This is a genomic window from Nonomuraea sp. NPDC049750, assembly GCF_040659625.1.
GTDB lineage: Bacteria > Actinomycetota > Actinomycetes > Streptosporangiales > Streptosporangiaceae > Nonomuraea.
Genome location: NZ_JBFANB010000056.1, coordinates 1 through 51,235, shown reverse-complemented (window position 1 = coordinate 51,235; position 51,235 = coordinate 1). Strand labels below are relative to the sequence as shown.

The window sequence follows — 51,235 nt, the reverse complement described above, 5'->3', positions numbered from 1 at the left end:
ATGGTACTGCACTCGGGAGGGTGTGGGAGAGTAGGTCACCGCCGGACAATCTTTGGTTGCAGAAAGGGCTCCACGCATGACGCGTGGGGCCCTTTTTCGCGTTGTGGGGCCTTACGCGTGGCGCGTGGGGCCCTTTTCTGCGTTGCGGGGTCTGGCGCCGTTGCCGGGCATTTCTACATTCCCAGGCCTCGCGCCGTTCTCGGGGGCCTGGAAGGCTCGGCGCGCACGAGGCGGCCTGGAGGCGGCCTGCTGGAGCGACGGCGAAGGTGCTGGCGGTCCGCGTGAGGCAGTCTGCTGGAGCGACCGCGGCGGTCTGCGCAAGGCGGTCTGCTGGAGGGATGGCGACGGCGGGAGAGGGATGGCGGGAGGGGGATGGCCGACGGCAACGCGGCTTCTCCGCTCAGGCGTTGCTGCCTTCTCGGCGGCCCGCGCGAGGCAGCCTGCGGGAGGGATGGCAAGGTCGGAGGGGACTGTGAGGGTGATGGAGAGACGGCGACGGCGGCAGGGGGATGACGGTGATGGAGTACCACGGGTGGGTGACCATCCGTCAGACGGCCCGCGCTGACGACGAAGGATCCGACGGTCTCCTGAAGCGGCAGGTGGAGGAGATCCGTGCGTATCTGGCGCAGCTCCCCGACTACGGTTTGATCGACCTGCGCTGGTTGAACGGCATTCCCTCCTTGCACGTGGCCGGCCAACCCAACCGCGACGGCGGCTGGAGCGGCATGATCATCGAGCTGTTCCAGCGGGTCGGCCAGATCGCGCCCGGCTCCTACGGGCTGCTCCATCTCTGGGACGACGAAGGCGCTCACCCGAACGAGTTCCGCGTCTACCGGCTCGTACGCGGCTGGCTGAGCGAGCACGCCGACACCCTGCTCTCTCCCACGATCCCGACCCTCGAAGACCCCGAACCGCACCCCTAACCCAAGTCGGACTTCTGACCTGAGCCGCACTTCCCACCCGAGCTGCACTTGGCCCGAGCCGGATTCCCGACCCGAGCCGCACTCCTGGTCTGGCTCCTGACCTGGACTATCCGTCCGTCAATGGAAACTCGAGATGATACGACTTGGGCGGCCAGCGAGATCGTGGTGTTCGCGCGAGCAAGCCCGTGGTGTCCGTGCGGGCGTAGGAACGTTGGCGTCCGTGCGTCCGTGCGTCCGTCCGAGCTGACTGAGCTCGTTGGTGAGCATCTCCCGCGGGCACAGGCGCGCTGGCAGCTTGTGCTCGCCCTGGCCAGGTCGGGCCGCCAGTTAGCTGCCCCACTGAGCGGGGCCGCCCCATAGAACGAGACCACCCCACAGAACGACACAGCCCCACTGAGCGAGACAGCCCCACTGAGCGAGTCGGCCCCACTGAGCGAGTCGGCCCCGCAGGGCGAGGCCACCCCACAGGGTTGCCGAAGGGGACATCTGTGGCGTCGGCTCGATCGTCAAACTGGGCACCACTGGCCACTAGCGTCACATCGGCACCATTCGTGATAATTCACGAATGGTCGGGGGGAGAGGCTTCGGGGGGTTCTCCCGCGTGGCCTTAACTGGGCTTCTCCTGCTGCTCTTGGCCGTCTGGCCGGCGCCGCCCCCGCGAGAGCCGGTTCAGCGTCGGGCCGCCTTCCACCAGCAGGCCCCTGTCCTGGTCCAGCAGCAGGCACTGGTCGAGGTCCCCGCGCCGGTGAAGCATCGCAAGAAGCCCAAGCCGGATCCGCCGATCGTGGCCAAGAAGATCACCAAGCGGCTCGATCGCTACCTGGCCGGGCGTCCGGGGCCTGTCACAGCGATGGTCGAAGATCTCACCACCGGGCGCCTCTACCGTTATCACCGCGACGAACGACTGATCACCGCGAGCACCGCCAAAGTGCAGATCCTCATGGCGCTCCTCCTCAAGACCCCCTGGCACAAGCTCTCGAAGGCCACCAGGCACGACGCCGACCTCATGATCCGCTACAGCGACAACCACGCCGCCGATCGCCTCTGGCTGCGGATCGGTGGGGCCGCCGGGTTCACGAAGGCGGGCAAGAAGTACGGGCTGCGCCACACTCAGGGGGTTCCGGGTGACTGCGTCGACCTGTACTGCTGGGGCATCACCAGCACCTCGGCCGAAGACCAGGTGCGGCTGATGAAGGCCCTCGTGTCGGCCAAGAGCCCGCTCCGGGCCAAGGATCGTGCGCAGGTGCTCAGGCTGATGGGCAAGGTGATCGACGGCCAGAACTGGGGCGTGAGCGCCGCCAAGTGCAAGGGCGACCATGTCGCGCTGAAGAACGGCTGGCTGAAGCGCGTGTCCACCAAGCGCTGGGCCATCGTCAGCGTCGGCCTCATTCACGGCCACGGCCATGACTACGCGCTGGCCGTGCTGACCGAGAACAACGCCGACACCGGCCAGGGCATCGTGACCGTTCAGGGCGTGGCCGAGCGGATCATGAAGTCTTTCCGGTCGTGTCACGCCTGACCGCACGAGGTCACGCGGGGCCGGTCGCGCCACGTCTGACCGCACGGGGTCACGCGGGGCCCGGAGGGGGCGTCCCACGGGCTGAACGGGGTTAAGCGGGGTTAAGCGGGGCGGAGCGTAGTCGCACAGAACTGAACAGCTTCGCGGGGTCAAGCAGGGTCATACAGGCCAAGCAGGGCCGTGCAGGGCCATGCAGGGCCGTGCAGGGCCATGCAGGGCCGCACAGGGCCATGCAGGTCGTACGGGGTCGAGCAGGGTCACACCGAGTCGGACGGGGCGGGGGCGATCAGGCGGTAGCCCACGCCGCGGACCGTCTGGATCAGTGCGTCCTCGTCGTCGCCCAGCCGGGCCCGCAGCCGCTTGACGTGCACCGCGATCGTGTTCGTCGAGGTGCTGGACACCGTGTGCCACACATGCCGCATGATCTGCTCGCGCGTGACCGTGCGGTTCGCGTTGCGCATCAGATACTGCAGCAGCTCGAACTCGCGCAGCGGCAGATGCACGACCCGCCCGTCCACCCGTACCTGGTAGGCCTGCGCGTCGAGTTCGACGCCGCCCACGACCAGCACCTCGCGGCCCTCCGGGGAGGCGGCGTGGATGAACGGCAATAATTCCGGCACCCGGTACGGCCTGGCCACGCAGGCGACGGCACCGGCGGCGAGCGCCTGTACGGCCTGCTCGGCGTGCCCCTCGCCGACGCCGAGCAGAACGGGCACGGCCCGTGAGAGCCGTACCGCCCGTACGAAGTCGACGGCGCCGATGACCGGCAGCGTGGCCGACACGAGTACCACGTCAGGCTGCAGCGCCCCGGCCTGGATCAGGCCCTGGGCGCCGTCGGGGACGCCGGTGACCGAGACGCCCTCGCGTTCGAGGGCGGTGGCCACGTCCTCCACGACCCCGTTGTCCGGGTCCGCGATGAGCAGGATGGGCTTCGTCCTCGTGTCCCCGTTCACACTGGATGCCGCCTGCTGGTGGATCATCAGCCGAAGCGCCCGGTGATGTAGTCCTCGGTCGCCTTCTCTGTGGGATTGGTGAACATGCGGGAGGTCTCGTCCATCTCGACGACCTTGCCGGGCTTGCCCTGCTCGGCGAGGTTGAAGAAGGCGGTCCGGTCGCTGACCCGGGCGGCCTGCTGCATGTTGTGGGTGACGATCACGATCGTGTAGTCGTCCTTGAGCTTGGCCATCAGGTCCTCGATGGCCAGCGTGGAGATCGGGTCGAGCGCGGAGCAGGGCTCGTCCATCAGCAGCACCTGCGGCTGGACGGCGATGGCCCTGGCTATGCAGAGTCGCTGCTGCTGGCCGCCCGACAGGCCCGCGCCGGGCTTGTTGAGGCGGTCCTTGACCTCGTTCCAGAGGTTGGCGCCCTTCAGTGACGTCTCGACGACGCCGTCCATCTCCGACTTGGACACGCGGCCGTTGAGCCGGAGCCCGGCGGCCACGTTCTCGTAGATCGACATCGTGGGGAACGGGTTGGGGCGCTGGAAGACCATGCCGATCATCCGGCGCACCGAGACCGGCTCGACGCTGGAGGCGTACAGGTCCTCGCCGTCGAGCAGCACCTTGCCCTCCACGCGCGCGCCGGGGATGACCTCGTGCATACGGTTGAGCGTGCGCAGGAACGTCGACTTGCCGCACCCGGACGGGCCGATGAACGCGGTGATCGAGCGCGGCTCGATGGTCATCGAGACGTCCTCGATGGCCTTGTGGCCCCCGTAGTAGGCGTGGAGGCCGGAGACCTGGATCTGCTTGGACATAGTGGCTTTACCCCTTATCGGCCTCTGGCAGGTGCGCGCCACCGGGCGATCAGGCGCGCGACCAGGTTGAGCAGCATGACGATCAGGATGAGCGTGAGGGCTCCGGTCCAGGCCCGATCCACGGCGGTGTCGTTGGGACGTCCCGCCTGGTCGAAGACGAACAGGGGGAGCCCCATCTGCGGCCCGCTGAACGGGTCGTTGTTGATGGAGTCGGTGAAGAACACGGTGAGCAGCAGGGGCGCGGTCTCTCCGGCGACTCTGGCCACGGCCAGCATGACGCCGGTGATGATGCCGGTCAGCGCGGTCGGCAGGACGACCTTCATGATCGTGCGCCACTTGGCCACACCCAGCGCGTACGAGGCTTCGCGCAGGTCGTTCGGGACCAGGCGGAGCATCTCCTCGGCCGATCTGACCACGGTCGGCATCATCAGGATCGACAGGGCCAGCGCCCCGGCGAACCCGGAGAACGGCTGGCCCAGGAACAGGACCCAGAACGCCAGGATGAACAGGCCGGCGACGACAGAAGGGACGCCGGTCATGACGTCCACGAAGAAGCTGATGTACCGGCTCAACCGGCCGCCGTTGCCGTACTCGACCAGATAGATCGCGGTCAGCAGCCCGATGGGGACGGAGATGAGCGAGGCGAGCAGGACCTGTTCCAGCGTGCCGATGATCGCGTGGTAGGCACCGCCACCCGCGTCGCGGGCGCCGATGTTGCGCATCGAGTGCGTGAGGAAGTCCAGGTCGAAGCGCCCGAGACCGTTCTTGATCACCAGCCAGAGCACGGACACGAGCGGGACCACGGCCAGGGCGAACGCCAGGTAGACCAGCCCCTGGACGACGCGGTCCTTGATGCGGCGGCTGGTCGAGATGTGCTGGATCGCGGTCATGCGGCGGCCCTCGCGTACTCCTTGCGGCGGTTTATGATCATGCGGGCCGCTATGTTGACGAGCAGTGTGATGACGAACAACACCAGGCCGGAGGCGATCAGCGCGCCCCTGCCGATCGGGGTGGCCTCACCGAAGCCGTTGGCGATGTTCGCCGCGATGCTGTTGGCGTGCGGGGTGAGGATCTCGAAGCTGATGTCGAAGGTGGCGGGGAAGATCAACGCGACCGCGATGGTCTCGCCCATCGCCCGGCCGAGGCCGAGCATCGAGGCGCTGATGACGCCGGGACGGCCGAACGGCAGCACGGCCATCCTGATCATCTCCCAGCGGGTGGCGCCGAGCGCGAGCGCCGCCTCCTCGTTCATCTTGGGAGCCTGGAGGAAGACCTCGCGGGAGATGGCCGCGATGATCGGCAGGATCATGATCGCCAGGACGATGGCTCCCGCGATCATGGTCTTGCCGCCGATCGCGCCCTCGCCGGCGAAGAGCGGGAACCAGCCCAGGTTCTCGTTCAGCCACTGCGAGGGCGTCTTCAGCAGCGGCACCAGGAAGACCACGCCCCACAGGCCGTACACCACACTGGGGACGGCGGCGAGCAGGTCGATCAGGTAGCCGAGCGGCCCGGCCAGGCGGCGGGGCGCGTAGTGGGAGATGAACAGCGCCACGCCGACCGCGATGGGCGTCGCGATGACGAGCGCGAGGGCCGAGCTGAGCACGGTGCCGAACGCCAGGGCGGCGATGCCGAAGACCTGGCTGCCGTTCGGGTCCCAGACCAGCTCGGAGAAGAAGTGACCCTTGTTCGCCTGCAGGGCGGGGATCGCCTCGCTGATGAGGAAGACGGCGATCGCCGCCATGATCCCCAGCAGGATGACGCCCGCGCCGGTGGCGGCGTAACGGAAGGGCCCTTCACCATGGCTGCGCCGCGAGGCGGGCCGGCTCGTGGCCGGTCCGCCATCACGGGTACGAACGTTGGTCGTCATCGGCTGCTAGGAGATCGCCTCGACGGCGGTGCGGACCTTGGTCAGCAAATCGCCCGCGAGCGGGGCGTAACCGAGGTCCTTCAGCGCGGCCTGGCCCTCGTCGCTGGCGGTGTAGGTGAGGAAGGACTTGACCAGCTTCGCCTGGTCGGCGGGCAGGCCCTTCTCGCAGGTGATCTCGTACGTCACCAGGACGATCGGGTAGGCGCCCGCGGTCTTGGTGGCGTAGTCGATGCCGAGCTTCAGGTCGTTGCCCGTGCCCTTGATCTCCGCGGTCTCGATCGTCTTGGCGGCGCTGTCGGAGTTCAGCTCGACGAACTCGCCCGCGCCGTTGGCGACCTTGGCCTTCTGGAGCTGGGAGTTCTCGGCGAACGACAGCTCGACGTAGCTGATCGAGCCCTCGGCGCCCTTCACCGAGGAGGCGATGCCGTCGGAGCCCTTGGCGCCCTGGCCCTTGGCCTCGGCGGGCCACGCCTTGGCCGGCTCGTACGGCCACTCGGCCGTGGCCTTGAGGAACTTGGTGAAGTTGTCACTGGTGCCGGACTCGTCAGCCCGGTGGAAGGCCTGGATCGGCGTCGAAGGCAGCTTGGCCTGCGGGTTGTCGGCCTTGACGGCCGCGTCGTCCCACTTGGTGATCTTGCTGCTGAAGATGCCGCCGAGAGTCTTGGGGGACAACTGCAGCCCGTCGACGCCCGGGAGGTTGTAGACGACCGCGATCGGGCCGGTCACCATCGGGATGTTGATGGCCTTGCCGGTCTTGCACCGGGCGTCGGCCTGGGCGGGCTCGCCCTTGTCGTCCTTGAGGGCCGAGTCGGAACCCGCGAAGGCGACCGTACCCTGGATGAAGGCCTGGACACCCGCGCCAGAACCGCTGGGCTGGTAGTTCAGGCTGGCCCCGGGGTTCTTGCTCTGGAAGTCCTTCTTCCACTGGTCGATCGCGTTGGCCTGGGCCGAGGATCCGGCGGCGTTGATCGTGCCGCTCAGACCGTTGTCGTTACCCGCGGCGGTGGTGGCACCGGCGGACGCGGTGGCGTCGGCGCCGCTGTTGTTGTCTGTGCCGCACGCAGCGAGCGAGAGCGCGCCGACGACGGCGACGGCGGCGAGCCGGCCTGCATACTTCACGGTTGGGTTTCCTCCCACTCGGTCCTTAGTCGCTACGAAGTTATGCAGCCAAAGTGACTCAATCCCCCTACCGAGGGTGAACGGACGGTGAACGGCCCTGGTCGCCCTCATGATGGGAGGTATGACCTATCGCGTATGCCTGGTGTGCATGGGAAACATCTGCCGTTCACCTATGGCGGAGACCGTGCTCAGGCGGACCTTGGCCGACCACGGACTCGATGAACAGGTGGCCGTCGACAGCGCCGGCACCGGCGGCTGGCACGCGGGCGATCCCATGGACGCGCGGGCTCTGCGGACGCTGGCCGATCACGGCTATGACGGCTCGGCGCACCGGGCCAGGCAGTTCACTTCGGGGTGGTTCGACCGCTACGACCTGGTGCTGGCCATGGACCGGGACAACCTGTCGTTCCTGCGGCGGATGGCCCCTGAGGGCGTGGAGGTACGGCTGTTCCGCTCGTTCGACCCCGACGCGCCGGACGGCGCCGAGGTGCCCGATCCCTACTACGGCGAGGCCGACGGTTTCGAAGAGGTGTTGCGGCTGGTCGAGGCCGCTTCTGACGGCGTCGCGAAGCACATAGCCGATGAGATCGACTGAGGATCTCGGGGCCTCCCACGGGTGGCGGCTGCAGCGGGGCGTGCTCGACGACGGGCGCGTGGTGTTCGCCAAGACCGGAGCCGTTTCTCCGGTGTTCACTTCCGAGGCAGAAGGGCTGCGGTGGCTCGGTGAGGTCATCGCCGTGCCGGAGGTGGTCGAGGTCTCCCGGGATCGGCTCGTACTCTCGTGGGTGGACACCTCAGCGCCGACGGCGGCGGCCGCCGAGCGGTTCGGGCGCGATCTCGCGCGGCTGCACCGCGCCGGCGCGCCCGCCTTCGGCGCGCCCTGGCCGGGCTTCATCGCCGACCTGCCGATGGACAACTCGCCCGCCGACGACTGGCCGGCCTTCTACGCCACCCGCCGGGTGCTGCCCTTCGTACGCCAGGCGCGGCTGCCCACGCGGGACGCGGCGCTCATCGAGCGGGCGGTGTCGCGGTTCGGCGAGGTGGCGGGGCCGCCGGAGCCGCCGGCGCGCATCCACGGCGACCTGTGGAGCGGGAACGTGCTCTGGTCGGACGGACGCGCGGTGCTCATCGACCCGGCGGCGCACGGCGGGCACCGGGAGACGGACCTGGCGATGCTGGCGTTGTTCGGGGCGCCCTATCTGGATCGGATCCTGGGGGCCTACCAGGAGGAGACGCCGCTCGCGGACGGGTGGCGGGAGCGGGTGCCGCTGCATCAGTTGCATCCGCTGCTCGTCCACGTGGTGCTCTTTGGTGGGACTTATCGCGACAGCTTGCTGGCTGCCGTGGCGCGGGTGCTGGCGCTATGAGGCGTTCAGGCGTCTGAGGACCTCGTCGTGCAGGAGGCCGTTGGTGCAGACCAGGCTGCCGCCCTCCAGCCCGGGGACGCCCGCGAGGTCCGTCCACCTGCCCCCGGCCTCCTCGACGATCACGGTGAGGGCCGCCATGTCCCACGGCGACAGCTCCGGCTCGGCGGACAGCTCCACCGAGCCCTCCGCGACCATCATGTGCGACCAGAAATCTCCATAGGCCCTGGTGCGCCAGCAGGCCCGGCCGAGGTCGAGGAAGTTGTCGAGGCGGCCCATCTTCTCCCAGCCGCCGAAGCTGGAGTAGGAGAAGGACGCGTTCTCCAGATCGGAGACCGACGAGACGCGCATCCGGGTCGCCTTGGTCAGGCTCTTGCCGGTCCAGGCGCCGCCCTCGGTGGCCGCCCACCAGCGCTTGCCCAGGGCGGGGGCGGACACCAGGCCCACCTTGACCTGGCCGTACTCCATCAGTGAGATCAGCGTCGCCCACACGGGCACGCCGCGTACGTAGTTCTTTGTGCCGTCGATCGGGTCGATGATCCAGGATCTGGCACCCCAGCCCGTCTTGCCGAACTCCTCGCCCACGACCGCGTCACGTGGCCGGGCCCGCCGGAGGGTGCCGCGAATGGCCTCCTCGACAGCGCGATCGGCATCGCTGACCGGCGTGAGGTCCGGCTTGGTGTCGACCTTGAGATCGACCGCCTTGAACCTTCGCATGGTCAGGTCATCGGCGTGGTCCGCCATGACATGCGCCAGACGTAGATCATCGTTATAACCCGTCACGATGAGCCACGCTACCGTGACTTACCTCCCGAACATCAGTCGAGCGGCCCTGGATTTCTGGTAAGTCCCGTTCCCCGACGGATGGCTGATTCTTCTGATAAGTCCCGCTGCGGGGCCTCAGGTGCCGTCGTCCGGGGTGCCCTCGCGGCTGGACAGGAGGCGGCGGAGGGACTCCAGGCGGGCCGGCTCGGCGTGCCCGGCCGCCACCCAGGGTCCCAGCGCGCAGTCGGCGTCCAGGTGGGTGCAGCCCTTGGGGCAGTCGACCGTGCCTTCGATGAGGTCGGGGAAGGAGGCGAGGACGGTCTCGACCGACACGTGGGCCAGGCCGAAGCTGCGTACGCCGGGCGTGTCGATGATCCAGCCGCCCTCCGGGAGTTCGAGGGCCACGGCCGAGGTCGAGGTGTGGCGGCCTCGGCCGGTGACGGCGTTGACCTGGGAGACCGCCCGGTTGGCGGCCGGGACGAGGGCGTTGACCAGGGTCGACTTGCCCACGCCCGAGTGGCCGACCATGACGCTGAGGCGGCCGGTGAGGTGGTCGCGGAGATGGTCAAGCGAGCCGCCCTTGTGGACGACGACGTGCGACACCCCGAGCGGCTCGTACATCGCCACCAGCTCGTCGGGCGGCGCCAGGTCCGACTTGGTGAGGCAGAGGAGTGTTTCGATCTCGGCGTCGAAGGCGGCCACCAGGATCCGGTCGATCATGCGCGGCCGGGGCGGCGGGTCGGCGAGCGCGGTCACGATGACCAGCTGGTCGGCGTTGGCCACCACGGGGCGTTCGATGCCGTCGGTGTCCTCGACGTCGTCGGCCGAACGGCGCAGCATCGACGTGCGCGGCTCCACGCGTACGACCCTGGCCAGGGCGTCGGGGCGGCCCGAGACGTCGCCCACGAGGGCCACCCGGTCGCCGACGACGATGCCCTTGCGGCCGAGCTCGCGCGCCTTCATGGCGGTGACCAGGCGACGCTCGGGCTGCTTGCGCTTCTGGGCCGATCCCTTGGCGCGTTCGGGCTCGACCAGTGTGGTATAGCGGCCCCGGTCGACGGCGACCACGAACCCCTCCACGGCGTCCTCATGCGCAGGCCGGATCCGGGTCCGCGGCCGTGAGCCCTTGCTCGGCCTGACCCGTACGTCGTCCTCGTCGTACTCCCGCTTTCTCAGCGGTCTACCCCCATGTCACCATCCGCCGCCTGTCGACCCTGGCGGTCCTGTCCACATGTTGCCCCACCGGGCGGGATGCCCAGGAGACCGTGCCCGCGTGTCCATCCCACCATGCCGACCGGCATGGCCGCCCGCAGGAGCATCCGCGTCGGGAGGGTGGTCATCGCTCGCTCAGCATGGTCGTCCACATCTGGACGAACTCCGGGAGAGTCTTGGCCGTCGTCGCGATGTTCTCCACCGCGATGTCCGGGACCGCCAGCCCGATGACCGCGCCGGCCGTGGCCATGCGGTGGTCGTCGTAGCTGTGGAAGACACCGCCGTGCAGCGGGCGGGGGCGGATGAGCAGGCCGTCGTCGGTCTCCTCCGCGTCGCCGCCCAGCCGGGTGATCTCGGTGACCAGGGCGGCCAGGCGATCGGTCTCGTGGCCACGCAGGTGCGCCACGCCCCGGATCCGGGACGGCGAGCTCGCCAGTGTGGCCAGCGCGGCGATCGTCGGCGTCAGCTCGCCCACCTCGCGCAGGTCGGCGTCGATGCCCTCGATCCGCCCCGTGCCGGTCACGGTCAATGAGCCGGCCTCGCCTGCCGCCTCGTGTGCCGCCGGGGACAGCCGGACCGTGGCGCCCATCGAGGTGAGCAGGTAGCGCAGGGCGTCGCCCGGCTGCGTGGTCGTGTGGGGCCAGCCGGGGATGGTGACCGTGCCGCCCGTGACCAGAGCCGCGCCCAGGAAGGGCGCCGCGTTGGACAGGTCGGGCTCGACGGCCAGGTCCCTGGCCGCGATCGGTCCCGGCTCGACCCGCCAGATGTCGCGCTCGCTGTCGTCGACCGTCACCCCGGCCGCCCTGAGCATCTGGATCGTCATCTCGATGTGCGGCTGCGACGGCACGGGCGGGCCGACGTGGCGGATCGTGACGCCCTTCTCGAAGCGCGCCGCCGTGAGCAGCAGCCCCGAGACGAACTGCGACGAGCCCGACGCGTCGAGCGTGACCTCGCCGCCCGCCAGCGGGCCGTGGATGGTGAAGGGCAGGGCGTCGTTGTCGACGCGGGCGCCGAGCGCGCGCAGGGCGTCGAGGATGGGGCCCATGGGGCGCTTGCGGGCGTGCGGGTCGCCGTCGAAGGCGACCGGGCCGTCGGCCAGGGCGGCCATCGGCGGCACGAAGCGCATGACGGTGCCCGCCAGGCCCGCGTCGATGCTCGCGCCGCCACGGATCGGGCCGGGCGTCACCTGCCAGTCGACGGCGGCCGTGGTCTCGTGCACCGGTGTCAGGGTGGCGCCCAAGGCACGCAGCGCCGCGACCATGAGGTCGGCGTCGCGGCTGCGCAGTGCCTGGCGCACCATGCCGGGGCCGTCGGCCAGCGCGGCGAGGAGCAGCGCGCGGTTGGTCACGGACTTGGAGCCGGGCAATGGGATCGACGCGACCACGGGAGCGGTCGCGGTGGGCGCGGGCCAGTGCGGTGCGGGCATGGTCAAAGAATACTGGCGCCGGTGAAGTTCACGGCTGCCGGCGACTCGGGCGGGCGCGCATGCGGTCACAGGTACATGGCAGTGTGGGGACATGTGCGGGAGATACGCGTCGGCGCGCAAGAAGCACGAGCTGCTGGAGGAGTTCCAGGTCGAGCTCGACGGTGACCCTGACCAGGAGCTCGGGCCCGACTACAACGTCGCGCCCACCAAGAACGTCTACGCCGTCCTCAGCCGAGTCCCCAAGGACGCCGAGCGGGCCGTGCGGCAGCTGCGGATCGTCAAGTGGGGGCTGGTGCCGGCCTGGGCGAAGGACCCGTCGGTGGGCTCACGGATGATCAACGCGCGGATCGAGACGGTGGCCGAGAAGCCGTCCTACCGCCAGGCGTTCGCCAAGCGCAGGTGCCTGCTGCCGGCCGACGGCTACTTCGAGTGGATGCCGGTCGAGGGCGACAAGAAGAAGAAACAGCCGTACTTCATCCACCCGGAGGACGGCGGGGTGCTGGCGATGGCGGGCCTGTACGAGTTCTGGAAGGACAAGTCGCGCGACGACGACGATCCACTCAAGTGGCTGGTGACCTGCACGGTCATCACCACCGACGCCGAGGACGAGCTGGGCCGCATCCACGACAGGATGCCGATGATGATCGAGCAGGAGCGCTGGGCGGAGTGGCTCGACCCCAAGCTCACCGACCCCGAGCAGGCTTCGGGTCTGCTGGTGCCGGCCGACACCGGGCGGCTTACGGCGGTGGCCGTTTCCACCGATGTCAACAATGTTCGGAACAACGGCCCGGACCTCATCAAACCCCTGCCCCCGGAGGAGGAAACCGCTCTCCGCTAAAGGTGTAAGAGCCACGCTTAGTGGGCATTCGGTGGGGAAAGCGATGCATCCGTTCACCCGGAGTCACCGCCACACATGCCCCCCAACGCGCCGGGTAGGACTTCCGGGGAGTCCCGCTGCGGCTTGCCCCCCTTTACCCGGAGGTGCGGATCCGTGGACGACGCGACCGCTCGTAAGCAGCTGGAGAAGATGCTCGCTGACCTGGACCGATCGATCGGGGTGCTGCAGGGCGACCCCGTCGCGATCCGCGAGCACTCCGCGGCCGACGCGGGGTCCGACCTGACCGACGCCGACCGCGCCCAGGCCATGCTCACCGTGGCCACCGCGCAGCGCAGGTCCGTGATCGAGGCGCTCAAGCGCGTGGACGAAGGCACGTACGGCAGGTGCGTCGACTGCGGCAAGCCGGTCCCGGAGGGCCGGTTGGAGGCCCGTCCGGAGGCCGCGCGGTGCGTGGAGTGCCAGGGCAGGCAGGAACGCCGCCGCTAGCGGTGCTTTCGTTGGCGGTACCGCCAACGAAAGCGGCTAGGTCTTGCGGGCGCTGGCCACGAGGTGGATGCCGACCGTGTCGTCGTCGTCCGGGTGCGCGTCGAGTTCGGTGCGGACCAGCCAGGCCAGCGATCTGGCGTCGGAGCCCAGCACGTGGTCGACGGTGGAGGGCGACAGCACGGTACGCGGGCGTACCCACTCCACCTCCAGACCGGCGCCGGTCAGCAGCTCGCGCAGCTGCGCGCTGCTGAAGCAGCGGGTGATGCTGCCGTCGGGCCACGGCACCAGCATGACCTCGCCCGTCTGCCGCAGGTGCTGCCACTGCTCCTGCTCGGCGAGGATCGCCATGCCCAGCACCAGGGAGTCGACGCAGATCAGCGCCCGGCCGCCGGGCCGCAGCACCCGGAACACGTCGCTCATCGCCGACTCGGCCATGAGCTCGATCGACATGGCGCGTTCTTCGGCGAGGACCGCGTCCACGCTCTCGTCGGGGAGGAAGGCCAGGTCGTCGGCGCGTACGTGACGGACGCGCCCGGCGTCGCGCAGCCGCGCCTGCGGGTCGGGCATCAAGGGGGAGCTCGGCGACTGGGAGTTGAGCGACGCGGGGGTCAACGCCAGCGAGGTGGAGCGGCGGAAGTCGAGCAGCTCGATCACCCGGTGCCCGGCTCCGGCGGCCTGCCCGGACCAGCGTCCGCGGCCTCCTGACAGATCGAGTACGACGGAGGGTTGGGCGGGGAGCCACCGGGTCAGCTGCTCGGCGACAACGGCGCGGTAGAAGGTCCAGTACGGCCCGAGCGTCCCTGAGCCGTTCAGTTCCTCGGCCGGAATGGGCAGCACACGCGACTCCTGGGTTCCGGGAAAATGGCTACCAGCCGGTACGTATGGTTTTCCCCGCACCGGGTCGTTCGTCACCTTCTATCTTGCGGGAACAGACGAGGGCGCGGGCGTGTTGCGACGTGCATGCTCACATTGCTCGAACCCCTCCCCAGTGACGGACCGGTCCGTGACGAGCGGGTATTCTCCCCTGAGTACGGTGTACCGCAACAGCCGGCCACCGGTGATCTTAGGGGGGTGGGTCCGGTGCCCGCGACAGGCGCGGAGACTCTGGAACAGCGAAGTGAGCGGTTCGAGCGCGAAGCCATGCCTTACCTCGAGCAGCTCTACTCCGCGGCGCTCCGGATGACCCGGAACCCAGCGGACGCGGAGGACCTGCTTCAGGAGACCTTCGCCAAGGCGTTCGCCTCGTTCCACCAGTTCCAGGAAGGTACGAACCTCAAGGCGTGGCTCTACCGGATCCTGACCAACACTTTCATCAACAGCTATCGCAAGAAGCAGCGCGAGCCCAAGCAGTCGGGCACCGAGGAGATCGAGGACTGGCAGCTCGCCCGCGCTGAGTCGCACACTTCGAGTGGCCTGAAGTCGGCCGAGGTCGAGGCGCTCGAGCATCTCCCCGACGGTGATATCAAGCAGGCCCTGGCGGTCCTGCCCGAGGAGTTCCGGATCGCGGTCTATTTGGCCGACGTCGAGGGCTTCCCGTACAAAGAGATCGCCGACATCATGGGGACCCCGATCGGCACCGTGATGTCCAGGCTGCACCGCGGTCGCAGGCAGCTCCGCGGACTTCTCGAGGACTACGCCCGTGAGCGCGGCCTGGTCCCGGCGGAGGGATCGAAATGAGCTGTGGCAACCCGCATGACACCGACTGTCGGGAAGTGCTCGACAAGGTCTATTCCTATCTCGACGGCGAGCTGACCGAGGGCGACGTGGTCGACATCCGCGTGCACCTCGAAGAGTGCAGCCCGTGCCTGAAGGAATATGACCTCGACAAGGCGATCAAGGCGCTCGTGGCCAAACACTGCGGCTGTGACCCGGTGCCCGGCGACCTGCGTTCCAAAGTGCTGGCCCGCATCGCGCAGGTGAGATCGGAGCTGTCCGACTAGGATTCCCCCATGCGCGTGCTTGTCACCGGGGGTGCCGGGTTCATCGGTTCGAATCTCGTCGATCGCCTGCTGGCGGATGGGCACGACGTGGCGGTCGTCGACGACTTCTCGTCCGGCTGCCGGGACAACCTGGCCGACGCGGCCACGCATGACCGCTTCCGCCTGCACGAGGTCGATGTCCGCGATCCGGCCTTGATCGAGCTGGCCGCCGAGCTGCGGCCCGAGGTCATCTGCCATCTCGCCGCGCAGATCAGCGTGCGTAAGAGCGTCACCGATCCGGTCCACGACGCCAGTGTGAACGTCCAGGGCACCGCGTCGGTCCTGACCGCCGCGCACGAGGCCAGCACCCGCAAGGTGGTCTTCGCCTCCTCCGTCGCGGTCTACGGCCGGCCCGCCACGATCCCGGTGCCCGGTGACGCCGCCACCGACCCGCGCTCGCCGTACGCCGCCTCCAAGCTGAGCGGCGAGACCTACCTCGCCACCTTCAAGGCGCTCTACGGCATCGAATACACCACGCTCGTGCTGTCCAATGTCTACGGCCCGCGCCAGTCGCCAGAAGGCGAGGCCGGAGTGGTGGCCATCTTCACCGACGGCCTGCTCGGCGGCACGCCCACGGTGCTCTACGGCGACGGCACGCAGACCCGCGACTACATCTATGTCGAGGACGTGGTCGACGGCTTCGTCCGGGCCTGTGGAGCCGAGGGCAACGGGCGCAGGTTCAACCTCGGCACCGGCATCCAGACCACCGACCGCAGACTGCACGCGCTGATCGCCGACGCGGCCGACGCGCAGGACAAGCCGGGGTTCGCGCCGCCGCGGGTGGGCGACCTGCCGGCCATGGCGGTCGACCCGGTGCCCGCCTATGAGGGGCTCGGCTGGCAGCCGCGCACCGACCTGGCGACCGGGTTGAAGAACACGGTCGCCTGGGCCGCCCGTCGCCCAAGGTAGTGGATTGATTACGCTTTGCTTGCGATTCTCGACTCTGGCCCTGCACAGACCGGGCCTTCTGTAGCGTGACCCACAGGAGTCGGCGTATCGAGTCGACGTGGAGGCGAGCACATGCTGAAGGCTATGATCGCCCGGCTGATCGCGGCCGCGGTGCTGATCACCCCTGTGATGACACTGCTGATGAGCGCGGGCGGGGCCCTGCCTCACGGGGTGTCCTGGACCTGAGCACCCTTGGGGGCCGCAATGCGTGATCTGCCGTGGCCTGCGAAGGTCTATCTCATCGCCGTCATCGGCGCGGCGACCATCCTCCTCGGGCACAGCGTGATCACCTCCGGGCGCCTGGTGGCACCCGGAGATCTGGGCATCCTGCTGGTGCTCGCGCTGCTGTTCCTGGTCTGCGAGTCGATGCCGACGTTGCTGAACGTGGAGCAGTTCGCGGTGTCCGTGAGCTTCTCCGCGGCGCTGGCGGCTGTCGTCCTGATCGGTCCGGAAGGGGCCGCTCTGGTGGGGTTCACGGCGGTCTTCAGCGTGCGTCCGGGGCTGCCGTTGATCAAGCGGCTGTTCAACGGGGCGCAGTTCGCGATCTGCGGCTACGCGGCCGGCTGGATCTACCAGGGGCTGGGCGGGGTCTCCGGCGTGCCGGGGGTCAACGCCTTCGACGGCCTCATCGGCCCCTACGCCGCGGCCACGGGCGTGTTCGTGCCGCTCAACATCGTGCTCACGCTGACCATGATCCGGCTGGCCACCCGGGTGCGGGCCATGGAGGTGCCGCTGCGGGGCATGGTCCAGTTCCTGCTGTCCTATCTGGGTTACGGCACGTTCGGGCTGCTGGTGGCCGGGCTCTGGGCGACCGTGCAGTCGATTTCGGCGGTGCTGGTGCTGCTGCCGCTGTTCGTCGCCCGCTGGGCGTTCGGTCAATATCACGCGCAGCAGCGCTCGTACGACGCCACGATCGCCGCCCTGTGCCAGGCGGTCGAGACGAAGGACTACTACACCAGGGGCCACTGCACCCGCGTCTCCCTGGCCTCCTCGATGATCGCTCAGGAGATCGGCATGGGCCTGGAGCGGCTGCGCGCCATCCGCTACGCGGGCATGCTGCACGACGTGGGCAAGCTCGGCGTGCCGACCAAGGTGCTGCAGAAGGAGGGGCCGCTGACCGAGGAGGAGTTCGCCGCGATCCAGCTCCACCCGATGCGCGGGCTGGAGATCGTCCGGGGGATCGACTTCCTCGACGAGGCGTACGCCGGGATCATGCACCACCACGAACGCCACGACGGCAAGGGCTACCCGATGGGACTGGCGGCCGACGAGATACCGGAGTTCGCCCGGATCATCGCGGTGGCCGACGCGTTCGACTCGATGACGTCCGATCGCTCCTACCGCCACGCCCGCTCGGTCGAGGTGGCCGTCGAAGAGCTGCGCAAGAACGCGGGCCGCCAGTTCGACCCGGTCATGGTGGCGGCCTTCGCCAGAGCACTCGAACGCGAGCCATGGCAGCCGCCCCGCCGCGTCGAGTCGCCGCCGCCCGAGGCGACCGAGACCCCGATCAAGGACCATGACGACCCGACCAGGCCGATCGAAGTGGTGAGCGGGCCTTGACGCGTGCCTTCCAAAGCCTGGACTCCGGGCAACTGCTGCTCATCTGCGGGGCGGGACTGGTCGCGGTGGCCGGCGTCGCGCACACCTCCGCCGTGGGGCTCGACCGGCCCGAGATCGCGATCGGCTTCGGCGCGCTGATCGCGGTCGGCGAGTTGGCCAGGCTCACCATGCCGGGCAACCGGGAGGTCGCGCCCATCGGCGCCGCCGCCGCGCTCGGCTACACGCTGCTGCTCGACCTCAGCGACAACCCGCTGCGCCACACGGCGCTCCAGGTGGTGGCCGTGATCGCGGTCGGCATGATCGCGGGCGCGCTGCCGCACCTGGCGGTCGGCCGCCCGCCGCGCCTCGACGCCATGGCGCGCCGCCTGCTGACCGGCGCGCTGCTCGCCTTCGCCTTCCGGCCGCTGGCCGACCCGCTCTTCCAGCTCACCCGGCAGGACCCGCCGACATGGTGGCCCGCGCTCGGCGTCATGGTCACGCTCATCACGCTCACCCTGCTGATCGACGTGCTGATCGCGGCCCTGCTCAGGGCCGAGCAGGTGCGCACCGCCTTCAAGGTGGCCGTGCGCGACGAGCTCAACATGGCCTTCCCGCTGGGCGCCGCCGTGGCCGCGTCCGGTGTGCTGCTCGCGCTGGCCACCCACAGCATGGACCTGGTGGCGCTGCTGGTCTTCGCCGCTCCGCTGCTGGTCACTCAGGTGGCCTTCCGCAAGTACGCCGGGATCCGCGCCACCTACCTGCAGACCGTACGCGCCCTGTCGCGGGTCACGGAGGTCGGCGGCTACGTCGAGCCCGGTCACTCGCGCCGGGTGAGCCGCCTGGCCGTGGCGGTCGGCCGCGAGCTGGGCATGGCGGAGCCGGAGCTGCTGGAGCTCGAGTACGCCGCCCTCATGCACGACATCGGCCAGCTGTCCCTGAGCGACCCCATCCCGGGCGGCGCGACCGTGCTCGCCGATCCCGCGCAGGCCCGCCGCATCGCGGAGCTGGGGGCCGAGGTGATCAAGCAGACGGGCGTGCTCGACCGGGTGGCCGAGCTGGTACGCCGCCAGTGCGACCAGATCGCCGAGGACCCGCCGCTGTCCAGCCGGATCATCAAGGCGGCCAACGCCTACGACGACCTGGTCGGGGGGTCGGCTGATCGGGACCGGGCAGGGGCGGCGTTGGAGCGGCTGCGGCTGGCGGTGGGGACCGCGTATGATCCGGCGGCGATCGAGGCGATGACCAGGGTGGTGGACCGGCTGGCGGTCCACAAGCTGTAACGCCCTCTGTGGGTGGTGGCCGCGCGCCCGGCCTCCGCCGCGGTCGCCGGATGGCTCGTCACGCGACCGTCTGGATCTCTGTGACGGTCCGTGGCGGCTGAGGTCCTTGCGGGAGAAGGCCCTTCGGGGGATCGGAAGAGGACGGCCCGTTGTGGCTGGGGTTGCAGAGGAGGAATGCCTCTGCGGGGCAGCGGGAGCAGACGGTCTGTGGTGGGTGGGCCTCAAGAAGGGATGCCCTCCGGGGGCGGAAGAAGAGGCCCGTCAGCCTGGAACTCGGTCGCGCCACTGGCTCGCCCGTCCGCGCCACCGGCCAAGGATGCGCACGTAACGGCGCCCGGCCCTGTGCGGGGTCAGCGGGCGTTTTCCTGGAGGTCCTCAGCCATGTGCGGTGGGTGGCGGTGGGGGCGGCTTGCCGTAAAACATGGAGTTTGTGGGTTTTCTACAGAAGACGTCGGCCGGATCGGTGGTTTAGCGGGAAAGGGACCTTCCGCCCAACGGCCGTAGATTGGGCGGGTGCTTACTGAGACGCTTGGGGCTGTTCTGGTCGCCAATCGAGGGGAGATCGCCCGGCGGGTCATCCGCACGGTCAAGCGGCTGGGGCTGCGGGCCATCGCCGTCCACTCCGAGGCCGACGCGGATCTGCCGTTCGTGCGCGAGGCGGACGAGGCCGTGCTGATCGGGCCGGCCAACCCTCAGCTGAGCTATCTCGATGCCGGGAAGGTGCTGGAGGCGGCTCGGGCCACCGGGGCGCGGGCGGTTCATCCGGGTTACGGGTTTCTCGCGGAGAACGCGGCGTTCGCCAGGGCGGTGATCGATGCCGGGATGGTGTGGATCGGCCCGGCCCCCAAGTCCATCGACCAGATGGGCGACAAGATCAATGCCCGCAACCTGATGGAGGACGCGGGTGTGCCCGTGGCGGCCGGCACCCGGGAGCCCGTCACCGATCTGGAGCAGGCGCTGCGGGCGGCGGGCCGGATCGGTTACCCGGTCATGGTCAAGACCGCGGGCGGGGGTGGCGGCATCGGGATGAGCGTCGCCCACGACGACGAAGAACTGGCCAAGGCTTTCGAGCAGGCCGCCCGAGCGGCGGCGAGGTTCGCCGCCGGTGACGTCCTCGACGGGCCCGCCATTCTGCTGGAGCGCTACATCGCGCGGGCTCGCCACGTCGAGGTGCAGATCCTCGGCCTGCCCGACGGCACGGTCGTGGCCCTGGGCGAGCGTGACTGTTCTGTGCAGCGTCGTCATCAGAAGGTCGTGGAGGAGTCGCCGTCGCCCGGCATCACGCCCGAGCTGCGCGAGCGCATGCTCGCCGCCGCCGTGCGGGCCGGCGAGGCCGTCGGCTATCTGGGCGCGGGCACCGTGGAGTGCCTGGTCGACGCCGACGCGCAGGACTTCGTCTTCCTGGAGATGAACACCAGGCTCCAGGTGGAGCACCCCGTCACCGAGCTGGTCACCGGGCTGGACCTGGTCGAGCTGCAGCTGCGGGTGGCCGCGGGCGAGAGTCCCGAGGTGAAGGCGGAGACCGGTGGCCACGCCATCGAGTTCCGTGTGTACGCCGAGGATCCCGGGAGGTTCTTCCCGGGACCGGGCAAGATCTCCGCCTGGCGAGAGCCGGCCGGCGAGGGCGTCCGGGTGGACTCCGGCTACGAGGAGGGCAATACGGTCACGCCGTTCTACGATCCCCTCATGGCCAAGCTCTGTGTCTTCGGTGCGACCCGGGCCGAGGCGCTGCGGGCCGGTCGCGAGGCCGTCGCGGGGTTCGTCGTCGAAGGGCCCAAGAACAACTTGCCGTTCTGTGCGGAACTGCTGGACAACGCCGAGTTCGTCAGCGGCGACTATGACACCGGCTTGATCGGGCGAATGCGCGCCTAGCGCACATGACATTGTTTACTCATTGGAAGAGGGGAGTCGCGGTGGCTGAGGTACGCGCGGAGATGGTGGCGAATGTCTGGAAAGTCGTCGTCCAGGAGGGCGACACCGTCTCCGAGGGCGACACACTGGTCATCCTCGAGTCGATGAAGATGGAGATCCCCGTCCTGGCCGAGGACGAGGGCGTCGTCGCGCAGCTCAAGGTCAGCGAGGGCGACGTGATTCAGGAGGGCGACCTGATCGCCGTCATCGAATAGCCGCCGGCACGATAGCCGCCGGTCCGAAGACCTTAGCGGGCGGCGCGGTCGAGAAACTTAGTGCGATCGATCACTATTGGCGGGTGGCGCGGTCGAGGAACTTGGCGCGATCGACCACCACTCGCTCGATCGTGCCCCGGCCGACGATGTTCTGTTTGTCGCGGGCCTCGAAGCCGAAGACCAGCCGCCTGCCGTCGACCTCGGTGAGCTCGGTGGTGATCTGTACGTGCGTGCCCAGTGGGCTCGGCGCCAGGTGCACCAGCTCGACACGGGTGCCGACGGTCGTCTCACCGGGAGCGAGATGCGCGTGCACCGCCTTGACCGTCGCCATCTCGGCCAGCGCGAGCAGCCGCGGAGTGGCGAGCACCGGGACGTCGCCGCTGCCGATCTTCTCAGCGGTGTCGGACCTCTCGACCATGATGAGCAGCTGGGAGCGGAGACCCGGAGCGAGCGTCATACCGCCAGCGTACTGCGATCATCACCGCGGCCCGCTGTCAAGGGCCCTGATCTCCCGGAAACGCGGACAAGTGCGGCCAGAAGGCCGCAGGATAGGGTTTGTAGGGCTTACGGCATTTAAGTGGCATGTGGGACTCGTGAGTCGTACACTCTCGAAGTTCCGTGACCTCTGTGTTACCTCACCGCGACACAACTTCGCTTTGTTGGAGATCCTTGGGGTGGGAGAGGTTATAGAGGTAAAGGGGTAACGGGGGAGTCATGGTAGCCCAAGGAACGACGCTGGCGGGGCGCTATCGCCTGGACACCCGCATCGGCGCCGGCGGCATGGGCGAGGTGTGGCGGGGCGAGGACATCGTGCTGGCGCGCACTGTCGCGGTCAAGGTGCTGCTGCCCGGCCGCATGGACGATCCCGGGTTCGTCGCGCGTTTCCAGGCCGAGGCCCGGGCGATGGCGACGATCAATCATCCGGGTGTCGTCGACGTCTACGACTACGGTGTGAGCGGGGACACCGTCTATCTGGTGATGAAGTTCGTCGACGGGGAGCCACTCGACAAGTTGCTGATGCGGCTGGGCCGGATCCCGCCCCAGCCCGCGATGGAGCTGATCGCGCAGGCTGCCTCGGCGCTGCAGGCGGTGCACCAACAGGGGATCGTGCATCGTGATGTGAAGCCGGGCAACCTGCTGGTCCAGCGCGACGGCACGCTCGTGCTGACCGACTTCGGCATCGCCCGCTCCGACGTGGCCAGCCGGCTCACGGACGCGGGCATGGTGCTCGGCACCGCCGCCTACTGCGCGCCCGAGCAGGCCGAGGGCGCGCCGGTCACGCCCGCGGTGGACATCTACGCGCTGGGCGTGGTGGCCTACGAGTGCCTGGTGGGGCAGCGACCGTTCGACGGCGAGAGCGCGGTCACGATCGCGCTCAAGCACATCCGCGAGGCGCCTCCGCCGCTGCCCGCCGAGATCCCCGCACCCGCGCGCGCCCTCGTGGAACGCGCCCTGTCGAAAGATCCGCTCGCCCGTTACCCGACGGCCAGGGCGATGAGTGAGACGGCCCGCAAGATCGCGGCCGGCGAGACACCCCCTCCAGAGCCCGCGCCGCCGGTGACGGGTGCCACCATGGCCGCGCCGATGGAGGCGTACCAGACCGGGTCCCGCCAGTCGGGTCCCCACCAGACCGGATCCCACCAGGCGGGCTCTTACCAGACGGGGTCCTATCAGGGAGCTCCCCATCAGACGGGGTCCTACCAGGCCGGTGGGCCGCCCCAGACGGGGTCGTACCAGGCTGGGCAGCACCAGACCGGGTCACATCAGGCTGGGACGTCTGAGGCGCAGACGGTGGCCGGGCCGCGTCAGGGTGCCCGCCGTGCCAGCGCCAAGGCGCCTCGTAGAGGTGCTCTCGTCGCCGGGATCGCGGCCGCGGTCGTACTCGGGGCGGGCGCCGGTGCTGTCGCGCTGACGAACATGTCGAGCCAGCTCGAACCCGAGCCGACCGTCACCACGTCGAAGGGGAACTCCGAGCCCACTCCAGATCCGACCCCCACGTCGACGAAGCCCACCAAACGCCCGATCAAGCCCAAGCCGACCACGCAGGAGCCGGTCCCCACCAGGACGGCCGCCGAGCCGACGGAGACGGAGAAGGAGCCACCGACCCCGGAGCCGACGGACAAGAAGACGCCGACCAAGACCCCCAGCAGCTCGCCGAAGCCGAGCACGACGGTCACGAAGAAGCAGGTCCCCTCCGTGGTCGAGCTGCCGTACGCGCAGGCCACCCAGCGGATCCGAGCGGCGGGCTTCCAGAACATCAGGATCGACGACCAGACCACCACCGAGCAGGGCATCACCTGCGGCCGGATCGGCGAGACCTTCCCCAACGGCGGCACGTGGCTAGAGGTGAACAAGCCGGTCAAGATCGTCGTTATCGACGGCGGCCCCTGCCCGTCACCCACCCCGACCCCGACGCCGACGCTCGGGGCCAGGTAGTTCAGACCCCCGCCGTGGTGCGGGGGTAGGCGATGGGCAGGTCAGATCGCCCGGCGGGTGGGCGATCTGGGAGTTGGTCAGGTCAGATCCTCCGGCGGGTGGGCGATCTGGGGGCCGGTCAGGTCAAATGCCTGCTGTGGTGCGAGGGCAGGGGATCTGGGGGCCGGTCAGGTCAGATGCCCGTCGTGGTGCGGGGGTAGGCGATCTGGGGGTCGGTGGCGATATTCACCATGTACGGCACGCCGGAGTCGAACGCGCGACGCAGCGCGGGGCCGATCTCCGACGGCCGGGTGACCAGCTCGCCGCCGCCGCCCAGCGCCGTCACCACCTGGTCGTAACGGCACTGCGGCTGCAGCTCGGCGGCCACGTCGTAGCCGTAGAGCATCTGCATCGGGTGCTTCTCCAGGCCCCAGATGCCGTTGTTGCCGCAGATCATGACCACCGGCAGGTTGTGCCGTACGAGGGAGTCGACGTCCATGAGCGAGAACCCGGCCGCGCCGTCGCCCAGCAGCAGCACCACCTGTGAGGACGGCCGGGCCAGCCGGGCGGCGATGGAGTAGCCGAGGCCGGTGCCGAGGCAGCCGTAGGGGCCCGGGTCGAGCCAGTTGCCGGGCTGTTTGGGCTCGACGTACTTGCCCGCGTAGGAGACGAAGTCGCCGCCGTCGCCGATCACCACGGCGTCGTCGTCGAGCACCTTGCCCAGCTCGCCGTAGATGCGCATGGGGTGGATCGGGTCGGAGTCGGCCGTGAGCAGGGCGGCGTCGTCGGCGATCGCCGCGGCGGCGGCCTCCGACAGCTGCGACACCCAGCCGGAGTAGGCCGTGGGCTTCAGGCCGGCGTCGCCGCAGGCGGTGCCGAGGCTCCAGAGCACCACGGACAGGTCGCCGGCGGCCGACGCGGCGGGCTGGGTGTGCGTGGCCAGCTGCGACGGTGTGTCGGCGATGTGCACGACCTTGGCCGGCGGCGCGCCCTGCTTGCCGCCGAACCAGCCGTAGCCGAGCCGGAAGTCGAGCGGGGTGCCGACCACGATGACCAGGTCGGCCTTGGCGAAGGCGAGGCCGCGGGCGCGGGTGACGAGCAGCTCATGGCCGGCGGGCAGGATGCCGCGGCCCTGGCCGTTGGGGATGACCGGCAGCCGCCAGTTCTCGGCGAAGTCGCGCGCGGCCTCCTCGGCCCGGTCCATCCACACGTCGGACCCGTAGACCAGCACCGGGCGCTCGGCCTCGGCGAGCAGCCTGGCGATGGTGGCCAGGGACTCGGGGTCGGGCTCGAGGGGCGACGGGCTCTGCGTCTCGACCGGGTGCGCCGGCGACGGCGCGAACAGGTCGTCCATGTAGAAGTCGAGGAAGACCGGCCCGCGGTGCGGCGCGACGGCCGTGCGGAACGCCGCCTCGACGTCCTGGCCGATGGAGTCGGCTCCGGTCGCGGTGAACGACAGCTTGGTGATCGGCCCGAGCAGCGGCGGGTGGTCCATCTCCTGCAGGGCCCCGCTGCCCCAGCGTGAGCGCGGGGCCCGCCCACCCATGACGACCACGGGGGAGCCGTTGAAGTGCGCGGTCGCGACGCCGCTGATCCCGTTGGTGATGCCGGGCCCCGCCGTGAGGACGGCCAGCCCGGGTTTCCTGGTCAACCGGGCCGTGGCCTCCGCGGCGAACACGGCGCTCTGCTCGTGGCGTACGTCGAGGATCCGCATGCCCTCGTGCACGGCGCCGTCGTAGAGCGGGAAGACGTGCCCTCCCGACAGCGTGAACATGGTCTCGACACCATAGGCCTTGGACACGGCGACGGCGGCGTCACCGGCGTGCTTCGCAGACTCCATGCCGGGAACCTACCAACGAGCCATCAGAGTAAACAGATGTCAACGGTCGCGTCGTCACGCGGCCATGGCGGCCAGTTCCCGGTCCTCACCTGCAGCAGACATTCGCCATGCCGGCCGGCGCCTGCACGGTGATCTTCCTTGGCGAGGCGGGCTCCTTCATGATGTCGAGGTCGACGTTCTTGGCACGCGCGTCCACGTCGTAGGACAGGCCGGGGACCGCCACGGTGACATCGCCTCTGGTTCTGACGACCGCGCGGACCTTCGTCGGAGCGTTTTCGAAGGACAGGTCGACCTGGCCCGAGCCGATCTCCACGTCGGCATCGCTCCCCGTGAGCCTGCGACCCGTGACATCGCCGGAACCGCTCCTGGCCCAGACGGTGCCCGATGTCTCGGTCACCCGCAGCGGACCCGACTCGGAGATCATCCGGACATTGCCGAAGAGACCGTTGACCGCCAGCATGCCGTTGGCCGACTCCGCCGCTACATCGGTCTCCACCGGCACGAACAGCGCGTAGTCGACCTGGCAGACCGGCGCGTGCCGCTCGTCCGTGCCTGGGCAAGAGGCATCGAGCCGCAGCGTCCGGCCGTCCCAGTCCTCCGTGACGACCGGTTTCGTCTTCGACCAGCTCAGTGACCGTTCGAGGAACAGCTCACCCGCCTCGCCGGGATGGATGCTGACGTTCACGCTTCCGCGCCCCGCGATCACCTTCAGCTGTGACAGCTTGAACGAGATGCTTCTGCTGGTCGTCTCCGTCGGTGGACTGGCGTGAGCGAACCCATCCCAGAACGCCGTACCGCTGATCAGCAAGGCGCACACGGTCGCCACGGCGCCCGCGCTCAGCCACAGGGCCCTCATGGCAGACTCCTGATCTTGAGGAACTGCAGGACGGCGAGGACCCGGCGGTGGTCGCCCTCGGCCGGGGACAGGTCGAGCTTGGTGAAGATGTTGCCGATGTGCTTGCCGACCGCTCCCTCGCTGAGCACCAGCTCCTGGCCGATGCCCGCGTTGGAGCGGCCTTCGGCCATCAGCTTGAGCACCTCGCCCTCCCGGGGCGTCAGCCGGTCGAGCGGGTCGCTGTGCCCGCGCAGCAGCAGCTGGGCGACGACCTCGGGGTCCAGCGCGGTGCCGCCCGCCGCCACCCGGTGCAGCGCGTCGATGAAGTCGGTCACGTCGGCCACCCTGTCCTTGAGCAGGTAGCCGACGCCTCCGGTGGCCGAGGCGAGCAGCCGGGCCGCGTAGCGCTCCTCCACGTATTGAGACAGGACCAGCACCGGCATGTCGGGATGCTCGCGGCGCAGCACGAGGGCCGCGCGCAGGCCCTCGTCCGTGTGTGTGGGAGGCATCCGTACGTCCGTGACCACCAGGTCGGGCAGGTGCTCCTCAGCGGCGCGCAGCAGGCCCTCCGCCTCGTCCACGGCCGCCACCACCCGCATGCCGGCCGCGTCGAGCAGCCGGACGAGCCCTTCACGCAGAAGTACGGAGTCTTCCGCAAGTACTACTCGCACGACAGGTCCACCTCAATGGAGTCTTCCGCCAGAACTACTCGCACGGCAGGTCCACCTCGATCGTGGTCGGCCCGCCGAGCGGGCTGGACAGGCGGAGCGTCCCGTCGACCGAGTCGATCCGCTGGAGGAGGCCGCGCAGCCCAGTGCCGCCGTCGAGCCGGGCGCCACCGCAGCCGTCGTCGAAGACGCGCAGGCACAGCCGGTCGCGTTCGCGGACCACGCTCACCTGGGCCTTGGTGGCCGCCGCGTGCTTGGCGATGTTGGTGAGGGCCTCGGACACGATGAAGAACGCCACCGCCTCGATGGTAGGAGAAGCGCGCAGATCGATGTCGACGCGCAGCCGCACCGGGATGGGAGCGCGCGCGGCGATGCCGGAGAGCGCCGCGTCGAGGCCCTGGTCGTTGAGCACGGCGGGGTGCAGGCCGCGGACGAAGTCGCGCAGCTCTTTGAGCGCCTGCTTGGACTCCTCGTGCGCCTGCGCGATCGCCTCGCGGGCGGGCTCGGGCAGGTCGGTCAGCGTGGCGCGGGCCAGCCCGAGGTTCATGGCCAGCGAGACCAGCCGCTGCTGGGCGCCGTCATGCAGGTCCCGCTCGATGCGCCGCCGCTCGGCGTCGGCCGCGTCGATCACCCTGGCGCGGCTCTCGGTCAGCGTCTCGATCCGCTGCCCCAGCTCGTGGCGGCTGGGGCCGAGCAGCGTACGCGCCACCGACAGGTCCAGACGCGCCATTCCCCGCGCCAGTGTCGGAGCCACCAGCAGCAGGACGAACCCGACCGCCATGTACACCGAGACCACGCCCGGCTCCCTCAGGTTGAACTCGAACACGAGCGGACGCTTCTGCAGCATCGGCTGCAGGAACGCCGTCAGCCCCACCCCGGCCGCCCCCCACGCGGCCGCCACCAGGACGGTCCCGGCCAGCCCCACCAGCGGCGAGAGCAGGTGGTAGCCGATCTGCCGCCAGGTGACGCGGCTGCGCCAGGTGGTCGGTGAGCGCACCGGCGGGATACGCGCCCCGAGGAACGCCTCGAACCGGGAGCGCTGCACCCGGGTGAAGAGCGGCAGACCGCGGCGCATGAGGGGCGGCACCGCGGCGCACACGAGGGTCAGCCCGGCGAGGATCACGCCGACCGGCAGCCCGATCACGACATGCGCCGTGTCCAGCCAGGCGCGTGCCGACCACGGGCGGGGGACTTTCATGGCACCAACGGTATTGACCTCCGGGGCCCGCGCGACATGGGCTTGGTGTGTGCCTGCGGGGTAGGGCTAGCCCCACCCCGCGGGCGAAGAGGGGCCGGCCTCACAGCGGCGGGACGGACCAGCCCTTCTCTCTGTACAGCGGGGCGTGCTCGGCGTTGACGAACAGCCGGTCCTCGGGGTTGGGGATGCGGAAGTAGCTCTGCGGGTGCAGCAACTCCCTGGCGTTGTCCGACAGGTCGAGCACGTAGCGGTCGGGCGCCCGCCGCTGGGCCAGGAAGCGCAGCTCGAACGGCAGCAGGGCGAGCGGGTTCGCGTGGTCCCAGAGGCCCAGCCCCGCCTCACGGGCCCGCCGTACGGCCTGCCTGGCCCGGCCCAGCGCCCCCGCTTCGGCGACCGTCCTGGCGCTGCCCGGCGCCGGCACCGCATCGGCCAACCGGCCCTCCTGGCGGACGAAGGGATCGACGTTGGGCCAGATGAAGTAGGGGATCACGTGCCCGGCCGCGAGCAGTCGCTCGTTGTACGGATCGGGGCGGGGCTTGTCGCGCTGGTCGCGGTTGACGTAGCAGAGGAGCCTGCCGTACCGGTCGAGGATCTCGTACGCGAAGGCCAGCCTGATCTTGAACGTCTCGTCGGTGAGGCCCTGCTCGGTGATGTCGAGCTGCATCATGGTCTTGAGCGCCTGGGTGGCCGGGGCGGCATGGGCGGCGTGGTTGGGCGCGGCCGCCGGGCCCAGCCTGCCCAGCAGGTTGTTGTGCAGGGCCGTGCGGAGCGTGAGCTCCTGGTAGCCCTTCTCGAACGGGTCGGTGAGGAAGGTCGTCCAGGCGGGCTTGTCGATGGCGACGAAGCCCTTGGGGAAGTCGGGGAAGTTCGGGTTGCGGGGTAACTCGAAGCTGACTTCGGGAGCGTCGACACCGAGCAGACGTACGCCGAAGTTGCCGTCGGCCGCGATGTTGATCGTGTCGCCGTCATGCACGATCTTGTCCACCGGCTGGGCCGCGCCTCTGGAGCGGCCGAGAAGAGCGTGCCCGACCGTGACGCCGGGAACGGGTTGTTCGATCGCCTTTGCCATGCCTGCATCATCACCCCGCGATGGCTGCAAGTCCCGAAATAGTTGAACGAATCGGTATTGCGGGCCGTCTCACGTGGTGACGGATGAGCTGGAGGTCCAGATGTTACAGATCGGGGTAGCCGTGGCAGTCGCCGCGGCGATGTCGATGGGGGCGGGCGCCCTGCCCGACGGGATGCTCTTCCTGGAGACCCACCCACCGGCCAAGAAGTGGGAGTCCTACAAGACGACGGAGTCGAAGAGCCTCCCGCTCCGGCTGAACCCGTGCGAGCGCCGCACGGCCTCGGCCGCCGACCGCCTGGCGACCCGGACCGTCCACTACCGCTCGGAAGACACGATCAAGTACGAGCAGCTCGTCGTCTACAAGAGCGTCTCCGCCGCCCGTACGGCGATGCGGGGGCTGCGCGCGGATCTGGCCCGGTGCAAGAACTTCGGCAAGGGCCCCGACCGCCATCACTACTACACCAAGCCCCTCAAGGTGGGCGACGACGCTCTCCGGGCCGGCAGCAGCTTCTTCGAGAGCGGTGAGCAGACGGTCGTCGTACGGAACGGCGCGACCGTCTACGTCGTGGGCGGATCGGCCTGGCCGGGGAAGAGCCTGCCGCTCAAGCGCTTCAAGGGCCTCATCTCCCAGGCGGAGCGGATGAGGGTGAAGGTCTGCGACCTGCCGAAGGCGGCCTGCTGAAGAGGCTCCCTCACGGGCGGCGCAGGCGCGTGACGAACTTGTACCGATCGCCGCGATAGAGCGACTGCGCCCACTCGACCGGGTTTCCGTCGGCGTCGAAGGCGTGCCGTGTCAGGAGCAGCATCGGCAGCCCGACGTCCACGCCGAGCGCCTTCGCGTCATAGGGCGTGGCGAGCACGGTCTCGATGATCTCCTCTGCGTCGGTGAGCCGGACGTTGTAGGCGTTGTGCAGCGTCTCGTACAGGGACGCGTGCACCTCGAGCTCCCGCCGCAGCCTGGGGAAGCGGCGGGCCGACAGGTGAGTGGTGTCTATCGAGACGGGCTCCCCGTTGGCCAGGCGCAGGCGGTGGATGCGCAGGACGCGCCCGCCCGGGTTGATGGCCAGCCGCCGCGCGAGCGGCTCGTCGGCGGTGATGTAGCCGATCTCCAGGATCTTGGTGTCGGGCTCCAGGCCGGCCGTGCGCAGGTCGCCGATGTAGGACGTCAGCTGCAGCACCTGCGCCACCTTCGGCTGGGCCACGAAGGTGCCCTTGCCCTGGATGCGCAGCAGCCGCCCCTCGACGACCAGCTCGGTCAGCGCCTGACGGACGGTGGTGCGCGAGGTCTCGAAACGTACGGCCAGCGCCCGCTCGGGAGGCAGCGCCGCGCCGGGAGGCAGGCTCTTGGTGAGCTCGAGCAGGCTCCGTTTCACGTCGTAGTACTTCGGTACGCGAGGGCCGTCGTCCGTCACGCTCTCACCTTCACTTCTGCCACGGCGGTGAGGGCGTGTCTGATCACCGCGAGATCATCGGAACTCAGATTGGCCCGAGCGGTCAACCACCGGCACGACACAGGCAGAGGCGCGCTCGTCGTCAGACCGGGCTCGCCCGCCGTGATACATGCCGGATCGGGCAGCTCAGGTTGATTGTGAAGGATATACACAGTGGCAGGTATGGCGGCAACCGAGGCAGTAGCCGAGGTCGGGACAAAGATGAGCACCGTGTCGATCACCTCCGTTGCGCGCCGAACGGTCCCGCTCCGATGGTCGACCGAACGGAACAGTGTGACGGTTTTCACAGTGTGAGATTCCCGAAAATCAGCGGTTGACCGCACGGCGACACGCCCGTGTTCATCGGTGTTCGCGGCCCGGTGAGCACGCCGGCGGGAGGGGCGGGCCGGGTCGCCGGTTTGGTTGTTGCGGCGGAAAGCACGCATGATGCACTCGTGCCGACTCTCAGCGACCTCGTCGTCCGCCACACCGCTCTCGACGCGGCGGACCTCGACTGGCTGCACTCGCTGGTCTCCGACTGGCAACTGCTGGCCGACCTGTCGTTCGCCGACCTCATCCTGTGGGCGCCGCTCCAGGGCGAGGGCGGCGGCTGGATCGCGATCGCGCAGATGCGCCCGACCACCGGGCCCACCGTCTACCACGACGACATCGTCGGCACCGTCGCGGCCAAGGGCGAGCGCTACCTGATCGACACGGCGTGGAACGAGCGGCGCATCTGCCGCGAAGGCGACCCCGACTGGTCGACGGGCGTGCCCGTCCGCGAGGAGACCATCCCCGTACGTCGGGCGGTCCCCGTCGGCGAGGCCCGCTTCCTCGCGGTGATCCAGCGCTCCACGAACCTGTCCTCGGCGCGCACCCCGTCGCGCCTGGAGCTCACCTACCTGCAGAGCGCCTCGGACCTGGCGCAGATGGTGGCCGAGGGACGCTTCCCGTTCTCCGGCGAGGAGCCGATCCTGGTCCGCTCCCCGCGCGTCGGCGACGGCCTGCTGCGGCTGGACCGGGCGGGGCGCGTGACGTACGCGTCGCCGAACGCGCTGTCGGCCTACCGGCGGCTCGGTCTGCACGCGGATCTGGTCGGGGCCGAGCTGGGCCGGGTGACCGCCACGCTCTGCTACTCCGACGAGCCGATCAACGAGGACCTGATGATCGTGGCCAGCGGGCGCGCGGCCAAGGAGACAGAGGTCGAGTCCGGCGGGACGATCGTGCAGCTCCGGGCGATCCCGCTGATCGTCGGCGGCGGCCGCATCGGCGCGCTGGTGCTCATCCGTGACGTGACGGAGCTGCGCCGCCGCGAACGTGAGCTGATGACCAAGGACGCGACCATCCGCGAGATCCACCACCGGGTCAAGAACAACCTGCAGACGGTGGCGGCCCTGCTCCGGCTCCAGGCGCGGCGCCTGCGCGTGCCCGAGGGGCGGGAGGCCCTGGAGGAGGCGGTGCGGCGGGTCGGCTCGATCGCGATCGTGCACGAGACGCTCTCTCACGCGCCGGAGGAGTTCGTCGACTTCGACGACATCGCCGACCGCGTGATCGCGATGGCGGGCGAGGTGTCGGCGGCGGAGGCGGCGGTCACCCCGCGACGGATAGGCAGCTTCGGCACCCTTCCGTCGCTCATCGCCACACCTCTGGCGATGGCTCTCACCGAACTTCTCCAGAACGCCTTGCAACACGGCCGCCCCAAACACCTGCAAGTGGTCGTGGAACCGACTCCCGACAGGCTGCACGTGACCGTCTGGGACGACGGTCAGGGTCTGCCCGACGACTTCGAGCTGGACAATTCCACGAGCCTGGGCCTGCAGATCGTCCGCACGCTCGTGGTCGGCGAGCTCTCGGGCAAGCTCTCGATCGCCCCTCGCCTGGAGGGCGGCACAGAGGTGACGCTCTCCATCCCACTGCCGGCCGCCTGACGGCGTGCCTTGTCACGGGCGCGCGTGTCGGCGGCCCGCCACGTGCGGGTTCAGCGGGCGTCTCCCTGGAGGCCCTCCACCACGGATGGCGGGTGGGGCCGGGCGATGCCTGCCGTACGAGCTGTAGGTCGGGCGGTTCGGCTAGGCGGAGGCGCGAGCGCGGGCACGGGCGCTGCGGCGCTTCAACGCCCTGCGCTCGTCCTCGCTCAGGCCGCCCCAGACGCCGGCGTCCTGGCCGGACTCAAGGGCCCACTTCAAGCACAGGTCGACCGCCGAACACGAGCGGCACACCTGCTTGGCCTCTTCGATCTGCATGAGTGCCGGGCCGGTGTTGCCGATCGGGAAGAACAGCTCGGGGTCGACGTCACGGCAGGCAGCTCGGTGGCGCCAGTCCATGCGTTTCACTCCTTAGTAGATGGAACCTCTGGTCGGCTCCGTGCGGCTACTACTTTGTGAAGAGTTTCACTAACTCGCGCGAGCAACGACCCGGATCCTGCGTTGGACCGGGGTTGCCCGCTGAGCGTCGGAGCGGACCCGGTAAGGCTTGTTAAAGGTCCTACGTTCCGACGTCAAAGTTGAGCCTGTCAGCCACTGAGAGTGCACGCAAGAGGGTTGGTAGGAAGTTTTGGCGTGGATGGATGTCGGATGCGTCACACAATGACCGAATGTAACCAGCTAGACCAGAACTTGTAATGCGTTCGGGATAGAGCGGAATGTCACTGATTCCCGTTCCCCCAGGTAGTCGCCGTCCAGCTCGAAGGCCACAGGGCGGTCTGCCGCGAGCGTGAACTCGGACTCGTCGTGGAGCTGGACGAGGTGCCGGCCCGATGGAAGGGTGTCACGCTCCGTGAGGATCTGCCGGATGGCGGGAAGTATCGAGGTCACGCCTATCTCTTGGAGTCCCAGCAGGTCGAGCCCGGTCTCGAAGCCGGCCCAGGGCGTGGGCAGGACCGGCCGGGTGCCGATGTAGGTCCAGGGCGAGGTGTTGGAGATGATCGCCATGTACACGCCCTTGGCGGCCGGAATGCCGGGGCCGCTCAGCGTCATCGCCGGGTGGCGCTTGTCAGTGGCGAAGTAATGGCGCAGCGCGGTGTTGACGTAACGCGTGGGTGTCGCCTTCCGGCCCGTGCCGCGCAGCCCCTCGACGGCCCGGATGACCTCGGCGTTGTACCCCATCCCACCGCCGAAGGTGAAATATCGGCTCTGATCCTCCCAAAGGGCTTGCCCCAACCCCACGGTCCTGCGGCGGCCGTCACGCAGCGCCTCGAGCACAGCGCCCGTGGCCTCGACCGGGTCGTTCGGCAGGCCCAGGTCGCGGGCGAACACGTTCGCGCTGCCCCCGGGGATGACGATCAGCGCGGGCCGCCCGGCGCTGGGGTCGTCCTGGTACGCGGGGTCGTCGCCGTTGACGGCGTTGAGCAGGCCGTTCACGGCCTCGTTGATCGTCCCGTCGCCGCCCAGCACGGCCACCACGTCGTAGCCCTTGGCGTGCGCGGTGGTGGCCAGCGCGGCCGCGTGGCCCCGGTACCGGGTCTGTTCCACGGTCAACTCGACGGCGGCGCCGAGCGCGCGGATCAGTACGTCACGCCGGCGGGCATTCGTGGTCGTGGCCTTGGGGTTGACCAGGAGCATCGCTCGCATGTCGTTCAGACTAGCCGGTGCCCGATATCTGGCTTATCGGCCATTAGTCGGAATCTGGAGGCGGCGAGGGGCACCGATAGGGTTTGGGGCGTGAACCGACCTTGGACACTTCTCGCCGCCGCGCTCATCGTCGCCCTGGAGGGCCTCGTGGCGCTCGGTCTCGGTCTGTACGTCGCGGTGGAGACGCTGGCCGGCGCGGCGGAGGACATCACCAGCGCGCTGGCCGAGTCGGCGTTCGGGGTGCTGATCGGCGCGGGATTGGTCTGGGTGGCCTGGGGCGGCCTGTACAAGATGGAGCGATGGGGGAGATCGCCCAGCGTGCTGGCCCAGATCTTCGTGCTCCCCGTCGCGATCACGCTCATCCAGTCGGACAAGCCGCTCTATGGGATCCCGCTGATCGTGGTGGCCGTCGCCGGCCTCGGCACGTTGCTCGCGCCCCCCACCACCCACGCCCTATATGGCGAGGACTCGCAGAAGGGTTAGTCGTCGTCCAGCGTCAGTCGTCCGCGGTCAGGCCCTCGCGCAGCTGGGCCAGCGTGCGGGCCAGCAGCCGTGAGACGTGCATCTGCGAGATGCCCAGCTCGGTGGCGATCTGCGACTGGGTCATGTTGCCGAAGAAGCGCAGCAGCAGGATGCGCTTCTCACGGGGCGGTAGTCGTTCGAGCAGCGGCTTGAGCGACTCGCGGTATTCGACGCCTTCGAGCGACTCGTCCACGATGCCCAGCGAGTCGGACACGGCGGGCGCGTCGTCGTCACCGGAGTCGGGCGCGTCGAGGGACACGGTGGAGTAGGCATTGGCCGACTCCAGGCCCTCGAGGACCTCCTCCTCGGTCATCTTGAGGAAGGCGGCCAGCTCCGCGACGGTCGGCGCGCGGCCCTCGCGCTGCGACAGCTCGCTGATCGCCTTGGTCAGCGACAGCTTGAGCTCCTGCAGGCGGCGCGGCACGCGCACCGCCCAGCCCTTGTCACGGAAGTGGCGCTTGATCTCGCCGACGATCGTGGGCGTGGCGTAGGTGGAGAACTCCACGCCGCGGTTGAGGTCGAAGCGGTCGATGGACTTGATCAGTCCGATGGTGGCGACCTGAGTGAGGTCGTCGAGCCACTCGCCCCGGTTGCGGAAGCGGCGGGCCAGATATTCGACCAGAGGAAGGTGAAGCTCGACCAGCTCGTCCCTGATGCGCTGCCGACGCGGCTCGTCAGGCCCCAGCTCGGACAGCTCGGCGAAGAGGATGCGGGCCCGCACCCTGTCGGGCACGGCGTGGTCGCTGGTGGCCATGGCTCCAGTCCTTTCCGTCACGCCGGCCCCGCCGTGCCTCGGCGCTTACGCAGGACGATCGCCATGCGATCGGGAGAGTCGATCACCGCTTCCACATCGTCTGCCAGGGCGGTCAAGACCATCCAGGCGAAGTCGTCCCGCTTTGGCGCGGAGCTGCCGACCGTCGCGACCTCGACCCTGACCTGCATTTCCTGCCCGGTCAGCTCGAACTCGGCGGTCAGATCGGTCCCGGGCACGGCCTCGCTCAGCAGCATCGCGCACGCCTCGTCGACCGCGATCCGCAGATCCTCGATCTCGTCCAGCGTGAAGTCGAGCCGTGCGGCCAGTCCGGCAGTGGCCGTACGCAGTACGGACAGGTAGGCACTCGCGGCCGGGAGCCTGATGCTCACCACGTCGCGGATGCCGGCCACGCCCTCAGCCCGCGTCTCGGTTTCCTCGGTCACGTTCCTCCTCGCGTATACGGCGCTGACTGCAACTTACCGCCCCCGGGAGGTGGTTGGCGGAATCAGACTCGCCATCGACCGAAAAGGCTCTGCACGGAAGGTCGCCGCACAGAGCCTTTATGCCGATTTAGGCGGCCTTCGTCTCCCAGAAGATCTTGGAGATTTCGTCGATCTTGCCGAGAAGGTCCTCGGCCTTGGCGACCTCGACCGTGCCCTTGCCGCCTGCCGCGCCGGCGAGCTTCGTGGCCTCCCAGAAGAGCTGGTGAAGCTGGGGGTACTGCTCGAGGTGCGGGGGCTTGAAGTAGTCGGTCCAGAGCACCCACAGGTGGTGCTTGACGAGCTCGGCCCGCTCCTCCTTGATGGAGAGCGCCCGGGCCCGGAAGATCGGGTCCTCGTTGGCCGCGTACTTCTCCATGATCGCCTTGACCGACTCCGCCTCGATCCGGGCCTGCGCGGGGTCGTACACCCCACAGGGCAGGTCGCAGTGGGCAGAAGCGACATGCTTGGGTCGTAGCAGTCGTGCGAGCATCAGAAAGTCCTTCCTTGATGCTGAATCAGCTTGGTCCAACTACCGACCTTACTCGGGTCCAAACGCCTGCGGCGGAGGGGGTCACAGCCCATGAGAGTGCGTGTCGAGGGGGATTCGATGCGGCCCGCGCTGGTGCCCGGCGACTGGCTCCTCGTACGGCGTGGCGCCGCGGTGCGTCCCGGCGACCTGGTCGTGGCGCGGCTCCCGGGCGAGCCCGAGCGGCTCATCGTCAAGCGGGCCCAATGGCACGGCGACGACGGCTGGTGGCTGGAGAGCGACAACCAGCGGGCCGGCGGGCGCCGCGACAGCTGGGACTTCGGCCCGGTGAGCGACATCGTGGGCCGGGTGGTGCTGCGCTACTGGCCGCTCCTGCGGCGGGCACGGTAGGCGGCGACGTTGGCCCTGCTGGCGCACCGGGCGGAGCAGTAGCGGCGCGAGCGGTTGGAGGAGGTGTCGAGGAAGGCCCGCAGGCATCGTGGCTCCTGGCAGCGGCCGAGCCGGTCGGCACCCAGTTCGGCGACGAGCGCGGCCAGGCCCATCACGGCGCCGGCGGCGGCTGTGCCGTGCGCGTCCACAGCGAGGTGGAGGTGCCAGCGCTGCCCGTCGTGGTCCGACAGTTGGGGGCGCACCGGATGGCGCACGAGCAGCGCGTTCAGGCGCGCCACGACGGCCTGCTCGCCACCGGTCCCGTCGAACACGGCCGCCAGTTCGTCACGCAGCTCTAGGAGCTCCGGCGGGGGGTGCGGATCGTTCACCAGCCGGACCGCCCACTCGGCGTAAGAGGTGAGGTCCATGCCGGAGTATTACACGGAGCCGCGGGGCGCCCAGCCTCGGACGCCCCGCATATGGGCTCTCAGGGGCCGCGGGGCTCGCTTTGGAGGCCCCGCTGAAGGTCAGCCCTCCGGGTGCAGGACGCGCCTGAGGAAGGAGCGGGTCCGCTCCTGCTTCGGGTCGCCGATCACCTCGGTGGGTGTCCCCTCCTCGACGATCACCCCGCCGTCCATGAACACCACGCGGTCGGCCACCTCGCGGGCGAACCCCATCTCGTGGGTGACCACCAGCATGGTCATGCCCTCCTCCGCCAGCTTCCGCATGACGGCGAGCACGTCGCCGACCAGCTCCGGGTCCAGCGCCGAGGTGGGCTCGTCGAAGAGCATCAGGTCCGGGTTCATGGCCAGCGCCCTGGCGATGGCCACCCGCTGCTGCTGTCCGCCGGAGAGCTTGCCGGGATATTCGTCGCACTTGTCGCCGACACCGACCTTGGCCAGGTTCTCCCTGGCGACGATCTCGGCCTCCTTCTTGCTCCGGTTCAGCACCCGCTGCTGGGCGATCATCACGTTCTGCAGCGCGGTCAGGTGCGGGAACAGGTTGAACTGCTGGAACACCATGCCGACGTGCCGCCGGGCCGCGTCGATGTCGGCGTCGGGATGGGTCAGCTCCAAGCCGTTGACGAACACCCGGCCCTTGGTCGGCGTCTCCAGCACGTTCACGCAGCGCAGCAGCGTCGACTTGCCCGAGCCTGAAGGGCCGATGACGCAGACCACCTGACCGGATTCGACGGTGAAGTCGATGCCCTTGAGCACCTCGTTGTCGCCGAAGTACTTGTGCAGTTCCCTGATCTCTACGGCGTGCGTCACCGTTTCCTCCCCTGGCGCGCTTCGAGGCGGCGTACCACGAACCCGAGCGGAATCGTGATCAGCAGGTACGTGGCGCCGGCCACGATCAGTGGCGTGCTGTTGGCCTGGTCGATCGTGGTGTCGGAGCCGAACTTGGTCAGCTCGGTGGTGGCCGCCGTCACGCCCAGCGTGAAGACCAGTGAGGAGTCCTTGAACAGCAGGATCAGCTCGTTGGTCAGCGGCGGGATCACGATCCTGATGGCCTGCGGCAGGATGATGGACAGCATCGCCCGGCCCGGCTTCATGCCGAGCGACCTGGCCGCCTCCATCTGCCCCTTGGGCACCGCCTGGATGCCCGCGCGGAACGACTCGGCCATGTAGGCCGCGGCCACCAGGCCCAGCGCGAGCGCCACCGTACCGTAGACGTCGCCGGGGAGCTTGAACCCGGGGAAGGCGATCGGCAGGCCGAACCCGAGCAGCAGGAAGATGATCAGCGCGGGCAGGCCGCGGAAGATCTCGATGTAGACGAGGGCGACCACCCGGTAGGGGACCACCGAGGACAACCGCATCAGCGCCAGCACGAGACCGAGCGCGAAGCCGATCACATAGCCGGCCACGGTGAAGATCAGGGTGTTCTTCAACGCGACCGTGAACAGCGTGGGGAACATCCCCGCGGCGACCTTGCCGTTCAGGAAGTTCTCGAAGATCTTCGGCCAGTCCGCGAGCAGGATCACCGCGATGAGGACGAGGGCGAAGACGGCGTACTGGATGGCGAGGCTGACGCGACGGCGCTGGCGGGGGCTGAGCCCGCTTTTCGCGGGCTCAGCCGTGGTCGGCGTGGTCGTCATGATCAGGAGGTGGGCGTCGGGGTCGTGACGGGCGCGGCGCCCATCCACTCCTGGTACTCCTTGGTCCAGGTGCCGTCCTTGATGGCCTCGGCCAGGGACTCGTTGATGACCTTGAGCAGCGCGGCGTTGCCCTTCTTGACGGCGAAGCCGTACTGGGCGTGGGTCGGCACCTGGCCGGACAGCTCATAGGCGGAGTTGACGTTCGGCTTCTTCATCCAGTCGACGACGACCGGCAGGTCCTGGATCACCATGTCGACCTGGCCGGACTGCAGCGCGAGCAGCAGCTTGCCGGAGTCCTTGAACTCCTTGGCCTCGATGCCCTTGCTCTTGGCGAGCGTGAGGCTGGTCGTACCGGCCTGCACGCCGACGCTCAGGCCCTTGGACTTGGCGGTCTCGAGGTCGGGCACGCCGGCGCCCTTCTTGGTCACCAGGCCGAGCACTTCGTCGAAGTAGGGGTTGGAGAAGTCGAGGTGCTGCTTGCGGTCCTCGGTGATCGTCATGCCGGCGGCGGCGACGTCGCACTTGCCGGCGCTGAGCGCGGCACCGCCCTTGATCGAGTCGAAGTCGATGTCCACGATGTCCTGCGTCACGCCCAGCTTCTTGGCGGCCAGGTCGATCATGTCCACGTCGAACCCGACGACCTTGCCGCTGGCGTCCTTGGACTGGAACGGCGGGTACGGCAGGTTGGTGCAGGTGGTCAGCTTTCCGGGGGCGACCAGCTGTACTCCGCCCGCCGCCGTGGCGGGTCCGGAGGACGAAGGGCTGGCGCCCGTCTGCGAGGTGCTGCCGCAGGCGGACAGCGCCAGAGCGGCGGTCAAGGCGAGCGCACCGGTGGTGTAGCCACGGCGCGTCCTGGGCCAGAGGGCCATGTGCGGGCCTCCTCGAGTGATATGTAAGGAAAGTTGGTTTTTGTGAAGTTTAAATGGCCTTTTGCTGCAGACCGTCATCTGAGAATTAACAATGCGTCAACAGAACGGAGTCGGTCCTGAGACAGACCCCATCTCAGCATGTGGCACTATGGAGCGACGGGTGACCCCCGTAACCCCTCTTACGAGACGATCGAGGAGGGGCACCTGGCGGCTACCGAAGCCAGGCCTCTCGCGCCGTCTGCCGAAGGTCTCATCCGTCCGATGACTACTGGGGTCGCTGTGACTACCACACCCGCTTCCGTTGAATCCCTCGATCTCGATCCCGCCTTCGCGTTGCATCGCGGCGGCAAGCTCGAGGTCCGATCCACCATCCCCGTCCGCAACGCCGACGACCTTTCCCTTGCCTACACCCCCGGGGTCGCCCGCGTCTGCACCGCGATCGCCGACACGCCGTCACTAGTCAACGACTACACCTGGGTCTCCAATGTGGTCGCCGTCGTCTCCGACGGCACGGCCGTGCTCGGCCTCGGCGACATCGGCCCGGCGGCCGCCATGCCCGTGATGGAGGGCAAGGCGCTGCTGTTCAAGGAGTTCGGGGGCGTCGACGCGGTCCCGATCTGCCTCGACTGCACCGACGTCGACGCCCTGGTGGAGACTGTCGTACGACTGGCGCCCTCGTTCGGCGGCATCAACCTGGAGGACATCAGCGCGCCCCGCTGCTTCGAGGTCGAAGACCGGCTGCGGGACCTGCTCGACATCCCCGTCTTCCACGACGACCAGCACGGCACCGCCATCGTGGCCCTCGCCGCGCTGACCAACGCGGCCCGGCTGACCGGCCGCTCCCTGGGCGACCTGCGCGCCGTGGTGGCCGGAGCCGGCGCGTCCGGGGTCGCGGTCACCCGGATCCTCCTGGAGGCCGGCATCGGCGACATCGCGGTCGCCGACTCCAAGGGCATGATCTACGACGGCAGGGAAGGGCTCAACCCGGTCAAGCAGGCCCTGGCCCGCGACACCAACAAGGCGGGCCACAAGGGCTCGACCGAGGAGGCCCTGGCGGGCGCCGACGTCTTCCTCGGCCTGTCCGGCTCGACGGTGTCGGAGGCGGCCATCGCCTCGATGGCCGCGGACTCGATCGTGTTCGCCCTGTCCAACCCCACCCCCGAGGTGCATCCCGAGGTGGCCGCGAAGTACGCCAAGGTGGTCGCGACCGGCCGCTCCGACTTCCCCAACCAGATCAACAACGTGCTGGCCTTCCCCGGCGTCTTCCGCGGCGCGCTCGACGTACGGGCCACCACGATCACCGAGAACATGAAGGTGGCGGCGGCGGTCGCGCTCGCCGACGTGGTGGGCGCGGACGTCAGGGCCGACTACGTCATCCCCAGCCCGTTCGACGCTCGTGTAGCGCCCGCGGTGACCGCCGCCGTGGCCGCCCAGGCCCGCGCCGACGGGGTCGCCCGCCTGTAGTTCCGCGGGAACGGGAACCTGCGCTCGTGCAGGAACCTGCACCTCCGCAGGAACCTGCGCTCGTGCAGGAACCTGCACCTCCGCAGGAACCTGCACCTCCGCAGGAACCTGCACTTCCTAAGGGAACCGCCAAATTTCCTTTACTCTCCGTGCTATAAAGAGGGCTCTCTGTAAGGATGCGGGCGCAGACTCCTGTTGCCGCGAGGAGAGCGATGGAACGCGAGCCCAATCGACTGCTACAGCAGCTGATCGCGGAGGCCGGCTTCTCTCACAAGGGGCTGGCCAGGCGCCTCAACGACCTGGGAGCCGCGCGTGGCACCCCTGGCCTGAAGTACGACCACAGCTCCGTGCTGCGCTGGATCGGTGGTCAGCGGCCTCGGGACCCTGTGCCGTGCCTCCTTACCGAGATTTTCGCACTCCGGCTCGGCAGGCCCTTCTCCCCCGTGGAGGTGGGCATGCCGGCCATCGTTACACCCCTGGATCTCGGACAGGAGTTCACGCACACGTGGAAGGAGGGGGTCGCGACCGTGACGGCGCTGTGGCGGGCCGATATGGAGAGGCGGCGCTTCCTGATCGATTCGACTTTCGCGATTGGTGCGGGCTCGGTAGGGGCCGTCCGCTGGCTGACGGCCCCGCCGGAGGAACGCCCGGGCGGCTCCGGCGCACGCCGCGTCGGCAGGGCCGACATCACCGCGATCCACGAGGTCACCCGTTCGTTCGGTGAGCTCGACAACAGATTCGGCAGCGGACGCGTCCGCGCGTCGGTCATCAAATACCTCGACACCGCGGTCTCACCGCTGCTCAAAGAGGGCGCTTACGGCGAGGCCACGGGCAGGCAACTGGCCGGGGCCGCCGCGGAGCTGACCCGCCTGGCCGGTTGGATGGCCTACGACTTGGAGCAGCACGGCCTGGCCCAGCGCTACCTGATCCAGGCGCTGCGCCTGGCCCAGGGCGCCGACGATCACGCGCTGGGCGGCGAGATCCTGGCCGGCATGGCGCACCAGGCCATCTACATGGGCCAGCACGCCCACGCGCTCGACCTGGCCAGGGCCGCCCAGCTCTCGGCCCGCCGCGCGGGCGTCCACACCCTGCTGTGTTCCGGCCTGGTGCTGGAGGCGCACGCTCAGGCAGGCCTCGGCGACACGCGCTCGTGCGGCTCCGCGCTGCACGCGGCCGAGGTGGCCTTCGACTCGCGGGCTCCCGCCGACGAGCCGGCCTGGCTGAGCTACTTCGACGAGGCGTACCTATCTGCCAAGTTCGCCCACTGCTTCCGCGACCTGGGAGAGGGGGAGCGGGTCGTGCGGCAGGCGCACCGCTCGCTCGACATGGACGGCCGCTATGTGCGCGGGCGGATGTTCAACCTGTCGCTCCTGGCGGCCGGGCTGCTGCAGTGCGGGGAGCTGGAGGAGGCGTGCAAGGTGGCGGAGACCGCGTTCAAACTGGCCGGTGAGCTGCAGTCGGTGCGGTCTCGCTCTTATGCGGCCGATCTGCGACGACGGCTGGAGCCGTACAAGGGCGAGCCTGTGGTGCGGGCGCTGCGCGAGCTGTCCGCTGTTTGAGTCTTCCTCTATTAGATGGGCCCGCTTTATTGGATGAGCCCGCCGCCGGAGATCCGGCGACGGGCTCGTTCTGTCCTATCTATTACTGCATCATCTCGCCGTTGGGGCCGACGATCGACTTGGTCGCGGCGTACTGGGCCTTGTTGTAGACGTCAGCGGTCTCGCCGTCGAAGTAGGCGGAGCTGATGAAGTCGATCCGGCCGTTGCCGTCCTGGTCGTGGAACATGCTCGTCACGCCGTTGACGTAGCCGGTGCGCTTGTTGTTGTCGTACTTCATCAGCCAGGGGCCGCCGTCGGCGCCGGGGGTCATGGAGCACTTCAGCACCTGGTGCGTCTCGACCCTGAAGGTGTTGACCTGGTAGGTCTTCGTACCGGTCTTGCCGGCGCACCACTTGGGCGTCACGCCGGTGAAGGCCTTGTCGCCGTCGGGGTGGGGGGCGCTGGGGTAGCCGAAGGCGGTGACGGTCTGGCCCATGGGCTGGTTCCAGGCGACGCCCTGGCCGCCGACGATGTCGCCGAGGCGGCCCAGGTCCTTGGCGATGCCGATGACGTACTCGGCCATGTAGAACTTGCGCGAGGTGCCGGGCTTGACCCACTTTTGCGTGTAGTAGTGGGTGATGGAGTAGTTGCCGAGCTTGTCGACACCCTTCTCTCCCAGACCCTTGTAGGCGGCGTGCTCCAGCTGCGTCACGGGGAGCGTCTCGGGCGCGCCGAACTTGAAGCCGTTGCCCTTGCCGGTCCTGGCGGCGTCGTACTCCTTCTTACCGACCTCGACCTTCTCCAGGACCGCGCCGGGGTAGTCGGGGCCCACCTTGTCGGCCGGCGTGTCGGCGCCCTCGGACCAGCAGTTGCCGAGCGTCAGGACGCACTTGGCGTACTCGACGGGACTGATCTCAACCGGCTTGACCCACTTGTCGCCACGCCACTCCTGGAACTCCTTGAACGACACCTTCTTGTCGTTGGGGAGCGCGAAGCCGTTGTGCACGGCCACGAACGCGAAGTCGCCGTCGTAGTCGTCGTAGGTGTCGAGGTCGTAGCTGGTGAACGCGTAGGCGCCCGCGTACACGCCGAACGGCGCCTTGCCCTGGTAGTAGCCGGGGACGAATACCCACTTGCGGAAGACGTCCTTGCCGCGCTCGTAGACGCAGTGGCCCGCCGTGGCGACCAGGTTGCGATTCCTGGCCTGGACCGACGTGGCCGAGCACCAACGATAGTTGCCGCCGCTGTCGAGGAAGAAGACCTTGCCGATGGTCTTGGGCAGGTTCACGGCCTTGGTCTTGGCGACGGCGGGCGTGGTGCCGGTGGGGGAGGCCGAGCCGGGCTTGCCGTCGGGCGCCTTGGCCGAGGTGGAGACCAGCTTCTGTACGTCCTTGGCGTCGATGTTGTACTGCGTGGCCTTCTTGAGGGCGGCACCGTTGGCGTCGAGCCAGAAGTAAGCGTTGCTGTAGGCCTCGGCTGCCTTGGGGGCGAGCGGGTCCTGGACCCAGTCGGGGGCCGCGTTGGCGGGGAGGGCGAGGGTGGCGGCGCTCAGGCTGGCGGCGGTCAGGGGGACGAGCAGGCGCTTCACTGGGGATCTCCACAAGGTTAACAAGCAGGTGTTGAGACCCTATCGACCCTCTGGTCACTCTGGTAACAGATTGTTCAGGAGTGTTACAGAAATGGTGGAGTACCAGGTCATAGCATAGTTTGTGCGAGAAAAGGCCGAAGGGCCCGGCAGGATGCCGGGCCCTTCGGTGAAGCAGGTGAACGATGACCTAGATCCTCGTTCGGTTCAGCTAACTACTTAACGAGCTTGCCGGACCACGAGGCCGCAGCGGCCTTGTAGATCGCGGCGGTCTCGCCATCGAAGATCGGCGAGGTGATCGTGTCGTAGCGCTTGTTGCCATCGAGGTCGACGATGAGGCTCGTGACGCCGGTGACGTAGCCGAGACGCTTGGCGTTGCTGTAGTTCGCCAGCCACGGGCCACCGTCGTAACCGGCGGTGACGGCGCACTTCAGCGACTGCTGCTCCTCGACCTTGCGGGCCGGGATCTTGACGACCTTGCTGGCGGTCTTGCCGTAGCACCACTTCGGCGTAACACCGGTGTAGGGCTTGCTACCGTCAGGGTTGGGGCCGAAGGGGTACCCGAAGGTACGAACGACCTTGCCCGGAGCCTGGTTCCACGCAACGCCCTGGCCGCCGACGTTGTCGCCGAGGCGACCGACGTCCTTGAGCGCAGCCGAGACGGTGTAGAACTCGAGGCGAACGAAGCGGGCAACCTTGCCGGGCTTGTACCACTTCTGGATGTAGTAGTGCGTGATGATGTAGTTGCCGGCAGCGTCGCGCGACTTGGAGCCGGGGCCCCGGTAGTCGTTGTACGTGTCACGGGTGACGTTCTCGACGACGGGCTCGCCGAACTTGGCACCCCTGGCGCGCCCCACGGGAGCGGCGTCGTACCAACGCTTGGCAACCTCGAACCGGTCCACCACAGCGCCGGGGAAGTCCGGACCGCTGGCCTCTTCGGCCTGGCCCGGGTCCACGTCGTAGTAGTCCGTGGTCGCGGGGTCGAGCTTGCCCTTGGTGTACTCGTCCTCGGAGACCGTGGTGTCCTTGACGAACTTCTCGCCCTGGAAGGCGTCGTAGGCCTTGCGGTCGACCTTGGTCGGCTGACGCAGCGAGCCGCCGATGCCGTTGTACACGGTCGCGAACGCGTAGTCGCGGTCGAAGTCCTCGTACACGTCGAAGTCGTAGTGCGTGAAGGCCTGCTTGCCCACGTACACACCGTAAGGCGTCTTGCCCTGGTAGTAACCCGGGACGAAGACCCAGCGCGAAACGACCTCGTCGTTGCCGGCGATGTCGTAGACGCAGTGCCCGGCCGTGGCGACCAGGTTGCGGTACTGCGACTGGACCGAGGTACCCGAGCAGTAGTAGAGCTTGCCATCGCGGCCCTCGAAGAACACCTTGCCGATGGTCTTCGGCATGTTGACGTTCTGGGACTTGACGGCGACCTTCTTCTCCTCGCCGATCGGCAGGGAGGAGCCCGGCTTGGTGTCGGCGCTATAGCCGCCACCACGGGAGATCTTCTCAACCTCGAGGGAGTCGGGGTTGAAGGCCACAGCCTGCGTCAGCGCCGCGTTGTTCGACTTGGTCCAGAAGTTCAGGGTCTCTTCTGCCTGAGCCTGAGTCTTCGCCAGGGCGTCGGACGCGACGTCGCCGCTCGCGTTGGCCGCAGCGGTGCCGGCGAGGCCGGCAGCCAGCAGACCGGTGGCCAGAATGGCACCACCGGCGGGGAGGAGGATGCGCTTCAAGGTAACTCCTTGGTCTGTCGTGGAGCGCTTCTTGCGCCCCATGCGTCAGTAAAGGGATAGCCAGGAACATACAGTGTCGATCTTGAAGTTAGGTAGCTGCTTTGGAGGGAAAAACAGCGCTAAGTCCGGCGTGATCGTTCTGTGATGTTTAAGTCGCGATAGAGGGTGACTTGCCGGAAGTGCCGGATGACACCGTTTCCGCAGATCAACATAAGGAAGTTGTCAGTGTTACTGCGGTGGCTCCAGTGCCGCTCTCCCGGCCGCGATCCGATTGATGTGACGCAGATCACACCGCCTTGATGGCACCGTCCTGGCACCCCATGCGTCAAAACGCCCTTCAGATTTGTCCGGGAACGCCGAAGGGCCCGGCGATGCCGAGCCCTTCGCGAGTTACCACTGTGCGCACCGTCCTGTAACGGTCGCGGTGTGTTACTTAGATGATCTTGCCGGACCACACGTTCGCCGCGGACTTGTACACCGCAGCGGTCTCACCGTCGAAGTACGGCGAGGAGATGTAGTCGACTCGCTTGTTGCCGTCCTGGTCGTTGAAGGTGCTGGTGACACCGTTCACGTAGCCGAGACGCTTGCTGTTGCTGTAGTTGAGCAGCCAAGGACCACCATCGGCGCCCTCGGTCATCGCGCACTTGAGCGCGACGTGCTCTTCGATCTTCTTGGCGGCCGAGCCGACGACCTTCTTGCTGGTCTTGCCGTAGCACCACTTGGGCGTGATGCCCGTGTAGTTCTTGTGGCCGTCGGGGTGCGGCGCAGCCGGGTAACCGAACGCGCGGACGTACTTGCCCGTGGGCTGGTTCCAGGACACGCCCTGGCCGCCCACGACGTCACCCAGGCGACCGACGTCCTTGGCAGCGCCTTCGATGATGAAGAACTCGGTCTTGTAGAACTTGGTCGCCGTGCCGGGCTTGAACCACTGCTGCGTGTAGTAGTGGGTGATGGTGTAGTTGCCACGAGCGTCCTGGACCTTGGTGCCCGGGCCCTTGTAGGCGTCGTAAACCGACTTGGTGACGTTCTCGGTGACGGGCTCGCCGAACTTGTTCCCGTTGCCCTTGCCGACCTTGGCGGCGTCGTACGTCTCCTTGGAGACCTCGATCTTGGCGACCTCGGCGTTGGGGTAGTCCGGACCAGTCGGCTCGGCCTTGCTGCCGCGCTTGGCCCAGCACGCCTCGATCGACGTCGGGTCGAGCTTGCACTTGCGGAACTCGTCCCGCGAGATCTCGACGTCCTTGGCGTCCTTGATGCCCTGGTACTTCTCGAAGTCGGCCTTGGAGACCTTCTTCGCGGTACCGCCACCGAGCTGGATGCCGTTGTACACGGTCACGAACGCGTAGTCGCGGTCGTAGTCCTCGTACACGTCGAAGTCGTAGTGGGTGAAGGCCTGCTTGCCCACGTAGATCCCGAACGGCGTCTTGCCCTGGTAGTAGCCGGGCACGAAGACCCACTTGGACATGACGTCCGAGTTGGTGGCGGTGTCGTAGACGCAGTGACCGGCCGTGGCGACCAGGTTGCGGTACTTCGACTGAACCGAAGTGGCCGAGCACCACTTCTTCTCGCCCTTGCTGTTGACGAAGAACACCTTGCCGATGGTCTTCGGCATGTTCACGTTCTGGACCTTGGCGGAGGTCTTCTTCTCCTGGCCGATCGGGACGGACGAGCCAGGCTTGCTGTCGGCGCTGTAGCCGCCCTTGCTCTGCAGCTTGGCGACGTCGCCGGAGTCCCAGACGTTGGACTCCTTCGCGGCCTTGAGGGCGGCGTTGTTGGTCGCCGACCAGAAGTCCGCGATGGCCTTGGCGTCAGCGGCGCTCTTCGCCATCGGGTCGGAGGCTACGTCGCTGGCGGCCGTGGCCGTACCGGCGAGGCCGGCAGCCAGAAGGCCGGTAGCCAGGATGGCGCCACCGGCGGGGATGAGGATGCGCTTCAAGGGAACTGCTCCTTGCTCTGTCGTGGGTCGCAACACGCGTCCCATGCGTCAGTAAAGGGATAGCAAGGAACATAGCGTGGTGATCTCCGCAGGTAAAAGCCGTTCTGGGGCATCTGGAAGCCCGCCTTACCGCTGTGACCGTCCTGTTACCAGTCAGAGATCTTCGCGGAAAGTGATCGATAGACCACGTTTTCGCTGGGTATGCGCAGGGTGGCGCGGATGGGCGGTGAGCGGTGCGTCACGTCGAGTAGACGGCTCAATGTGATTCAGATCACAGGAACCAGATTGGCGCGAGCCCCGTCTAATATCGCCAAATCCGCATAAATGATCTTGTGGGAGCACGCAAAAGGGGCTCGGCCGAACCCGGCCGAGCCCCTTTTGGGGTGTTGAGTGGTTACTTGTACAGCTCGCCGTTCGGGCCGACGATCTTGCCCGACCACGTGTTCTTGGCCGAGTTGTACACAGAGGCCGTCTCACCGTCGAAGTACGGCGAGGTGATGTAGTCGATACGGTCGTTGCCGTCCTGGTCGGCGAAGGTGCTGGTCACGCCGTTGACGTAGCCCAGACGCTTGCCGTTGCTGTAGTTGGCCAGCCAGGGGCCGCCGTCGAAGCCGGGAGTCACGGCGCACTTGAGGCCGATGTGCTCCTCGATCTTCAGCCACGGAGCGCCCACGGCCTTGGCGGTGGTCTTGTTGTAGCACCACTTCGGCGTCACGCCGCTGTAGGGCTTGTTGCCGTCGGGGTGCGGGCCGGCCGGGTAGCCGAACGCGCGGACCTGCTTGCCGGTGGGCTGGTTCCAGGACACGCCCTGGCCGCCGACGACGTCGCCGAGACGGCCGGCGTCCTTGGACAGCAGGATGTAGAAGCGCCCGCCCCAGTTCCGCTTGGGGCCGACGAAGCCGTCGTACTCCTTCTTGGTCACCTGCTTGACGCCGTTGAAGGAGATGCCGTTGTAGACGGTCACGAACGCGTAGTCGCGGTCGTAGTCCTCGTACACGTCGAAGTCGGTGTGGGTGAAGGCCTGCTTGCCCACGTAGATCCCGAACGGAGCCTTGCCCTCGTAGTAGCCGGGCACGAAGACCCAGTTGTCGAGCAGCGCCTTGTTGCTGTCGGTGTCGTAGACGCAGTGGCCGGCCGTGGCGACCAGGTTGCGGTAGTTCGACTGGATGGACGTGGCCGAGCAGTAGCGGAACTTGCCCTTGCCGTCGACGAAGAAGACCTTGCCGAGCGTCTTGGGCATGTTCACGTTCTGGGCCTTGCCGGGGGCCTTCTTCTCCTCCCCGATGGGAGTGGCGCTGCCCGGGTTGCCGTCGGGGCTGTAGCCGCCCTTCGAGACGACCTTCCTGACTTCCTTGGCGTCCCAGGTGTACGCGGTGGCGGAGCGGAGGGCGGCGAAGTTCGACGCGGCCCAGAAGGACGCGACCGAGGAGGCCTGTTGCGTGTTGCGGGCCATGGGGTCGGTGGCGATGTCGCCTTGTGCCTGAGCGGTGCCTGCCAGGCCGGCGGCCAGGAGGCCGGTCGCCAGGACGGCGCTACCGGCCGGGAGAAGGATGCGCTTCAAGGTAAAACTCCAGACGCGGGGCGCCTCGTGCACCCCAGAATGCAGCAAACGGACAGGCGGGAACCTATCGGTCTGACTCTGGTCGTGGGAATTACCCGTAACTGCCGTAAAGCGCAACGATCATGGCCGTAACCATCTTGAGATGTGAAACCGGCTGATCACTCGGGGTGGCGATACGCTGGGTGTAACTTACGTCACATTTTGCGGTGTTGCGAGCCCTGCGGCGCGTCGGTAGACCTCGCCGGTCGTGGCGTTGAAGGTCGGCGAGGACACCGCGTCATAACCGCCCTTGGCGTCTCTGTTCCAGGTCAGGCTGTTGATCCCGGTGAGGAGTCCGAGCTTCTGCGCAGGCTGGAAGTTGAGCAACCAGGGGCCGCCACTGGCGCCGGCGCTGAAGTCGCACGGCTGGAGCTGCACGCCGTACTGAAGGTCGAGGCTGGGGGCGACCGTGCGTCTCGTGCTCCCCGAGCAGACCTTCAGCGTCTTGCCGTCGAACGGGTGGCTGCCGTCGGGCTGCGGGCCCGCCGGGTAGCCGAAGGCGGTGATCGTGAGGGCCAGGCCCTTGCCGAGCGTCAGGCCCTGCCCGCCGACGTTGTCCTGCAGACGGCCGACATCCTGCATGGCGAGCTGGCCGCTCTTCTCGACCCATTTGAAGCCGCGGTGCACGGTCACGAACGCGTAGTCGAAGTCGTAGTCGCCCTTGCCCGGCCAGTCCTCGTGCATGCTGATCGACGCGCCCACGTAGATGCCGTCGGGCGTCGCCCCACCGGGACCCGGATTGGGGACGAAGATCCAGTAATCGGCGGGCTTGCCCTGGCGCGAGTCGTACGCGCAGTGTCCGGCGGTCGCCACCACGCTGCGGTTCTTGGCCGCGATCGAGCTGGCCGAGCACCAATATTCCTTGTCACCGAAGCGGAAGAAGACCTTGCCCATGGTCTTGGCGGCCGCGCTGTCCTTCGGGAGGGCGGGTCCGACGGTCGGCAGGATCTGCGGGCTCCTCGCCGGGACGATCCGCGGGCTCATCGCTGGGACGATCTGGCCGCCCCCGGAGGCGGTCTTGGAGGTGGGCGAGGACTGCGAGGCCGGCGTGGCGGGGCTGTACTGGTCGGCATTCTTGAGCCGGTCAGGCTTCCAGTATTCGGCGACCTTCTTCATGTCCGCCGCAGACTTGGCCAGCGTGACCGAGTAGACCCGGCTGTTCGGCGCGGCCGAGGCGATCCCCGCGAGGGCAGGCAGCATCAGCAGCGCGCTGAGCGCAGCCGCTACCAGGTGCCATGCCCGGGGGATCATGGAAATGCCTTGCCTTTGGGGGTTAGTACTTCTGGGGGTGTAACGATGGATTTTTCCAGATCACTCACTGTATTGCAGCTCGGATGGAGATTCGTTATCTGATCAAGCGTGACTTGTGTCCCATAAGGAGTGCGTCAAGGGGTTCGATCCGGATAGCGTCTCCGATCCATGTGAGGATCGTTTCCGCATGTCAGAGGCATAGTACATGAGCCGACTTCGTTGTCCATCCGCCTTTCCTGTGTGTTTCTTGATCACGCGTGAGAAGGGCCCCGGCCGGGAGTAGCCGGGGCCTAGCCTCGATCTTTCTCGACCTTGAGCTGGTCGGTTGAGGGATTCGGCTTGAGGTCGATTGCCCGGCTGTGGTCAGCGTGAGTGCCCGGCTGTC

General features: G+C 68.3%; 50 protein-coding genes. 20 read left to right on the top strand and 30 right to left on the bottom strand.

The window, feature by feature from the left end; genetic code table 11:
- The first annotated feature begins 509 nt into the window (after window positions 1-509).
- Together AB0J16_RS57955 and AB0J16_RS57950 are read left to right on the top strand one after the other, a co-directional pair.
- Window positions 510-923, top strand: a complete 414-nt coding sequence (locus AB0J16_RS57955) for an Imm7 family immunity protein (protein ID WP_358557455.1) — start codon at window positions 510-512, stop codon at window positions 921-923.
- A 631-nt stretch (window positions 924-1,554) separates the two neighbouring features.
- Window positions 1,555-2,442, top strand: a complete 888-nt coding sequence (locus AB0J16_RS57950) for a serine hydrolase (protein WP_358557452.1) — start codon at window positions 1,555-1,557, stop codon at window positions 2,440-2,442.
- 257 nt (window positions 2,443-2,699) lie between these two features.
- Here AB0J16_RS57950 and AB0J16_RS57945 read toward each other — a convergent pair whose 3' ends face one another.
- The 5 genes from AB0J16_RS57945 to pstS are packed head-to-tail and all read right to left on the bottom strand — an operon-like array spanning window position 2,700 to window position 7,184.
- Complete coding sequence (locus AB0J16_RS57945) at window positions 2,700-3,395, bottom strand: response regulator transcription factor (protein WP_358557449.1); 696 nt, start codon at window positions 3,393-3,395, stop codon at window positions 2,700-2,702.
- Window positions 3,396-3,421: 26 nt separating this feature from the next.
- A complete protein-coding gene (gene pstB, locus AB0J16_RS57940; protein WP_358557446.1) occupies window positions 3,422-4,198 on the bottom strand; it encodes a phosphate ABC transporter ATP-binding protein PstB in 777 nt (258 codons plus the stop codon).
- Between the two features lie 14 nt (window positions 4,199-4,212).
- Window positions 4,213-5,088: a phosphate ABC transporter permease PstA gene (gene pstA / locus AB0J16_RS57935; RefSeq protein WP_358557443.1), complete on the bottom strand. Its 876-nt coding sequence runs from the start codon at window positions 5,086-5,088 to the stop codon at window positions 4,213-4,215.
- A complete protein-coding gene (pstC, locus tag AB0J16_RS57930) occupies window positions 5,085-6,065 on the bottom strand; it encodes a phosphate ABC transporter permease subunit PstC (RefSeq protein ID WP_358557440.1) in 981 nt (326 codons plus the stop codon). Before pstC ends, pstA begins: the two co-directional genes overlap by 4 nt.
- 6 nt (window positions 6,066-6,071) lie before the next feature.
- Window positions 6,072-7,184 carry a phosphate ABC transporter substrate-binding protein PstS gene (gene pstS / locus AB0J16_RS57925; protein WP_358557437.1) on the bottom strand — a complete coding sequence of 371 codons (1,113 nt, stop codon included), beginning with the start codon at window positions 7,182-7,184 and terminating at the stop codon, window positions 6,072-6,074.
- A 121-nt stretch (window positions 7,185-7,305) separates the two neighbouring features.
- On the opposite strand from pstS, the gene AB0J16_RS57920 reads away from it, so the two are divergent.
- Window positions 7,306-7,779 (top strand): low molecular weight protein-tyrosine-phosphatase, encoded by a 474-nt coding sequence (locus AB0J16_RS57920; RefSeq protein ID WP_358557434.1) that lies wholly within the window; start codon window positions 7,306-7,308, stop codon window positions 7,777-7,779.
- The gene (locus AB0J16_RS57915) at window positions 7,766-8,551 is read left to right on the top strand and encodes a fructosamine kinase family protein (RefSeq protein WP_358557431.1); all 786 of its coding nucleotides are present in this window, start codon (window positions 7,766-7,768) and stop codon (window positions 8,549-8,551) included. Before AB0J16_RS57920 ends, AB0J16_RS57915 begins: the two co-directional genes overlap by 14 nt.
- Here the strand turns inward: AB0J16_RS57915 and hisN are convergent.
- The 3 genes from hisN to aroA form a co-directional block, all read right to left on the bottom strand.
- Window positions 8,546-9,331: a histidinol-phosphatase gene (hisN, locus tag AB0J16_RS57910; protein ID WP_358557428.1), complete on the bottom strand. Its 786-nt coding sequence runs from the start codon at window positions 9,329-9,331 to the stop codon at window positions 8,546-8,548. The two genes, AB0J16_RS57915 and hisN, sit on opposite strands and share 6 nt — an antisense overlap.
- Before the next feature lie 117 nt (window positions 9,332-9,448).
- Complete coding sequence (gene rsgA, locus AB0J16_RS57905) at window positions 9,449-10,489, bottom strand: ribosome small subunit-dependent GTPase A (RefSeq protein WP_358557457.1); 1,041 nt, start codon at window positions 10,487-10,489, stop codon at window positions 9,449-9,451.
- A 160-nt stretch (window positions 10,490-10,649) separates the two neighbouring features.
- Window positions 10,650-11,951: a 3-phosphoshikimate 1-carboxyvinyltransferase gene (aroA, locus tag AB0J16_RS57900; RefSeq protein ID WP_358557425.1), complete on the bottom strand. Its 1,302-nt coding sequence runs from the start codon at window positions 11,949-11,951 to the stop codon at window positions 10,650-10,652.
- A 91-nt stretch (window positions 11,952-12,042) separates the two neighbouring features.
- On the opposite strand from aroA, the gene AB0J16_RS57895 reads away from it, so the two are divergent.
- Together AB0J16_RS57895 and AB0J16_RS57890 are read left to right on the top strand one after the other, a co-directional pair.
- Window positions 12,043-12,789, top strand: coding sequence for an SOS response-associated peptidase (locus AB0J16_RS57895; protein WP_358557422.1), 747 nt, complete (start codon window positions 12,043-12,045; stop codon window positions 12,787-12,789).
- A gap of 153 nt (window positions 12,790-12,942) precedes the next feature.
- Window positions 12,943-13,275, top strand: coding sequence for a TraR/DksA C4-type zinc finger protein (locus AB0J16_RS57890; RefSeq protein ID WP_358557419.1), 333 nt, complete (start codon window positions 12,943-12,945; stop codon window positions 13,273-13,275).
- Window positions 13,276-13,311: 36 nt separating this feature from the next.
- Here the strand turns inward: AB0J16_RS57890 and AB0J16_RS57885 are convergent, their stop codons facing one another.
- Complete coding sequence (locus tag AB0J16_RS57885; protein ID WP_358557416.1) at window positions 13,312-14,112, bottom strand: methyltransferase domain-containing protein; 801 nt, start codon at window positions 14,110-14,112, stop codon at window positions 13,312-13,314.
- Between the two features lie 234 nt (window positions 14,113-14,346).
- Between AB0J16_RS57885 and AB0J16_RS57880 the strand changes: the two genes are divergently transcribed.
- The 7 genes from AB0J16_RS57880 to AB0J16_RS57850 all read left to right on the top strand — a co-directional run bounded on the left by AB0J16_RS57880 (window position 14,347) and on the right by AB0J16_RS57850 (window position 21,147).
- Window positions 14,347-14,952 (top strand): sigma-70 family RNA polymerase sigma factor, encoded by a 606-nt coding sequence (locus AB0J16_RS57880; protein WP_214640210.1) that lies wholly within the window; start codon window positions 14,347-14,349, stop codon window positions 14,950-14,952.
- Window positions 14,949-15,215 carry a mycothiol system anti-sigma-R factor gene (gene rsrA, locus AB0J16_RS57875; RefSeq protein ID WP_225301833.1) on the top strand — a complete coding sequence of 89 codons (267 nt, stop codon included), beginning with the start codon at window positions 14,949-14,951 and terminating at the stop codon, window positions 15,213-15,215. Before AB0J16_RS57880 ends, rsrA begins: the two co-directional genes overlap by 4 nt.
- Before the next feature lie 9 nt (window positions 15,216-15,224).
- Window positions 15,225-16,163 (top strand): NAD-dependent epimerase/dehydratase family protein, encoded by a 939-nt coding sequence (locus tag AB0J16_RS57870; RefSeq protein ID WP_358557413.1) that lies wholly within the window; start codon window positions 15,225-15,227, stop codon window positions 16,161-16,163.
- A 243-nt stretch (window positions 16,164-16,406) separates the two neighbouring features.
- Window positions 16,407-17,762, top strand: coding sequence for an HD-GYP domain-containing protein (locus tag AB0J16_RS57865; RefSeq protein WP_357949560.1), 1,356 nt, complete (start codon window positions 16,407-16,409; stop codon window positions 17,760-17,762).
- On the top strand, window positions 17,759-19,021 hold the full coding sequence (locus AB0J16_RS57860) for an HD domain-containing phosphohydrolase (protein ID WP_225301836.1): 1,263 nt from the start codon (window positions 17,759-17,761) through the stop codon (window positions 19,019-19,021). Before AB0J16_RS57865 ends, AB0J16_RS57860 begins: the two co-directional genes overlap by 4 nt.
- A 513-nt stretch (window positions 19,022-19,534) precedes the next feature.
- Entirely contained in the window at window positions 19,535-20,893 is a 1,359-nt protein-coding gene (locus AB0J16_RS57855) for a biotin carboxylase N-terminal domain-containing protein (RefSeq protein WP_358557410.1), read from the top strand.
- Window positions 20,894-20,934: 41 nt separating this feature from the next.
- Window positions 20,935-21,147, top strand: a complete 213-nt coding sequence (locus tag AB0J16_RS57850) for a biotin/lipoyl-binding carrier protein (protein WP_357643180.1) — start codon at window positions 20,935-20,937, stop codon at window positions 21,145-21,147.
- A 73-nt stretch (window positions 21,148-21,220) separates the two neighbouring features.
- Here AB0J16_RS57850 and AB0J16_RS57845 read toward each other — a convergent pair whose 3' ends face one another.
- Window positions 21,221-21,604 (bottom strand): hotdog domain-containing protein, encoded by a 384-nt coding sequence (locus AB0J16_RS57845; protein ID WP_358557407.1) that lies wholly within the window; start codon window positions 21,602-21,604, stop codon window positions 21,221-21,223.
- 257 nt (window positions 21,605-21,861) lie between these two features.
- Between AB0J16_RS57845 and AB0J16_RS57840 the strand changes: the two genes are divergently transcribed.
- Complete coding sequence (locus tag AB0J16_RS57840; RefSeq protein WP_358557404.1) at window positions 21,862-23,583, top strand: protein kinase; 1,722 nt, start codon at window positions 21,862-21,864, stop codon at window positions 23,581-23,583.
- Window positions 23,584-23,755: 172 nt separating this feature from the next.
- Here AB0J16_RS57840 and AB0J16_RS57835 read toward each other — a convergent pair whose 3' ends face one another.
- The 5 genes from AB0J16_RS57835 to AB0J16_RS57815 form a co-directional block, all read right to left on the bottom strand.
- Window positions 23,756-25,402 (bottom strand): acetolactate synthase, encoded by a 1,647-nt coding sequence (locus tag AB0J16_RS57835; protein ID WP_358557401.1) that lies wholly within the window; start codon window positions 25,400-25,402, stop codon window positions 23,756-23,758.
- Window positions 25,403-25,487: 85 nt separating this feature from the next.
- Window positions 25,488-26,258 carry a hypothetical protein gene (locus AB0J16_RS57830; RefSeq protein ID WP_358557398.1) on the bottom strand — a complete coding sequence of 257 codons (771 nt, stop codon included), beginning with the start codon at window positions 26,256-26,258 and terminating at the stop codon, window positions 25,488-25,490.
- Window positions 26,255-26,908 carry a response regulator transcription factor gene (locus AB0J16_RS57825; protein WP_358557395.1) on the bottom strand — a complete coding sequence of 218 codons (654 nt, stop codon included), beginning with the start codon at window positions 26,906-26,908 and terminating at the stop codon, window positions 26,255-26,257. Before AB0J16_RS57825 ends, AB0J16_RS57830 begins: the two co-directional genes overlap by 4 nt.
- Before the next feature lie 34 nt (window positions 26,909-26,942).
- The gene (locus tag AB0J16_RS57820; protein ID WP_358557392.1) at window positions 26,943-28,103 is read right to left on the bottom strand and encodes a histidine kinase; all 1,161 of its coding nucleotides are present in this window, start codon (window positions 28,101-28,103) and stop codon (window positions 26,943-26,945) included.
- A 100-nt stretch (window positions 28,104-28,203) separates the two neighbouring features.
- Window positions 28,204-29,172, bottom strand: coding sequence for a hypothetical protein (locus AB0J16_RS57815; RefSeq protein ID WP_358557389.1), 969 nt, complete (start codon window positions 29,170-29,172; stop codon window positions 28,204-28,206).
- A 100-nt stretch (window positions 29,173-29,272) separates the two neighbouring features.
- Here AB0J16_RS57815 and AB0J16_RS57810 point away from each other — a divergent pair, with 100 nt between their 5' ends.
- Entirely contained in the window at window positions 29,273-29,854 is a 582-nt protein-coding gene (locus AB0J16_RS57810) for a hypothetical protein (protein ID WP_358557387.1), read from the top strand.
- Window positions 29,855-29,864: 10 nt separating this feature from the next.
- Here the strand turns inward: AB0J16_RS57810 and AB0J16_RS57805 are convergent, their stop codons facing one another.
- A complete protein-coding gene (locus AB0J16_RS57805; RefSeq protein WP_358557384.1) occupies window positions 29,865-30,584 on the bottom strand; it encodes a GntR family transcriptional regulator in 720 nt (239 codons plus the stop codon).
- Window positions 30,585-31,057: 473 nt separating this feature from the next.
- On the opposite strand from AB0J16_RS57805, the gene AB0J16_RS57800 reads away from it, so the two are divergent.
- On the top strand, window positions 31,058-32,530 hold the full coding sequence (locus tag AB0J16_RS57800; protein WP_225301849.1) for a PAS domain-containing sensor histidine kinase: 1,473 nt from the start codon (window positions 31,058-31,060) through the stop codon (window positions 32,528-32,530).
- Between the two features lie 141 nt (window positions 32,531-32,671).
- On the opposite strand, the gene AB0J16_RS57795 is transcribed toward AB0J16_RS57800, so the two are convergent.
- Together AB0J16_RS57795 and AB0J16_RS57790 are read right to left on the bottom strand one after the other, a co-directional pair.
- Entirely contained in the window at window positions 32,672-32,926 is a 255-nt protein-coding gene (locus tag AB0J16_RS57795) for a WhiB family transcriptional regulator (RefSeq protein WP_225301850.1), read from the bottom strand.
- A 279-nt stretch (window positions 32,927-33,205) separates the two neighbouring features.
- Window positions 33,206-34,171 (bottom strand): diacylglycerol kinase family protein, encoded by a 966-nt coding sequence (locus tag AB0J16_RS57790; RefSeq protein ID WP_357949595.1) that lies wholly within the window; start codon window positions 34,169-34,171, stop codon window positions 33,206-33,208.
- Between the two features lie 90 nt (window positions 34,172-34,261).
- Here AB0J16_RS57790 and AB0J16_RS57785 point away from each other — a divergent pair, with 90 nt between their 5' ends.
- A complete protein-coding gene (locus tag AB0J16_RS57785) occupies window positions 34,262-34,654 on the top strand; it encodes a hypothetical protein (protein ID WP_357949598.1) in 393 nt (130 codons plus the stop codon).
- 13 nt (window positions 34,655-34,667) lie between these two features.
- On the opposite strand, the gene AB0J16_RS57780 is transcribed toward AB0J16_RS57785, so the two are convergent.
- The 3 genes from AB0J16_RS57780 to sodN form a co-directional block, all read right to left on the bottom strand.
- The gene (locus tag AB0J16_RS57780; protein WP_358557382.1) at window positions 34,668-35,447 is read right to left on the bottom strand and encodes an RNA polymerase sigma factor SigF; all 780 of its coding nucleotides are present in this window, start codon (window positions 35,445-35,447) and stop codon (window positions 34,668-34,670) included.
- Window positions 35,448-35,464: 17 nt separating this feature from the next.
- On the bottom strand, window positions 35,465-35,890 hold the full coding sequence (locus AB0J16_RS57775) for an anti-sigma factor (protein WP_358557379.1): 426 nt from the start codon (window positions 35,888-35,890) through the stop codon (window positions 35,465-35,467).
- 127 nt (window positions 35,891-36,017) lie between these two features.
- Window positions 36,018-36,419, bottom strand: a complete 402-nt coding sequence (gene sodN / locus AB0J16_RS57770) for a superoxide dismutase, Ni (RefSeq protein ID WP_219533868.1) — start codon at window positions 36,417-36,419, stop codon at window positions 36,018-36,020.
- Window positions 36,420-36,449: 30 nt separating this feature from the next.
- Here sodN and AB0J16_RS57765 point away from each other — a divergent pair, with 30 nt between their 5' ends.
- Entirely contained in the window at window positions 36,450-36,806 is a 357-nt protein-coding gene (locus AB0J16_RS57765; protein WP_358557376.1) for a S24 family peptidase, read from the top strand.
- Here the strand turns inward: AB0J16_RS57765 and AB0J16_RS57760 are convergent.
- From AB0J16_RS57760 to AB0J16_RS57745, 4 genes are all read right to left on the bottom strand, one after another.
- A complete protein-coding gene (locus AB0J16_RS57760) occupies window positions 36,776-37,213 on the bottom strand; it encodes a CGNR zinc finger domain-containing protein (RefSeq protein ID WP_358557373.1) in 438 nt (145 codons plus the stop codon). The genes AB0J16_RS57765 and AB0J16_RS57760 overlap by 31 nt on opposite strands.
- Before the next feature lie 99 nt (window positions 37,214-37,312).
- Window positions 37,313-38,056, bottom strand: coding sequence for an amino acid ABC transporter ATP-binding protein (locus AB0J16_RS57755; RefSeq protein ID WP_358557370.1), 744 nt, complete (start codon window positions 38,054-38,056; stop codon window positions 37,313-37,315).
- On the bottom strand, window positions 38,053-38,931 hold the full coding sequence (locus AB0J16_RS57750; RefSeq protein ID WP_358557367.1) for an amino acid ABC transporter permease: 879 nt from the start codon (window positions 38,929-38,931) through the stop codon (window positions 38,053-38,055). Before AB0J16_RS57750 ends, AB0J16_RS57755 begins: the two co-directional genes overlap by 4 nt.
- Window positions 38,886-39,752, bottom strand: coding sequence for an ABC transporter substrate-binding protein (locus AB0J16_RS57745; protein ID WP_358557364.1), 867 nt, complete (start codon window positions 39,750-39,752; stop codon window positions 38,886-38,888). The genes AB0J16_RS57750 and AB0J16_RS57745 overlap by 46 nt, the downstream gene beginning before the upstream one ends.
- A 261-nt stretch (window positions 39,753-40,013) precedes the next feature.
- On the opposite strand from AB0J16_RS57745, the gene AB0J16_RS57740 reads away from it, so the two are divergent.
- Window positions 40,014-41,216: an NADP-dependent malic enzyme gene (locus AB0J16_RS57740; RefSeq protein ID WP_357949616.1), complete on the top strand. Its 1,203-nt coding sequence runs from the start codon at window positions 40,014-40,016 to the stop codon at window positions 41,214-41,216.
- Between the two features lie 212 nt (window positions 41,217-41,428).
- Window positions 41,429-42,775 carry a hypothetical protein gene (locus AB0J16_RS57735; RefSeq protein WP_358557362.1) on the top strand — a complete coding sequence of 449 codons (1,347 nt, stop codon included), beginning with the start codon at window positions 41,429-41,431 and terminating at the stop codon, window positions 42,773-42,775.
- 82 nt (window positions 42,776-42,857) lie between these two features.
- Here the strand turns inward: AB0J16_RS57735 and AB0J16_RS57730 are convergent, their stop codons facing one another.
- The 5 genes from AB0J16_RS57730 to AB0J16_RS57710 form a co-directional block, all read right to left on the bottom strand.
- Window positions 42,858-44,342 carry a hypothetical protein gene (locus tag AB0J16_RS57730; protein WP_358557359.1) on the bottom strand — a complete coding sequence of 495 codons (1,485 nt, stop codon included), beginning with the start codon at window positions 44,340-44,342 and terminating at the stop codon, window positions 42,858-42,860.
- A 212-nt stretch (window positions 44,343-44,554) separates the two neighbouring features.
- Window positions 44,555-46,063, bottom strand: coding sequence for a hypothetical protein (locus AB0J16_RS57725; protein ID WP_358557356.1), 1,509 nt, complete (start codon window positions 46,061-46,063; stop codon window positions 44,555-44,557).
- A 433-nt stretch (window positions 46,064-46,496) separates the two neighbouring features.
- Entirely contained in the window at window positions 46,497-47,999 is a 1,503-nt protein-coding gene (locus tag AB0J16_RS57720) for a hypothetical protein (protein ID WP_358557354.1), read from the bottom strand.
- A gap of 394 nt (window positions 48,000-48,393) precedes the next feature.
- Window positions 48,394-49,560: a hypothetical protein gene (locus AB0J16_RS57715; RefSeq protein WP_358557351.1), complete on the bottom strand. Its 1,167-nt coding sequence runs from the start codon at window positions 49,558-49,560 to the stop codon at window positions 48,394-48,396.
- 189 nt (window positions 49,561-49,749) lie between these two features.
- Window positions 49,750-50,850 (bottom strand): trypsin-like serine protease, encoded by a 1,101-nt coding sequence (locus AB0J16_RS57710; RefSeq protein WP_358557348.1) that lies wholly within the window; start codon window positions 50,848-50,850, stop codon window positions 49,750-49,752.
- Window positions 50,851-51,235 lie beyond the last annotated feature (385 nt).

Coding starts and splice junctions, on each gene's coding strand:
- AB0J16_RS57830 (WP_358557398.1), bottom strand. CDS start 26,258: ATGAGGGCCCTGTGGCTGAGCGCGGGCGCCGTGGCGACCGTGTGCGCC.
- AB0J16_RS57840 (WP_358557404.1), top strand. CDS start 21,862: ATGGTAGCCCAAGGAACGACGCTGGCGGGGCGCTATCGCCTGGACACC.
- AB0J16_RS57760 (WP_358557373.1), bottom strand. CDS start 37,213: ATGGACCTCACCTCTTACGCCGAGTGGGCGGTCCGGCTGGTGAACGAT.
- AB0J16_RS57810 (WP_358557387.1), top strand. CDS start 29,273: ATGTTACAGATCGGGGTAGCCGTGGCAGTCGCCGCGGCGATGTCGATG.
- AB0J16_RS57740 (WP_357949616.1), top strand. CDS start 40,014: ATGACTACTGGGGTCGCTGTGACTACCACACCCGCTTCCGTTGAATCC.
- rsrA (WP_225301833.1), top strand. CDS start 14,949: ATGAGCTGTGGCAACCCGCATGACACCGACTGTCGGGAAGTGCTCGAC.
- AB0J16_RS57870 (WP_358557413.1), top strand. CDS start 15,225: ATGCGCGTGCTTGTCACCGGGGGTGCCGGGTTCATCGGTTCGAATCTC.
- pstA (WP_358557443.1), bottom strand. CDS start 5,088: ATGACCGCGATCCAGCACATCTCGACCAGCCGCCGCATCAAGGACCGC.
- pstB (WP_358557446.1), bottom strand. CDS start 4,198: ATGTCCAAGCAGATCCAGGTCTCCGGCCTCCACGCCTACTACGGGGGC.
- pstC (WP_358557440.1), bottom strand. CDS start 6,065: ATGACGACCAACGTTCGTACCCGTGATGGCGGACCGGCCACGAGCCGG.
- AB0J16_RS57915 (WP_358557431.1), top strand. CDS start 7,766: ATGAGATCGACTGAGGATCTCGGGGCCTCCCACGGGTGGCGGCTGCAG.
- AB0J16_RS57895 (WP_358557422.1), top strand. CDS start 12,043: ATGTGCGGGAGATACGCGTCGGCGCGCAAGAAGCACGAGCTGCTGGAG.
- AB0J16_RS57745 (WP_358557364.1), bottom strand. CDS start 39,752: ATGGCCCTCTGGCCCAGGACGCGCCGTGGCTACACCACCGGTGCGCTC.
- sodN (WP_219533868.1), bottom strand. CDS start 36,419: ATGCTCGCACGACTGCTACGACCCAAGCATGTCGCTTCTGCCCACTGC.
- AB0J16_RS57790 (WP_357949595.1), bottom strand. CDS start 34,171: ATGCGAGCGATGCTCCTGGTCAACCCCAAGGCCACGACCACGAATGCC.
- AB0J16_RS57955 (WP_358557455.1), top strand. CDS start 510: ATGACGGTGATGGAGTACCACGGGTGGGTGACCATCCGTCAGACGGCC.
- AB0J16_RS57920 (WP_358557434.1), top strand. CDS start 7,306: ATGACCTATCGCGTATGCCTGGTGTGCATGGGAAACATCTGCCGTTCA.
- AB0J16_RS57815 (WP_358557389.1), bottom strand. CDS start 29,172: ATGGCAAAGGCGATCGAACAACCCGTTCCCGGCGTCACGGTCGGGCAC.
- AB0J16_RS57710 (WP_358557348.1), bottom strand. CDS start 50,850: ATGATCCCCCGGGCATGGCACCTGGTAGCGGCTGCGCTCAGCGCGCTG.
- aroA (WP_358557425.1), bottom strand. CDS start 11,951: ATGCCCGCACCGCACTGGCCCGCGCCCACCGCGACCGCTCCCGTGGTC.
- AB0J16_RS57735 (WP_358557362.1), top strand. CDS start 41,429: ATGGAACGCGAGCCCAATCGACTGCTACAGCAGCTGATCGCGGAGGCC.
- AB0J16_RS57845 (WP_358557407.1), bottom strand. CDS start 21,604: ATGACGCTCGCTCCGGGTCTCCGCTCCCAGCTGCTCATCATGGTCGAG.
- AB0J16_RS57780 (WP_358557382.1), bottom strand. CDS start 35,447: ATGGCCACCAGCGACCACGCCGTGCCCGACAGGGTGCGGGCCCGCATC.
- AB0J16_RS57865 (WP_357949560.1), top strand. CDS start 16,407: ATGCGTGATCTGCCGTGGCCTGCGAAGGTCTATCTCATCGCCGTCATC.
- AB0J16_RS57795 (WP_225301850.1), bottom strand. CDS start 32,926: ATGGACTGGCGCCACCGAGCTGCCTGCCGTGACGTCGACCCCGAGCTG.
- AB0J16_RS57820 (WP_358557392.1), bottom strand. CDS start 28,103: ATGAAAGTCCCCCGCCCGTGGTCGGCACGCGCCTGGCTGGACACGGCG.
- AB0J16_RS57835 (WP_358557401.1), bottom strand. CDS start 25,402: ATGGAGTCTGCGAAGCACGCCGGTGACGCCGCCGTCGCCGTGTCCAAG.